General features: G+C 65.9%; 57 protein-coding genes and 1 tRNA gene (2 of these 58 only partly in view). 33 read left to right on the plus strand and 25 right to left on the minus strand.

All coding sequences use genetic code 11. The features are described 5' to 3' along the window. A protein-coding gene (locus tag MGN01_RS03000; RefSeq protein ID WP_373319185.1) for a PAS domain-containing protein crosses the window boundary here: on the plus strand, positions 1–951 show its final stretch. It extends 2403 nt beyond the left edge of the window; only the last 951 of its 3354 coding nucleotides appear in the window; its start codon lies off the left edge, out of view; its stop codon occupies positions 949–951. A gap of 121 nt (positions 952–1072) precedes the next feature. Here the strand turns inward: MGN01_RS03000 and MGN01_RS03005 are convergent, their stop codons facing one another. The 5 genes from MGN01_RS03005 to MGN01_RS03025 all read right to left on the minus strand — a co-directional run bounded on the left by MGN01_RS03005 (position 1073) and on the right by MGN01_RS03025 (position 4779). Beyond that, positions 1073–1375 carry a hypothetical protein gene (locus tag MGN01_RS03005; protein WP_147045088.1) on the minus strand — a complete coding sequence of 101 codons (303 nt, stop codon included), beginning with the start codon at positions 1373–1375 and terminating at the stop codon, positions 1073–1075. 12 nt (positions 1376–1387) lie between these two features. Then, positions 1388–1699 carry an EthD family reductase gene (locus MGN01_RS03010; protein WP_147045089.1) on the minus strand — a complete coding sequence of 104 codons (312 nt, stop codon included), beginning with the start codon at positions 1697–1699 and terminating at the stop codon, positions 1388–1390. A gap of 278 nt (positions 1700–1977) precedes the next feature. Further along, a tRNA-Leu gene (locus MGN01_RS03015) sits at positions 1978–2062 on the minus strand. An 87-nt stretch (positions 2063–2149) separates the two neighbouring features. Next, positions 2150–3511 (minus strand): ATP-binding response regulator, encoded by a 1362-nt coding sequence (locus MGN01_RS03020; RefSeq protein WP_147045090.1) that lies wholly within the window; start codon positions 3509–3511, stop codon positions 2150–2152. 98 nt (positions 3512–3609) lie between these two features. Beyond that, a complete protein-coding gene (locus MGN01_RS03025) occupies positions 3610–4779 on the minus strand; it encodes an FIST N-terminal domain-containing protein (protein WP_147045091.1) in 1170 nt (389 codons plus the stop codon). Positions 4780–5084: 305 nt separating this feature from the next. On the opposite strand from MGN01_RS03025, the gene MGN01_RS03030 reads away from it, so the two are divergent. The 4 genes from MGN01_RS03030 (at position 5085) to MGN01_RS03045 (ending at position 9598) form a co-directional block, all read left to right on the plus strand. After that, complete coding sequence (locus tag MGN01_RS03030; protein WP_147045092.1) at positions 5085–6665, plus strand: putative bifunctional diguanylate cyclase/phosphodiesterase; 1581 nt, start codon at positions 5085–5087, stop codon at positions 6663–6665. Positions 6666–7047: 382 nt separating this feature from the next. Next, a complete protein-coding gene (locus MGN01_RS03035) occupies positions 7048–8328 on the plus strand; it encodes a PQQ-dependent sugar dehydrogenase (protein ID WP_147045093.1) in 1281 nt (426 codons plus the stop codon). A gap of 20 nt (positions 8329–8348) precedes the next feature. Beyond that, positions 8349–8681 (plus strand): c-type cytochrome, encoded by a 333-nt coding sequence (locus MGN01_RS03040; protein ID WP_238258011.1) that lies wholly within the window; start codon positions 8349–8351, stop codon positions 8679–8681. A gap of 251 nt (positions 8682–8932) precedes the next feature. Further along, on the plus strand, positions 8933–9598 hold the full coding sequence (locus MGN01_RS03045) for a response regulator (RefSeq protein ID WP_238258014.1): 666 nt from the start codon (positions 8933–8935) through the stop codon (positions 9596–9598). A 90-nt stretch (positions 9599–9688) separates the two neighbouring features. Here the strand turns inward: MGN01_RS03045 and MGN01_RS03050 are convergent, their stop codons facing one another. The 5 genes from MGN01_RS03050 to MGN01_RS03070 form a co-directional block, all read right to left on the minus strand. Further along, positions 9689–10540 (minus strand): CheR family methyltransferase, encoded by an 852-nt coding sequence (locus MGN01_RS03050; RefSeq protein ID WP_147045095.1) that lies wholly within the window; start codon positions 10538–10540, stop codon positions 9689–9691. Further along, entirely contained in the window at positions 10537–11697 is a 1161-nt protein-coding gene (locus MGN01_RS03055) for a protein-glutamate methylesterase/protein-glutamine glutaminase (protein ID WP_147045096.1), read from the minus strand. Before MGN01_RS03055 ends, MGN01_RS03050 begins: the two co-directional genes overlap by 4 nt. Before the next feature lie 103 nt (positions 11698–11800). Continuing rightward, positions 11801–12184 (minus strand): response regulator, encoded by a 384-nt coding sequence (locus tag MGN01_RS03060; RefSeq protein WP_147045097.1) that lies wholly within the window; start codon positions 12182–12184, stop codon positions 11801–11803. A gap of 23 nt (positions 12185–12207) precedes the next feature. Next, positions 12208–12687 (minus strand): chemotaxis protein CheW, encoded by a 480-nt coding sequence (locus MGN01_RS03065; RefSeq protein ID WP_147045277.1) that lies wholly within the window; start codon positions 12685–12687, stop codon positions 12208–12210. A gap of 26 nt (positions 12688–12713) precedes the next feature. Next, a complete protein-coding gene (locus tag MGN01_RS03070; protein WP_147045098.1) occupies positions 12714–15428 on the minus strand; it encodes a hybrid sensor histidine kinase/response regulator in 2715 nt (904 codons plus the stop codon). 271 nt (positions 15429–15699) lie between these two features. Here MGN01_RS03070 and MGN01_RS03075 point away from each other — a divergent pair, with 271 nt between their 5' ends. Next, on the plus strand, positions 15700–16290 hold the full coding sequence (locus MGN01_RS03075; protein ID WP_147045099.1) for a PilZ domain-containing protein: 591 nt from the start codon (positions 15700–15702) through the stop codon (positions 16288–16290). 155 nt (positions 16291–16445) lie between these two features. Here MGN01_RS03075 and chpT read toward each other — a convergent pair whose 3' ends face one another. Beyond that, positions 16446–17177: a histidine phosphotransferase ChpT gene (chpT, locus tag MGN01_RS03080; protein WP_147045100.1), complete on the minus strand. Its 732-nt coding sequence runs from the start codon at positions 17175–17177 to the stop codon at positions 16446–16448. Positions 17178–17363: 186 nt separating this feature from the next. On the opposite strand from chpT, the gene MGN01_RS03085 reads away from it, so the two are divergent. The 6 genes from MGN01_RS03085 to lysA all read left to right on the plus strand — a co-directional run bounded on the left by MGN01_RS03085 (position 17364) and on the right by lysA (position 22160). Next, on the plus strand, positions 17364–18287 hold the full coding sequence (locus tag MGN01_RS03085) for a 3'(2'),5'-bisphosphate nucleotidase CysQ family protein (RefSeq protein ID WP_238258016.1): 924 nt from the start codon (positions 17364–17366) through the stop codon (positions 18285–18287). Positions 18288–18376: 89 nt separating this feature from the next. Continuing rightward, the gene (locus MGN01_RS03090) at positions 18377–18988 is read left to right on the plus strand and encodes a DUF1134 domain-containing protein (RefSeq protein WP_147045102.1); all 612 of its coding nucleotides are present in this window, start codon (positions 18377–18379) and stop codon (positions 18986–18988) included. Between the two features lie 121 nt (positions 18989–19109). Next, entirely contained in the window at positions 19110–19946 is an 837-nt protein-coding gene (locus tag MGN01_RS03095) for a hypothetical protein (RefSeq protein WP_238258018.1), read from the plus strand. Positions 19947–20109: 163 nt separating this feature from the next. Continuing rightward, the gene (locus tag MGN01_RS03100) at positions 20110–20379 is read left to right on the plus strand and encodes a 3',5'-cyclic-nucleotide phosphodiesterase (protein WP_147045103.1); all 270 of its coding nucleotides are present in this window, start codon (positions 20110–20112) and stop codon (positions 20377–20379) included. Positions 20380–20469: 90 nt separating this feature from the next. Further along, positions 20470–20844, plus strand: coding sequence for a hypothetical protein (locus tag MGN01_RS03105; protein WP_238258020.1), 375 nt, complete (start codon positions 20470–20472; stop codon positions 20842–20844). Positions 20845–20894: 50 nt separating this feature from the next. Further along, the gene (gene lysA, locus MGN01_RS03110; RefSeq protein ID WP_147045104.1) at positions 20895–22160 is read left to right on the plus strand and encodes a diaminopimelate decarboxylase; all 1266 of its coding nucleotides are present in this window, start codon (positions 20895–20897) and stop codon (positions 22158–22160) included. Between the two features lie 30 nt (positions 22161–22190). Here the strand turns inward: lysA and MGN01_RS03115 are convergent, their stop codons facing one another. After that, positions 22191–22421, minus strand: a complete 231-nt coding sequence (locus tag MGN01_RS03115) for a hypothetical protein (RefSeq protein ID WP_147045105.1) — start codon at positions 22419–22421, stop codon at positions 22191–22193. Between the two features lie 223 nt (positions 22422–22644). Between MGN01_RS03115 and MGN01_RS03120 the strand changes: the two genes are divergently transcribed. From MGN01_RS03120 to MGN01_RS03135, 4 genes are all read left to right on the plus strand, one after another. Next, complete coding sequence (locus MGN01_RS03120; protein ID WP_147045106.1) at positions 22645–25311, plus strand: TIGR02302 family protein; 2667 nt, start codon at positions 22645–22647, stop codon at positions 25309–25311. 107 nt (positions 25312–25418) lie between these two features. After that, on the plus strand, positions 25419–25604 hold the full coding sequence (locus tag MGN01_RS03125) for a twin transmembrane helix small protein (protein ID WP_147045107.1): 186 nt from the start codon (positions 25419–25421) through the stop codon (positions 25602–25604). Positions 25605–25740: 136 nt separating this feature from the next. Beyond that, positions 25741–26379 (plus strand): acyloxyacyl hydrolase, encoded by a 639-nt coding sequence (locus tag MGN01_RS03130; protein WP_147045108.1) that lies wholly within the window; start codon positions 25741–25743, stop codon positions 26377–26379. Positions 26380–26493: 114 nt separating this feature from the next. Further along, complete coding sequence (locus MGN01_RS03135; RefSeq protein ID WP_147045109.1) at positions 26494–27066, plus strand: cob(I)yrinic acid a,c-diamide adenosyltransferase; 573 nt, start codon at positions 26494–26496, stop codon at positions 27064–27066. A 22-nt stretch (positions 27067–27088) separates the two neighbouring features. On the opposite strand, the gene MGN01_RS03140 is transcribed toward MGN01_RS03135, so the two are convergent. After that, the gene (locus MGN01_RS03140) at positions 27089–27310 is read right to left on the minus strand and encodes a hypothetical protein (RefSeq protein ID WP_373319186.1); all 222 of its coding nucleotides are present in this window, start codon (positions 27308–27310) and stop codon (positions 27089–27091) included. 466 nt (positions 27311–27776) lie between these two features. Here MGN01_RS03140 and MGN01_RS03145 point away from each other — a divergent pair, with 466 nt between their 5' ends. The 3 genes from MGN01_RS03145 to MGN01_RS03155 all read left to right on the plus strand — a co-directional run bounded on the left by MGN01_RS03145 (position 27777) and on the right by MGN01_RS03155 (position 30619). Then, positions 27777–28526 (plus strand): electron transfer flavoprotein subunit beta/FixA family protein, encoded by a 750-nt coding sequence (locus MGN01_RS03145; protein ID WP_147045110.1) that lies wholly within the window; start codon positions 27777–27779, stop codon positions 28524–28526. Positions 28527–28601: 75 nt separating this feature from the next. Continuing rightward, a complete protein-coding gene (locus MGN01_RS03150; protein WP_147045111.1) occupies positions 28602–29552 on the plus strand; it encodes an electron transfer flavoprotein subunit alpha/FixB family protein in 951 nt (316 codons plus the stop codon). A 185-nt stretch (positions 29553–29737) separates the two neighbouring features. After that, positions 29738–30619, plus strand: a complete 882-nt coding sequence (locus tag MGN01_RS03155; RefSeq protein ID WP_147045112.1) for a 3-hydroxybutyryl-CoA dehydrogenase — start codon at positions 29738–29740, stop codon at positions 30617–30619. 25 nt (positions 30620–30644) lie between these two features. Here the strand turns inward: MGN01_RS03155 and MGN01_RS03160 are convergent, their stop codons facing one another. From MGN01_RS03160 to MGN01_RS03185, 6 genes are all read right to left on the minus strand, one after another. Next, on the minus strand, positions 30645–30911 hold the full coding sequence (locus MGN01_RS03160; RefSeq protein WP_147045113.1) for a flagellar basal body-associated FliL family protein: 267 nt from the start codon (positions 30909–30911) through the stop codon (positions 30645–30647). Between the two features lie 132 nt (positions 30912–31043). Next, positions 31044–32048, minus strand: coding sequence for an NAD(P)H-quinone oxidoreductase (locus MGN01_RS03165; protein WP_147045114.1), 1005 nt, complete (start codon positions 32046–32048; stop codon positions 31044–31046). A gap of 66 nt (positions 32049–32114) precedes the next feature. Beyond that, positions 32115–32777 carry a uracil phosphoribosyltransferase gene (gene upp / locus MGN01_RS03170; RefSeq protein WP_238258023.1) on the minus strand — a complete coding sequence of 221 codons (663 nt, stop codon included), beginning with the start codon at positions 32775–32777 and terminating at the stop codon, positions 32115–32117. Positions 32778–32829: 52 nt separating this feature from the next. Continuing rightward, a complete protein-coding gene (locus tag MGN01_RS03175; protein WP_147045115.1) occupies positions 32830–33180 on the minus strand; it encodes a PilZ domain-containing protein in 351 nt (116 codons plus the stop codon). 131 nt (positions 33181–33311) lie between these two features. Further along, a complete protein-coding gene (locus MGN01_RS03180) occupies positions 33312–34511 on the minus strand; it encodes a flagellin N-terminal helical domain-containing protein (RefSeq protein WP_147045116.1) in 1200 nt (399 codons plus the stop codon). Positions 34512–34684: 173 nt separating this feature from the next. Beyond that, complete coding sequence (locus MGN01_RS03185) at positions 34685–35803, minus strand: flagellin N-terminal helical domain-containing protein (protein ID WP_147045117.1); 1119 nt, start codon at positions 35801–35803, stop codon at positions 34685–34687. A 188-nt stretch (positions 35804–35991) separates the two neighbouring features. Between MGN01_RS03185 and MGN01_RS03190 the strand changes: the two genes are divergently transcribed. Then, a complete protein-coding gene (locus MGN01_RS03190) occupies positions 35992–36405 on the plus strand; it encodes a flagellar biosynthesis repressor FlbT (protein WP_147045118.1) in 414 nt (137 codons plus the stop codon). Between the two features lie 13 nt (positions 36406–36418). On the opposite strand, the gene glgX is transcribed toward MGN01_RS03190, so the two are convergent. Together glgX and MGN01_RS03200 are read right to left on the minus strand one after the other, a co-directional pair. Then, entirely contained in the window at positions 36419–38536 is a 2118-nt protein-coding gene (gene glgX / locus MGN01_RS03195) for a glycogen debranching protein GlgX (RefSeq protein WP_147045119.1), read from the minus strand. Positions 38537–38615: 79 nt separating this feature from the next. Beyond that, complete coding sequence (locus tag MGN01_RS03200) at positions 38616–40037, minus strand: alpha,alpha-trehalose-phosphate synthase (UDP-forming) (protein WP_147045120.1); 1422 nt, start codon at positions 40035–40037, stop codon at positions 38616–38618. 443 nt (positions 40038–40480) lie between these two features. On the opposite strand from MGN01_RS03200, the gene MGN01_RS03205 reads away from it, so the two are divergent. The 6 genes from MGN01_RS03205 to MGN01_RS03230 all read left to right on the plus strand — a co-directional run bounded on the left by MGN01_RS03205 (position 40481) and on the right by MGN01_RS03230 (position 44402). Continuing rightward, complete coding sequence (locus MGN01_RS03205) at positions 40481–40942, plus strand: hypothetical protein (RefSeq protein ID WP_147045121.1); 462 nt, start codon at positions 40481–40483, stop codon at positions 40940–40942. Positions 40943–40953: 11 nt separating this feature from the next. Beyond that, positions 40954–41349, plus strand: coding sequence for a phage holin family protein (locus MGN01_RS03210; RefSeq protein WP_147045122.1), 396 nt, complete (start codon positions 40954–40956; stop codon positions 41347–41349). Further along, positions 41346–41732: a DUF3618 domain-containing protein gene (locus MGN01_RS03215; protein ID WP_147045123.1), complete on the plus strand. Its 387-nt coding sequence runs from the start codon at positions 41346–41348 to the stop codon at positions 41730–41732. The genes MGN01_RS03210 and MGN01_RS03215 overlap by 4 nt, the downstream gene beginning before the upstream one ends. 159 nt (positions 41733–41891) lie before the next feature. Continuing rightward, entirely contained in the window at positions 41892–42611 is a 720-nt protein-coding gene (locus MGN01_RS03220; protein WP_147045124.1) for a hypothetical protein, read from the plus strand. 46 nt (positions 42612–42657) lie between these two features. Next, positions 42658–43383 (plus strand): 5-oxoprolinase subunit PxpB, encoded by a 726-nt coding sequence (gene pxpB / locus MGN01_RS03225; protein WP_147045125.1) that lies wholly within the window; start codon positions 42658–42660, stop codon positions 43381–43383. After that, on the plus strand, positions 43380–44402 hold the full coding sequence (locus MGN01_RS03230; RefSeq protein ID WP_147045126.1) for a 5-oxoprolinase subunit C family protein: 1023 nt from the start codon (positions 43380–43382) through the stop codon (positions 44400–44402). Before pxpB ends, MGN01_RS03230 begins: the two co-directional genes overlap by 4 nt. Positions 44403–44437: 35 nt before the next feature. Here MGN01_RS03230 and MGN01_RS03235 read toward each other — a convergent pair whose 3' ends face one another. Further along, a complete protein-coding gene (locus tag MGN01_RS03235) occupies positions 44438–45337 on the minus strand; it encodes a PfkB family carbohydrate kinase (RefSeq protein WP_147045127.1) in 900 nt (299 codons plus the stop codon). Positions 45338–45453: 116 nt separating this feature from the next. On the opposite strand from MGN01_RS03235, the gene MGN01_RS03240 reads away from it, so the two are divergent. The 3 genes from MGN01_RS03240 to MGN01_RS03250 are packed head-to-tail and all read left to right on the plus strand — an operon-like array spanning position 45454 to position 47871. After that, positions 45454–46191, plus strand: a complete 738-nt coding sequence (locus tag MGN01_RS03240) for a GntR family transcriptional regulator (RefSeq protein WP_238258025.1) — start codon at positions 45454–45456, stop codon at positions 46189–46191. A 25-nt stretch (positions 46192–46216) separates the two neighbouring features. Next, positions 46217–47284, plus strand: coding sequence for an apurinic/apyrimidinic endonuclease family protein (locus MGN01_RS03245; RefSeq protein ID WP_147045128.1), 1068 nt, complete (start codon positions 46217–46219; stop codon positions 47282–47284). Positions 47285–47316: 32 nt separating this feature from the next. Beyond that, positions 47317–47871 (plus strand): RBBP9/YdeN family alpha/beta hydrolase, encoded by a 555-nt coding sequence (locus MGN01_RS03250; RefSeq protein ID WP_147045129.1) that lies wholly within the window; start codon positions 47317–47319, stop codon positions 47869–47871. Here the strand turns inward: MGN01_RS03250 and MGN01_RS03255 are convergent. Together MGN01_RS03255 and MGN01_RS03260 are read right to left on the minus strand one after the other, a co-directional pair. Beyond that, on the minus strand, positions 47864–48220 hold the full coding sequence (locus tag MGN01_RS03255; protein WP_147045130.1) for a hypothetical protein: 357 nt from the start codon (positions 48218–48220) through the stop codon (positions 47864–47866). The two genes, MGN01_RS03250 and MGN01_RS03255, sit on opposite strands and share 8 nt — an antisense overlap. Before the next feature lie 114 nt (positions 48221–48334). Next, positions 48335–48970: a glutathione S-transferase N-terminal domain-containing protein gene (locus tag MGN01_RS03260; protein WP_147045131.1), complete on the minus strand. Its 636-nt coding sequence runs from the start codon at positions 48968–48970 to the stop codon at positions 48335–48337. A 546-nt stretch (positions 48971–49516) separates the two neighbouring features. Here MGN01_RS03260 and MGN01_RS03270 point away from each other — a divergent pair. The 4 genes from MGN01_RS03270 (at position 49517) to MGN01_RS03285 (ending at position 54075) form a co-directional block, all read left to right on the plus strand. Further along, positions 49517–49954 carry a DUF4345 domain-containing protein gene (locus MGN01_RS03270; protein ID WP_147045132.1) on the plus strand — a complete coding sequence of 146 codons (438 nt, stop codon included), beginning with the start codon at positions 49517–49519 and terminating at the stop codon, positions 49952–49954. A gap of 261 nt (positions 49955–50215) precedes the next feature. Then, complete coding sequence (locus MGN01_RS03275; protein ID WP_238258027.1) at positions 50216–51553, plus strand: O-antigen ligase family protein; 1338 nt, start codon at positions 50216–50218, stop codon at positions 51551–51553. Between the two features lie 81 nt (positions 51554–51634). Next, the gene (locus tag MGN01_RS03280; RefSeq protein ID WP_147045133.1) at positions 51635–52900 is read left to right on the plus strand and encodes an acyltransferase family protein; all 1266 of its coding nucleotides are present in this window, start codon (positions 51635–51637) and stop codon (positions 52898–52900) included. Continuing rightward, entirely contained in the window at positions 52897–54075 is a 1179-nt protein-coding gene (locus MGN01_RS03285) for an endo-1,4-beta-xylanase (RefSeq protein WP_147045134.1), read from the plus strand. The genes MGN01_RS03280 and MGN01_RS03285 overlap by 4 nt, the downstream gene beginning before the upstream one ends. Positions 54076–54408: 333 nt before the next feature. Here MGN01_RS03285 and MGN01_RS03290 read toward each other — a convergent pair whose 3' ends face one another. After that, positions 54409–54604: the final stretch of an outer membrane protein gene (locus MGN01_RS03290; RefSeq protein ID WP_147045135.1), read on the minus strand. 713 nt of this gene lie beyond the right edge of the window; the window shows 196 of its 909 coding nt (coding positions 714–909); its start codon lies off the right edge, out of view; its stop codon occupies positions 54409–54411.

A 54604-nucleotide genomic window follows, 5' to 3' on the forward strand; every position in this document is an offset into this window, starting at 1 on the left:
CTCGTGACGATGATGGGCGGCGAGATCGGCGTGGAGAGCCAGCCCGGCGTCGGCTCGACCTTCTGGTTCACCCTGGCCCTGCCGCGGCGCGACAATGTGCCGGAGCTCGCGTCGGAGACGCTTCCCCTCTTCGCGACCGCGGCGCCGGAGACGGCCAGGAGTGAGAAGCCGGTGCGCGTGCTCCTCGTCGAGGACGTGAAGATCAACCAGGAGCTCGCCCGCGCCGTCCTCGAGATCAAGGGATACCGCGTCGACATCGTCGAGGATGGCGCCGACGCTGTGGCGACGGTACGCGCGACGGCGGCCGGCCCGAACCCCTACGACGTCGTGCTGATGGACGTGCAGATGCCCGGTATGGACGGGCTGACCGCGACCCGCCTCATCCGCCAGATGCCGGGCCATGCCGGCCAGGTGCCGATCGTCGCGATGACGGCCAACGTGCTGCCCCGGCAGATCGACGACCTGCGGGCCGCCGGCATGGACGACCATGTCGGCAAGCCGTTCAAGCGCCGCGAGCTTTACGCCGCCATCGATCGCTGGGTCGCACATGAGCGCAGCCGGCGAAGCAGGGCCGTGTCCTCATCGGGTGCCCCCGCTGCGGTCCGGCCGCGCGAGGCGATCCTGGACGAGGAGACCTTCTCCAGCATCAAGGAACGGATGGGTGCGGACCGCATCCAGTCCCTGCTCATGTTGCTGGAGGAGGAACTGCAGGCGCGCTTCGCGGCGACGGATACGCACGGCCTCGATGCTGTCGACCGGGCTCAGCTCGCTCACGACGCCCACGCCATGATTTCGGCCGCCGGGATCCTCGGCTTCGTCGGGCTGTCGCGACTCTGCCGCGAGGTCGAGGCGGCCTGTCATGCTGGAGACGATCTCGTCCCCCTCATCCGCCGCCTCGCCGAGCTGCGCGGCGGCGCGATCCAGACGATCCAGGAGCTGCGCGCGGCGTAGGCGCTTCGTCCTCGATCGGCAAAGCCAGGGCAATCCGGGGCCAACACAACGGCGGTGCCGGCGTGGCCCTGGATTGCTTCGCTTCGCGCTCGCGATGACGGAAGGAGAGCCGAACGCCCGGTCAGCCCTCACCCTCGGGGATCGGATCGCCGGTCCAGGCGGTGGCGAAGCCCGCGAGGTGACGCGAGTCCTGGAAAGCGAGCACGGTCACCTTGCGCTCGGCCGGCGCCGCGCCCGGATAGGGCGCGAGCAGCACCGTCTCTCGAGAGAGCCGGGCGCCGGGTGCATGGCCCTCGATCCAGGCCTGTGCCTCGGGTGTCAGGGTTTCCGGATCGGCGAGCGCGCGCGAGTCGGCCCGCAGCACGATGATCGTCGAGGGGAGCGATGGGTTGCTCCCCCGAAGCTGCTGGATGATGTCGATCATCGCCTGTCCGCGCTATTCCGCGAATTCGTTGATCTGCACGGCGGCCTGCGTGTCGGTGAAGTTCGGGATGTCGCCGAAGATCTCCGCACCGTCCGTCTGAGCCGCGGCCGCGAATGCTTCGGCGGATTCGAACCGGAGCAAGGCCATCACCTGATAGGGAGGCGTTTTGCCGTCGGGCGTGGCGACGCCCTTGACCACCTTGTAATCGTGCAGGCCCTTCGGGGACCAGCGCTCGCTTACCAGTGGCATGTGCTTCTTGAGGTAGTAGTCCATGTCGAAGCGCGTGCCGGCGCCGCTCGGATACATCACGCTGACCAGAACCATGGCGTTTCCTCTCGTTCTCGTTGGCAGTGCCGAGGGATAGACCATCGATCGCGCGGCTGCGCAACGGCGGCTGGAGGCCGCGTCAGGCGGCCAATCCCGCGCACCGCGAGGCATCGGCCAACATTCCCGGCACGGTGGCGGGCGATGGACCCGGGCGGGTGTGAGCCCGACGCGTATCGAGACGGAAATCCCGGGCCCAGGTCAGGGGGTTCAAGAGTGCGAGGACGGCTGCGGCGGCGCCGCGCGGTGCCCGGATCGATCAGCTCTGCTGAAAACGGTGGTGCGGGCGGTCGGAATCGAACCGACACTCCTTTCGGAACCGGATTTTGAGTCCGGCGCGTCTACCAGTTCCACCACGCCCGCATGCGGCTTCGTTCCCCATGGGGAGTCGAACCATGCCGTTGCCGGTCCATGCCACACGCGACCCGATGACGTCCAGAGTGCGGCCGCTCAAGCCAGCATGTAGGCCAGGAGCGAGCGCAGCTGCGCCGGCTTGATCGGCTTGTGGACGAGCTCGGCTCCCGTCTCCATCACCTGCTGCTCGATCTCCTTGCTGTAGTCGGCCGTGGTGACAATCACCGGCGTGACCCAGCCCCGTGTGCGCCGGAGATAACCGACCACGTCGAGCCCGACCGCACCGTCGTCGAGGTGATAGTCGATGATGATCACGTCGGGCCGCTTCATGCCCTCGCCGAGTGCCCGGACGACGCCCGCGAGGTCGCGATGGGCGCTCACCTGCGCGTCCCAGTTCTTCAGGAGCCGCACCAGGGCCTCGGAGGTCGAGGCGTCGTTCTCGACGACGAGCACCCGAGCGCCGGTGAGCGTGGTCGCCACCGGCATGATGCGGATCCCGGCGTCGGGCCTCGCCTTGCCGCTCGGCAGATCCAGCGTGATCCGCGTGCCGTGGCCGACCCGCGAATGCAGCGCGATCGGGTGATTGAGGGTGGAGGCCATGCGCTGCACGATCGACAGGCCGAGCCCGAGACCGAGCCCGGCCTCCGGATCATCCGAGTCCTTGCTGCCCCGGTAGAATTCCTCGAAGACGAGGGCCTGCTCGGCCTCGGGGATGCCGCGGCCGGTATCGATCACGTCGATGCGGCAGCGCGGGCCGCGCTTCCTCACCGCGATCAGCACGCCGCCGGTCTCGGTGTAGCGCACGGCGTTCGAGACGAGGTTCTGCAGGATGCGCTGCAGCAGCACGATGTCGGTCTCGACGAAGACGTCGTGGCAGCGCGTGACGAGGCGCAGGCTCTTGCGCTCGGCGAAGGGCCGGAAGCTTGCCTCGATATTCGCGACGAGGTCACGGAGCCGGACGGATTTCAGCACCGGGCGCACGGCGCCGGCATCGAGCTTCGAGATGTCGATCAGCGTCTTAATCAGGTCCTCGATGGTCTGTAGCCCGCGCTCGACCTGGCCGGCGACCGTCTGCGCCTCCGGGCTCGGCGAGAGGTCGGCCAGCGCCGAGAGCGAGAGGCGCGCGGCGTTGAGGGGCTGCAGCAGGTCGTGGCTTGCCGCCGCGAGGAAGCGTGTCTTCGACCGGTTGGCGGTCTCCGCCTCTTCCTTGGCCGCCTGCAGCGCCTCGTTTGAGCGCTCGAGGCTGTGCATCAGCGCCGTGAGCTCCTCCGTGCGCGAGCGGACGCGCCCCTCCAGCATGATGGCGGTCTGAAACAGCGAGTAGGCGCCGCCCTGCTGGTCCATCGCCCGCTCGACATGGGCCATCAGCGAGGCGTTGATGCGCTCGAGCTTCTGTACGCGCCGGTTGAGGGCTTCGACCGTGTCGGGCGTGGCCTGCGAAAGGCTCCCGCCGTTCATCGTTGCTCGACCATGGCTGTGGCCCCTCGCGCCGGCGACCCGGCCGGCTCCCGCACGAACAATGCCACGAAACGTTCCCGTGGGATCATAGACCAAAGTCAGACGGGGTTGCCGAGGCCGATGGCGATGCCCGTGAAGGTCTGGTTGAGGTGCATCGAGCGGTACTGCTCGCCGTAGGTTTCGAAGCCGACGACGCCGTAGCGGCGGTAGAGGTCGGAAATCTTGTGGCGCACCTGGCGGCTCTCCGCATCGACGCGACGAAGGACGCAATCGAAGCCGATCACCACGTCGAGGCCGCCGAGCGCCGTGTCGAGGCTCGACAGCTCGGCCCGCGTCGCCTCGACGATGTCGCGCGGCTGGGCCAGCGTCAGCACCGCGCCCTCGCTGATCGCGCAGAAGAAGGTCAGCGACCCGTCCGGGTCGAGCCGGCTGATCGAGCGGCAGTAATACTCCCCGCCGATCTTCACCGCGAGCGGGTGGGCGGCGAAGCTCATCGGCGTGAGGCGCTCGGGATCGAGCCCGACCGCCATCGCGTATTCGTGCGCGGCCGGCTCCGCGTTGAGCTCGTGCACGCGGCGGTTCTCCTCCGAGGCCGCCGTCACGACGAATTTCTGCGACGTCGGCTCGAAGTTGTCGCTCTTGAAGATCCGGATCGGAAAGTCGGTCTCGACCAGGATCAGCACCGCCGCGTTGGTGTGGGCCTCGCCCTGGTGGATCAGCGCGGTGCCCGAGAAGGCGAGGTCGTCGCCGGCCGAGCCGCCAACCAGCGGAATCCCGTCCAGTGCCCAGGCCACGGCGGAGACCACCGTCTCCTCGGCATTCGCCAGGGCATCGATCAACGAGAGCGCGAAGCGCTGGCCGGGATCGCGGTCCGGCCGGCCCTGGTCGAGCGTCCGGCGCAGCGCCCTGACCGAGGAAGCGGCGCTCTCCACGTCGAGCTGGTCGATCTCCGTGAGCACGCTGGAGACGATGCGGAACCCCTCGCGGGGGAAGGCGATGGCCACGAAGCCGCGATCGATCGCGCCGGCAGGGCTGATCCCGCCCGAGGTGCTGCATCCGGCGAGCCCGACACCCGGGAACTGTTCGGCGATGGCGGCGGTGAGCTCGGAGGTGGAGTAGGCGGGCGAGAAGAAGACGAGCAGGTGCCCGATCGAAGCGCGATCCAGCACCGACGCGATGGCGATTACGGCCTCTCGCGCATCTGTGGCATCCGTCCACGCGGTCTGGATTCCGCACAGATGCGCGCGCATCTGCGTTCCCTGCACCACGGCTCCACTCCCAGGCGCGAGGTCCGTCCGGTCTCCGGCGGCCCATGCTCCTGAACGTTATGTCGACACCGGCAACATCTCGCAATCGCCGCACCGGGGTCGGTGGACAACGCCTTCGGGCAGACCGGGCGCAGCCGCGTGTCCCGCAACGGTCTCGGCCGACACGGGCGGGCCGTTCAAGGCTTGGTCACCATTTAGACAGTCGAACCCGCTTATTTCGCCGGGTCGATCGCAGGCGAGCGCTCGAATTAGACGCTCGTTAATCGCTGCACCCTCCCCTGGACGCTCGCTGCGGAGACAAATTGATGGCGGGTGAAAAAAGGGCGCGTTGGGGCGGGAGCGAGTTCTACGATCTCCTCTGCCTGATGATGATCGGCGCGTGCGGCTGGATGGTCGGCGTGCAACTCGGAGCCTTCCGGGCGCTCGACGCCATCATGATCGATCACGGTCTGTCCGAGCTCGTGATGCTCGGTTGCTTCGTCGGGTTAGGTGCCTTCGTCGCGAGCCTGCACAAGTCCCTGCGACTGCGCCGGGCGATGCTGGAGCGCGATCGGGCGGAGGAGCAGGCCGCGTTGTCGGCGCGTCACGACTCCCTGACCGGCCTGGCCAATCGACGCCGTTTCGTCGAACGCGTGGATGCCGGCTTCCGCCGCGAGGCGGGCGAGATCGCGGCTGTGTTCGTGATCGACCTCGACCGCTTCAAGCCGATCAACGACCTCTACGGGCACGCCGCGGGCGACGCCGTGCTCTGCACCGTTGCCGAGCGCCTGGAGCAGGTGCTGCCGCCCGGCAGCCTCGCCGCGCGCCTCGGCGGTGACGAGTTTGCCGCCATGCTCCCGTCCTCGGTCGGCAGCGATGCGGTCGCGCGAATCGCGCAGAGCGTCATCGCGACGCTCTCCCTCCCGATCACCTGGCAGAGTTCGGAGTTGAAGATCGGCGCCACTATCGGCATCGCGGTCGCTAGCGAGTCCGTCGCCGACGCCGAGGCTGCCCTGCACGCGGCCGACCTCGCCATGTACCAGGGCAAGCGGGACGGGCGCGGAAGCTTCCGCTTCTTCGAGCGCGCGATGGACGACGCGCTGCGGGCCCGCGCCCTCATGGAATGCGACCTGCGCGAGGCGATCCTCGGCGGCCAGATCGAACCGTTCTACCAGCCCGTCGTGTCGTTGCACGACCGCGAGCTAATCGGTTTCGAGGTGCTCGCCCGCTGGCGGCATCCCGAGCGCGGCGTGCTGCCGCCGAGCGAATTCATCCCGATCGCCGAGGAGACCGGCATGATCGGCGATCTCTCCTACGGTCTGCTGCGCCGGGCCTGCCGGGACGCGGCCAGCTGGCCGCCGCATCTCCAGCTTGCGATCAACATCGCGCCTCAACAGTTCCAGGACCGTTGGCTCGCCGAGCAGATCCTCGCCGTCCTCGACGAGACCGGTTTCCCGGCCGGTCGCCTGGAGGTCGAGATCACCGAGAGCGCGCTGATCCACGATCTCGAGGCGACCCGCGCGACCCTGACCTCCCTGCAGAATCTCGGCGTGCGCATCGCCCTCGACGATTTCGGCACCGGCTATTCGAGCCTGTATCACCTGCGCGAGCTGAAGTTCGACAAGCTCAAGATCGATCGCAGCTACGTGAACTCGATCACGATGAGCGACGAGCGCGCGAAGCTGGTGGATGCGATCATCAAGCTCGGATCGAGCCTCGGCCTGGTCACCACGGCCGAGGGCATCGAGTGCTCCGGCAGTCTGGGCTGGCTCGAGGACCAGGGCTGCGACTTCGGCCAGGGCTATCTGTTCGGCAAGCCGATGTCGAAATCGGAGGCCGACCAGTACGTCGAGGGAGGCACGACGGAGGTGTCAGCCAAGACGGCGGCCGAGCGGGCCGCGGCCTGAAGCGGTTCTCCTTCGCGGCGCTCGCAATGACGGCTGTGGCTCGGCCACCGTCGATTTGGGCCAGCACCTTGCGAGTATCGACGTCGACGACAGTGCTGGTAGCGTTGGTCTCGTTGGCGATGGACAGCGCCCTGCCATGCGGGCGATGCCCGACCAGGAAAGTGTCCGCCCCTTAGCGTTTGGCCAAGCAGGATAGGCGCCGACCCTTCCCGCGGAATTCGACCAAGGTCCGAAGGCGCTCGTCTTCCGATCACGCGCCGAAGCGCTCTGTCGCGAACACGCAAGCGTGAGCATGCGCGCGCTTGCTCGCGTGCGGCGGCCCCCTACAACCATCGGTAACCGCCGCATCCATCATGACGGGCGGATCTTGGAGGGTAACGATATGCGAAGGTTCGGTCTCGCCTCGGTCGCGCTCGCCGCGTTCCTGGCTCCGTTCGGCGCTTGGGCGCAGGGTGCGCCGGCCGGCGATGCGGGCGGCAAGATCGACACCCTGGAAAAGCTTCAGGGGATGCAGTCCACCGGCACGGCTGCTGCGGCCGAGATCCCGCAGACCGGCAAGCGCGCCGACGCGATCCGCAAGACGCTGGCGAAGATCAAGCTGCCGCCCGGCTTCAAGATCGACCTCTACGCGATCGTGCCCGATGCCCGGCAGATCGCGGTCGGCCCCAATGCCGGGGTGCTCTTCGTCGGTACGCGCAAGACCAAGGTCTATACGGTGACCGACCGCGACAAGGACCGCGTTGCCGACGAGGTTCGGCCCTTCGCGCCCGGCGTCACCTTCAAAGATCCCAACGCGGTCTGCTTCTCGCGCGACGGCGTGCTGTTCATCGGCGAGCTGAACCGGGTGCTGTCCTTCCCGGCCGCCGAATTCTTCTACGAGAATCCGGACGTCGCCCTGAACGTCGTCGTCAAGCAGGGCGAGCTGATCCCCGCCTCCGAGGAGAGCTTCAACCACTCGGCGCGCGTCTGCAAATTCGGTCCGGACGGCAAGCTCTACATCGCGCTCGGACAGCCCCACAACGTGCCGCCGAAGGACAAGCTGGACCTCTATGCCAAGACCGGCATCGGCGGGATCATCCGGATGAGCCCGCTCGGCAAGGAGCGGGAGGTCTACGCTACCGGTGTGCGCAACTCCGTCGGGCTTGATTTCAGCCGAGAGGACAAGGCGCTGTGGTTCACCGACAACCAAGTCGACGGCATGGGTGACGACATCCCGCCGGGCGAGCTGAACCGGGTGTCGAAACCCGGCGAGAATTTCGGCTTCCCCTGGTACGGCGGCGGCAAGATCCGCACGGTCGAGTACAAGGACGAGACCCCGCCGAAAGACGTCGTTTTCCCGCAGGTCGAACTGCCGCCGCACGCGGCAGATCTCGGTATGACCTTCTACAACGCCAAGATGTTTCCAGAGACCTATCGCGGCGGCATCTTCACGGCCGAGCACGGCTCTTGGAATCGCACCCAACCGCTCGGCGCCCGCGTGATGTTCACGCCCGTGAAGGACGGCAAGGCCGGCGAGCCCAAGCCTTTCGCGGTGGGCTGGCTCACGGATGACGGCGAGTATCTCGGGCGTCCTGTCGATGTCGCGGTCCTGCAGGACGGCTCATTGCTGGTCTCGGACGACACCACCGGTGCGATCTACCGGATCTCCTACGAGGCCCCATGAGAGGGCCTATGAGAGGGCCCATGATCGAGCGCGTGGCGGCGGCATCGGCCGCCGTCCTGTTGCTGACACTTGCCGCCGGACCGGTGCTGGCGGGCGATGCCGCTGCGGGGCGCAAGCGCGCCATCGCCTGTCAGACCTGCCACGGCATCGATGGTGTTTCGCGGCAGCCCGAGGCGCCTAACCTCTCGGGTCAGGTCGAGGGCTATCTCGTCAAGGCTTTGATGGACTTCCGCTCCGGTGCGCGCAGCAACGAGACCATGAACCTCGTGGCAAAGGGTCTCGACGACGCGGCGATCGCCGATCTCGCGGCGCATTACGCGCGCATCCCGATGGAGGTGACGCCGCCCGACTAGGCCGCCGCCCTTTCCGATCCGCCCGGCTCCGATTGTACCAATGGGAGCAGGACGGCGAGCCATGGATCGGCGTCATAGCCGGCCGGCCAAGTCTCGATGCAGCCCATCGTCGAAGCGGATCATGCGACCATCAATGTGTTGGCATGCTGCCAATCATGCAGGTCGCACGCACGAACGGGACGATTTCTCAGCGGGTTGGAGATATGATTCCAGCCGATCGGGGCGTTGAGTCCCGGCCGGAGGGCGTTGTCTTGCACCTTCTCATCGTCGACGATCATCCCTTGTTCCGCGAGGCGCTCGCGAGCGCGATCACCCTCGCCTTCCCGGAAGCGCGCCTCGAAGAGGCTGACGGCATTCGTTCCGCCTGCGACCTGCTCGCGAAGAATCCGACGATCGACCTGACCCTCCTCGACCTCTCGATGCAGGGCGTTACCGGCTTTGATGGCCTCGTCACCATCCGCACCCGGTTTCCCCGCATCCCGATCCTGATCGTTTCGGGGCTGGAGGATCCGCGCATCATGCGCGAGGCCGTACACCACGGCGCCGCCGGCTACGTGCCGAAGGCCGTCGACAAGGCGACGTTGACCCGCGCGATCTCGGAGGTGATGAACGGCGCGGTGTTCATGCCGCCGGAGCTGGCTGGCAGCGTCGATCCCGTGCCGGCGCGAGCGAAGAAGGCTCCGCTCGCCGAGCGCATCGCCCTGCTGACACCTCAGCAGATGCGGGTTCTGATGATGATCCGTCAGGGCAAGCTCAACAAGCAGATCGCCCATGAACTCCAGGTGGGCGATTCCACCGTGAAGGCCCACGTCTCCGAGATCCTGCGCAAGCTCGAAGTGATCAGCCGGACGCAGATCGTCATCGAGACGGCCTATATGGATTTCGACCAGAGCAACGGATCGTTCACGGGGGGATAGCCGCTGGAGCGATCCAGTCCGCGAGCGTCGCTGACGCCCGTTCGCGGCAATGCAGGCCGCCCTCCCCTGCCAGAGGTGGGCCGCGGGTGACTACACCGCGGCTCGCAGCGGGGGCGCCGTCTGCGCCACTGCAGCGACGCCCTTCCGGTAGAGCCCGCGATGGACGCCGTCCGGAACGAGTGCGTCGGTCAGACCGATGACGGTCTCCGCAGCTCCGAGGAGCACGGCACCGTCGGGAGCCAGGGCCTTCGCGATCCGCCGCAGCACGTCGCTCTTCGTCGGCATGTCGAAATAGATCAGCACGTTGCGGCAGAACACGATGTCGAAGGTACCGAGGTGATCGAACGGCTGCAGGAGGTTCAGCGGCCGGAAGTCGATCATCGTGCCGAGGCCCGGATCGATGCGCCAGCGGTCTCCCTGCTGCGTGAAGTATTTGACGAGGAGTTGGGCCGGCAGCCCGCGCTGCACCTCGAAATGACTGTAGATGCCGGCCTTGGCCTTCTCTAGCACTTCGGTCGAGAGGTCGGTGGCGACGATCTCGATGTGCCAGCCCGCGAGCCGTGGCGCCGCCTCCTTGAGCAGCATGGCGAGCGAGTAGGGTTCCTGTCCGCTGGACGCTGCCGCGCTCCAGATCCGCAGGCGCCGGGTCGCGGCGCGCGCCGTGATCGCCCGCGGCAGGAGCACGTCGCGGAACATGTCGAACGGGGTGCGGTCGCGGAAGAAGAACGTCTCGTTGGTCGTCATCGCTTCGACCACGGCCTGCTCGACGTCGCGGCGCGAGGTCCGTAGGGCAGTGCAGAGGTCCGAGAGCGTAGCGAGATTGAACCGTCGGCAGATCGGGTTCAGCCGGCTCTCGACGAGATAGAGTTTCTCAGGGCCCAGCGCGAGGCCGGAGCGATCCTTGAGAAAGGTGCGCAGGTAGTCGAAGGCCGCGTCGCTCATCGCGCCTGTCCCGTCAGATGGGCCTTCAGGGTCGGACCGATCTCGGGCAGCGGCAGCACGCCGTGGCAGAGGCCTGCCTTGGCGACGCTGCCGGGCATGCCCCACACCGTGCTCGTGGCCTCGTCCTGCGCGAATAGCATGCCGCCAGCCTCGACCAGCGCCCGCGCGCCCGGCGTTCCGTCCGATCCCATGCCGGTCAGGATCACGCTCAGCGTCGCCGCGCCGAAGACGGCCGCCGCGTCGAGGAACAAGACGTCGACCGCCGGGCGGCAGAAGTTCACCACCGGGCCGTCGTCGAGACGGATCACCGGCTCGCCCTTGGCGAGACCCATATGGCGGCCGCCCGGCGCAACGTAGATCCGGCCCGGCTGCAGGCGCTCGCCGTCCTTGCCCTCGGCCGCCGGCAGGCCGACGCGGGCGCCGAGATGCTCGGCGAAAACCGCCGTGAACACCGGCGGCATGTGTTGGACGATCAGCGTCGGGATGTTGCGCAGGCTCGCTGCGCCGATCCGCTCCAGCACGTCGCCCACGGCGCGGGGACCGCCGGTGGAGGACCCGATCAGCAGGCAGCGCGGCGCGGCGATCGTGCGCGGCTTCGGGCGCAGCGTCACCGGCGACGACAGGCGCGAGGCTGCAGGGGCTGGAGCCGCCGCGGGGGACGTGCCCTGGCTGGCTGGAGCCGGAGCGGCCACACGTCGGTGCCGTTTGGCGCCGAACAGACGCACCCTCTCGATTAGGTCGGTGCGGAAGGCGTCGGACGTGGTGACGCCGCGCGAGCTCTCAGGCTTGGGCAGGTAGTCGACCGCGCCGAGCGCTAGGCATTTCAGCGAGATGTCGGCATTGCGCTGGGTCAGCGTCGACATCATCACGACTTGCAGGCCGGGGACACGGGCCAGCATCAGCGGTAGAGCCGAGGTGCCGTCGAGCTCCGGCATGTCGATGTCGAGGAGCACCACGTCCGGATCGTGCTTCGCGACAGCGTCGAGGGCGATGCGGCCGTTCGAGGCGGTGGCGACGACGTCGAAGCCGGATTCCGTGAGCCAGCGTGAGACGAGGCCGCGCACCACGGCCGAATCGTCGGCGATCAGGACGCGTGTCGGTGTGCTGGGAGCCGATGACGCACCGGGAGGAGGAGTGACGGCGAGGGCAGCCGGCATGGGATCAGCGCTTTCGGTGCAGGGTCGAGAGTGTCTCGGGTGACGGACCCGCGAGCCGAAAACGGACAGCGCGGGCTCGACTCAGTCGCCTGATCTAATGTGGTCAGGCAGCGTGGGCCTCGCGGGGGAGGCCCACCTGCTCCAGCTTCGTCATCAGGATCTCGCGGTCGAACGGCTTCATGATGTACTCGTCCGCGCCGCCATGGAGCGCGCGGGCAATGGCGCCGACATCGTTCTCGGTGGTGCAGAACAGGACCTTGGGATGGGCCCCGCCCGGGCTGGCGCGCAGTGCCGTCAGGAACTCGTAGCCGTCCATCTTCGGCATCATCCAGTCGAGCAGGATGACGTCCGGCATCGCCTCCGTGCAAAGCGCGAGAGCGGTCTCGCCATCCTCGGCGTCGGAGACCTTGAGGTTCACGGTCTCGAGGATGCGCCGCGCCACCTTCCGGATGACGGCCGAGTCGTCGACGATCAGAGCAGTGTTCATGTCAGGTCTCTGTCGGGGGAACGTCAGGCCGCGAGCGCTTCGCCGAAGGCGAGCAGCGCGGTGATATCGAGAATGACGAGGAGACGGCCGTCGAGCCGGTGAACAGCGCTGGCGAGATCGCGCCAGCGGGCATCGAGGTTGATCGGCACCGGCTCACAGGTCTCCGGGCCGAGCTTCAGCACTTCGCCGACGCCGTCGGTGACGAGGGCAAAGGTTTCGGAGCCCTGCTCGAGGCCGATCGCCATGCAGGTCGCGCCGGCCTCGCGATCGGGCAGGCCGAGGCGGCGGCGCAGGCAGAGCGCGGTGACGACACGGCCGCGCAGGTTGATCAGCCCAACGATTTCGCGTGGGGCGAGCGGCACGGAGGTGATGCCCGAGGGCATGAACACGTCGTGGACGCGCTCGATGGCCAGGCCGAACATCGCGTCGCCGACGAAGACGGTGACGTAGTCGCGCTCCCCCGAGAGGGAGGCCTCGGCAGCGTTGGTGTTGGCGGCCTGCATGGCGGAGCTTCCGGAGGACATGGGGATCAGGCAGCCTGGTCGAGGGGGGCGGTATCGAGCTCACCGAGGGCGGCGACGAGGCCGCTCCGGTCGAACTTCGCGACGAGATCGCTGATGGAGAGCGCGCGCGCCTTGGTGATCGATTCGGGGCCGATCTGGCCGGACAGGGCGATGACCGGCAGGTTGCCGAGCCGGCCGCCGCCCTTGCGCATGGCGGCGACGAGGTCGAATCCGGAGCGGCCGGGCATCTCGAGGTCGGCCACCACCACGCTGATGTCGGCATCGGACTTGAGCACGCGCAGGGCGTCCTCGGCGCTTGCGGCGGTGGCGACCTCGTAGCCTGCCGCCTTCAGCACGGGAGTCAGCAGGTTGCGGAAGAAGGCCGAGTCGTCGACGAGAAGCAGCGTCGGGTTCTTGGCCTTCGCCGCGCGGGGCCCGCGCGCCCAGTCGTCATAGGCCAGCGGCAGGAAGTGGCTGACATCGACGATGTCGGTGGCGCGGCCACGGAGAACGGCGGAGCCGATCAGATCGGAGCGGTCGGCGACGATCTCGACGTTGAGATGGTCCTCGACGATGTCGACGATCTCGTCGACCACGAGGCCCATGGCGCGGTCGCCGTCCGAGAACACGACCAGCGCTTGGCTGCCCTGCGAGCGGATCTCGATAGCGGGATCGGCCGGAACCAGCGGCATCAGCTTGCCGCGGTACTGGATCAGCGGGCGACCGGCGAGCCACTCGATCTTGCCGGCATCGATCTCCTCGATGCGGGTGACGAGGGAGAGCGGCACCGCCTTGAAGCTGCCGCCGCCCTTGAAGACCAGCAACGTCGCCTTGTCGAGCGCGGCCTCGCCGGCCTCCTCGGCCTGGTCCGAGGCGTCTCCGCTGGCCGCACCCTGGCCGACCTTGCGGGCGATGCCGTTCGGATCGACGATCAGCACCACGGCGCCGTCGCCCAGGATGGTGTTGCCGGCGAAGAGCGGGATGTGCCGCAGCTTGGAGGACATCGGCTTCACGACGATTTCTTCCGTGTGGAAGACCTCGTCGACGAGGATGCCGAAGCGCTGGCGGCCGACCTGGGCGACCACGACGAAGCCGGAGACCGGCGTGTCGGCACCGGTCGCCCCCATGTTGCCTTCCATGAGCGAGGAGAGCGAGGTGATCGGCAGCAGCCGTTCGCGCAGGCGCATCACCGGAGCGCCGTTGATGCGCTCGACCCGGTTGGTGCCCTCGGCTTCGATTCGAACCAGCTCGCGCACCGCGATCTGCGGCACGGCGTAACGCTGGCCACCGGCCTCGACGATCAGCGCCGAGATGATCGCGAGCGTCAGCGGAATCTTGATGGTGAAGGTGGTGCCGGCGCCGCGTTGGGTGGCGATGTCGATCATGCCGCCGATCGACTCGATATTCGTCTTGACGACGTCCATGCCGACGCCGCGACCGGAGACCGAGGTCACGACCTGCGCCGTCGAGAAGCCGGCGTGGAAGATGAACTTGGCGACGTCCGAGTCGCTCATGCGCTCGACATCGGCCTGGCTGGCGATGCCGCGGTCGACCGCCTTGCGGCGGATGGCTGCGAGGTCGAGGCCGCGGCCGTCATCTGCGATCTCGATCGAGATCGTGCCGCCCTCATGATAGGCAGAGAGGCGGATGGTGCCGCCCGCGGGCTTGCCGGCCTTGATACGCTCTGCGGTCGACTCAATGCCGTGATCGGCCGAGTTCCGCACCATGTGGGTAAGCGGATCCTTGATCAGCTCCAGCACCTGCCGGTCGAGTTCGGTCTCTGCACCGACCATCACCAGCTCGATGCCTTTCGACAGTTCGGCCGAGAGGTCGCGGACCACGCGCGGCAACTTCTGCCATGCATTGCCGATCGGCTGCATGCGGGTCTTCATCACGCCGTCCTGAAGCTCGGCGGTGACGTGGCTGAGCCGCTGCAGCGGAACCTTGTAGCTGGTGTCCTCGTGACGACGGGCGATCTCGAGGAGCTGATTGCGGGTCAGCACAAGCTCCGAGACCATGGTCATCAGATGCTCGAGGGTCTCGACGTTGACCCGGATCGTGCGATTCTTCTGGGCGGCCTCAGCCGCCTCCGCCGTCATCTCGACGGGCTTCGATTCGGGAGCCTTCTCGGCAGCCGCCTTCGTCTCAGCGGAGGTCGCGGCCGGAGCCGGTGCAGCAGCGTCTACAATGGCCGGCGAGTCGGGGATCGAGGGCAGCGGCGGAAGCGGGGCCAAATCATCCGGACCCTCGGCCTCCATGAAGGCGCGCTCGAGTTCTTCCAGTGAGACCTCGCCGGGCTTCAGCTCGCGCTCCAGGGTCTGCACGACCAGGGCCGCGGGGGCGGGAGCCGGCGCGGCCTCTTCGGCCGGCATCTGCGACATGGCGTCGAGGGCCTCGATCAGGTCCGCGTCCGATCCGGCCGGCTCGGTGCCGCCGGCTTCGAGATCGGCAAGGATGGCCTTGAGACGATCGAGCGTTGCGAGGATCAGCGTGACGGATTCGGAGCTGACCGGGAAGCCATCGCGAAAGCGGCCCATCAGGTTCTCGGCGGCATGCGCCAAGGTTTCCAGCCGTGGCAGGCCGAGGAACCCGCACGTGCCCTTAATGGTGTGGACCAGGCGGAAGATGTTCCGCAGGATCACCTGATTGTTGGGGTCCTGCTCGAACTTCACCAGTTCTGCGTCGACGGTGTCGAGATGCTCGGCGCTCTCAGTGAGGAATTCCCGCAGCAGATCGTCCATCGTCCAATACTCGGTCAACGCGCAGGCTCGTGCCATGCCTCATGACAGTTGACCGAATTGGGTTAGGGAAGCGTTTCACTGGTGACGGTTTCGCTGTCCTGTCGCAGGCCAAAGCAGAACAGTACAGCAGCGAACTCAGAGTTCGACCTGCCCAAACTTCGTTAATGCACTGGTTACCATAGCGGAATGTTCCGGTCGCGAATGCACGCCAAGCTTGAAACTATGGCGCAGCTTGCGACTTCACCGTTCAGAGCCAATGGGGATCCGCGCGATGCTTGCCTTTGGAGAACTGCCCTGGGCGAACCAGGAACGCGTCACGGCTGCTGGGCGCTGCACCATCGGTGACGGCGAAGAGTTCGCCTGCGTCGTCAACATGCCCGACAGCGAGACGGCGGAGGTGACGTGCGACTACCTCCCCTCGGACGAGGATATCGGCCAGGAGGTGATCTGCTACGTCGACGGGATCGGCCCGGTCGCCGGCAGCGTCCGGGAGCTGACCGATTCCGGGTTCGTGATCGGGGTCGAGGTCAATGCCGAGCGTCATGCCCGGATCGAGGCGCGCCTGACCTGGATGCGCGCGCACGTCCAGGGCCTCGCCGACCGGCGCACGAACACGCGCATCGTGCCCAAGCACCGGCGCACCACCGTGAAATGTCCGGATGGCCGCCTGATCGATGCCGAGATCGCGGACTTGTCCATGTCGGGCGCCGGGCTGGTTCTTGCTGAGAAACCCAATGTCGGCGCCGTGGTCACGGTCGGAAAGCGCTTCGCCACCGTCATCCGCCACAAGGACGACGGCATCGGCGTCGCCTTCCGACTGCCTTTCAGTGCGGAGACCTTCAACGAGCACGTGGTGTTGTAGGGCAGGAAGCGAGCCCGTCGGTCATTCCAGCCTTCGAAACAGAATTCGCAATCCGTGACTGACCGCAACTTTGTGTCAGGCGCGCGCGTCATTCCGGATTCGCCTTCGGCGCTCCGGAATGACGCGCATGAGTCTGCAATGACGGCCGAGAGAGCCTAGGCCAGCGCAGTATCCGGCGGCTCGCTGTCGGACGGCCGGGCGTCTTCGGGAACGGGCTCGCTGGCCGGGGCTGTCTCGGCTGCGGTCTCGGTCGGGACGGCCCGAATCGTCACCGCGTCGCCCTCGATCGAGAAATGCACCGACATCGCGGCGGCACGGGCCACGAGGCCGGCGTAATAGGCAAGGATGCCGTGGGAATCGACCGAACCGTTCTCCGGCGTGCCAGCGATCAGTTCCTCGGCATGCGGCGGGATGCGGGCGTGCGAGCCGGAGGCGACGATCACGATCTCCGGCGCGTCACCATCGCCCGTCACCTTGACGTCGATCAGGCCGCCGCGCGGGATCGCGGTCGAAGCGATCACCACGAGATTGAGCAGCAGCTTGACCTTGTTCTTCGGGAACAGGGCCACCGGCGCGCTCCAGGCGATATCCGGCTTCTCGTCCGCGAACATGTTGCGGGTGAGCTTCTCCGCATCGGCGAGGTCGATCGCCGCCCCCACGGAGCCGGAGGCGCCGAAGGCGATGCGCGCGAACTGAACCCGGGCCGAGGCGGTACGCGCGCTCTTGCGGATCAGGTCGAGGGCGAATTCCCGCATGGATGGATCGTTGTCGTCCTCCAGCACCTCCAGCCCGTTATTGATCGCGCCGACCGGGCTGATCAGGTCGTGGCAGACCCGCGAGCAGAGCAGCGCCGAGAGATCGAGGGCGTCGAGGGTGAGGCTGGCCATGAACGGCTCCGCGGTGAATTCGGTCTTTTATCCGCCGCGCTTGGCCGGGATGGGCGACACATCCGCAGCGAGCACGTGCCCGGCACCGATAGACACCGTTCGCTGCTTTGAAAAGCGGCGGCGCACCTCGACGATGCCTGTCGACAAGCGGCCGCCTTTCGGGGCATGACCTTGAGGATGAGTGTTTTGGGGTCAGAGTCGCGTCCGGCGACGCCCCCTCGCCTGATTGCGCCGGTCTCGGATGCATCGCGCGATGCCGTCGCCGCAAGCCTCGCCGAGATCGCCTGCGGGGCTGGCGAGATCCTGCGTCGCTATCACGGGACCGATTGCCCCCATCAACTCAAACCAGACGGATCGCCGGCAAGCCTTGCCGATATGCGCTCGGAAGAGTTCATCGTCGCGGCTCTGACACGTCTCTGGCCCGAGATCCCGGTGATCGCGGAGGAGATGAGCTGCGAGGCGAAGCCCGCCGAGCTTTTCTTTCTCGTCGATCCGCTCGACGGCACCCGCGATTTCCTGGCAGGCGTGCCCGAATACAGCGTCAATATCTGCCTGATCTGGAATGATCGTCCGATCGCCGCGGCGCTGGCAGCGCCCGGCCTCGGGCGAGTCTGGTACGCGGGCAGTCGTGCCGTCGAGGCGCCGGTGCGCGAGGGACGGCTCGGCGAACCGCATCCGATCTCTGCGCGTACGCCGCCGCGCGAGGGGCTCGTGGCGCTGGTGAGCCGTTGTCACGGCGATGCCGAGACCGATGCTTGCCTCGACAGCTTGCCGATCGTGCTGCGGCGCGTGACCTCCTCGGCGCTCAAGTTCGGACTGCTCGCGGCGGGTGAGGCCGACGTCTATGTGCGCTGCGTGCCGACTATGGAGTGGGATACGGCCGCCGGCGACCACATTCTCGCCGCCGCGGGCGGCCGGGTGGTGGGGCCGGACGGCACCCGGCTGACCTACGGCCACCGCGGGCGCTTCTACCGCAACGGCCCTTTCGCCGCCTTCGGCGAATGCGAAGAGGCGCCCTCCGTCGCCCTCCCCTCGCAATGCGCGCCGAGCTACCGAGACCGGCGGCGCGCCAGCGATGTCACATCGGCGGAAAGCCCGGCGCAGCCGTGACGGCTCGTTAACCTTGTCTTGCCGTTAACAGCCGATACTCCCGCGAATCGAGGGATTCGGCGCGGAATAGCCGCGCGAGGAGGACTGCGATGTCGACGAAGAAAGTGACGCAGCAGACGCTGTCACGCCGATCCGTCATTCCCGCCCTGCTGGCCGCGCCTGCTGCCCTGCTCATGACCCAGCGCGAAGCCTCCGCCGTCGAGGATTTCGGACGGCCCGAGAATTTCCGCCCGGCCGAGATCGTCGATAACGGCCACAAGTTCTTCGGCAGCATGTCTCGCGGGCTGGCGCTCACCGTCGAGGAGGCCACCCGCCGCTGGGGCCAGCCGAACGGCTATATTCTCGGCCAAGAAGCCGCGGGTGCCTTCGTCGGCGGCCTGCGCTACGGCGAGGGCACGCTGTATACGCGCAATGCCGGCAACCGCCGCATCTACTGGCAAGGGCCGTCCATCGGTTTCGACGCGGGCGGCGACGGCGACCGCACCATGATGCTGGTCTACAACCTGCCCGGCCTGCGCGAACTCTACCAGCGTTTCGGTGGTGTCGACGGTTCGGCCTATTTCGTCGGCGGTTTCGGAATGACCGCGGTGACCAACGACGGCATCGTCGTGGTTCCGATTCGCACCGGCGTCGGCGCCAGGCTCGGCATCAATGTCGGCTACCTCAAGTTCACCAGCCGGCCGACCTGGAACCCCTTCTGACGGCGCGCGGCCTGCCTTGAAGCCGGCCAGAACGCACAATACACGCTGACGGAGCCGGTGCCTCCGCATCCGTCGCGCGCTTCACTGCGCGCCCTGAGTTTTCACGCATGGACCCGTCGGCGTGATCGAAACCGTAATGAGCTTCGCGCTCGGCTTCCTGGTGGCAAGCCTGGCCGCGCTCCTGATGCTGCCGGTGCTGAACCGCCGCGCGGCCCGCCTCGCCCGCCGGCGCATCGACGGGCTGTTTCCGATGTCGATGCAGGAGATCGCTGCGGAGCGCGACGCCCTGCGCGCCGAGTTCGCGGTGGCGGAGAGGCGCCTCGAACGCAAGGTGGAGACGGCTCGCGCCGGACGCCATAGCGATATGCAGATGGTGGGGGCCAAACTGCTCGAAGTTGCCGCCCTTCAGCACGAGGTCGAAGAGCGGGATGCGGCCCTCTCCGCACGGAGGGCGGAGATCGAGGAGGCGCTCGCCCGTATCGCCGGGCTCGATCACGATCTCTCGGTCGCTCGCACGGATGGAGCCGCCAGCCTTGCCGCCCTCACGGCGCTCGAGGAGGCTCACCGCAACATCCTGGTCGACCTCAAGACGACGCGGCGCGAGCGCGATGCCGTCCGCGACGAGCTGAAGGATGCCCTCTCACGCGCCGCGGCGCTGCGCGAGCCATCTGCTGATGGCGCGTCCGGCGAGGCCGCCGCCGTCGGCCCGTCAGACGATCTTCGCGCGCAACACGAAGCCCTTCTGTCCGAGCGCGATACGCTCGCTGCGAGCCTTCAGGCCGCCGAGGCGGCGCTGGCCAAGGCTCTCGCCGATCGTCCCGCCAAAGGCTCGGCGCAAAACGGGCATGACGACGCCGACCTGCGTCGGCGCATCACCGAGGTCGCCGACGCTCTCGTCAAACGCGACCACCTTCCGTCAACTGCCAGTTTCCCGCTTCCGGCGACGGCGCGCTCCTGATGCCGGCGAGGTGCGCTGCCACGCTTGCCGCTCGGCGTCCGGGGCAATAAGTCCGCGCCCAGCGATGACGACGTCACGCGATGGCCTTGGCCGTGCCTCGTTTCGACCACGGCCGGACGGCATTCGACGCCGACCCCTTTTCACGCACGCTCCGAGACGACCTATGGCCTTGAATCTGAAGCCGTTCGCCCTCGCGGTGATCGCCCTTTCCGTCGCCGGCACCGCACAGGCCGTCGAGACGAAGCGCGGCAACGAGACGCTCAAGAAGTACTGCACCGGCGACTACCTCTCGTATTGCGGCAACCTCGCTCCCGAGGATCCGGCGACCGACGCCTGCTTCAAGACCAACTGGAAGAAGCTCTCGGAGAATTGCCGCCGCGCCATCGACGCCTACACGCCGACGCCGGCCGAAAAGGGCGGCAAGCGCGGCTGATCCGGCAGGCGCATCGGCGTTGTTGCGCCGATGCGCTCGCATCCCGGCCCGCGAACGGCTAAGCTGTCGCCGTCAATGCCGGACTCTTTGATGCACGCCCGCCCCGACCTTCTCGCTGCCCCGTCGCGGCCCGCGCCCAGGCGCCTGATCGCGCTCGGGCTCTGCGTCTGCATGGTTGCTGTCGCCGCAGGTGGCTGCGGGCGTCGCGGCAGGCTCGAGCCGCCGACCGAGGCACCGAGCACATCCGGCCGCGCGAGCGCCTCGCCGGCCTCGGCCCGCTCCCTTCCGCTCAGCACCAGTGCCGCCGCCGAGGCGCCGGATTCGGACGCTGTCCGCGATGGCGACGAGCTTCCGGCCTCGGCAACGGCACCTGGCATCGACTCCGCCCCGATCCAGACCAATCGCGGCGCCAAGAAGGGCTACAAGATCCCGAAGGACCCCTTCATCCTCGACGCGATCCTCTGAGGTCGCTCCAAGCCCCTCGCCTCCGCCGCTCGTTCTGCTAAAGCGCGGACATGCATCATTTCCAGTACCGCGACGGGCGCCTTCACGCCGAGGACGTCGATCTGACCGCCCTGGCCGAGGAGGTCGGCACACCGTTCTACTGCTACGCCTCCGCTACGTTGGAGCGGCACTACCGCGTCTTCTCGGAAGCCTTCGCTGGCGACGACGCCCTCACCTGTTTTGCGGTGAAGGCGAACTCGAACCAGGCGGTACTGGCGACGCTGGCGCGCCTCGGCGCCGGCATGGACATCGTCTCGGAGGGCGAACTGCGCCGGGCTCTCGCCGCGGGCGTGCCGGGCGAGCGCATCGTCTTCTCCGGCGTGGGTAAGACGCACGCCGAGATGGCGGCAGCGCTGCAGGCCGGCATCTTCTGCTTCAACGTCGAGAGCGAGCCCGAGCTCGACGCACTCTCCGAGGTCGCGGTTTCGGTGGGTCGAAATGCGCCGGTCTCGATCCGGGTGAACCCGGATGTCGACGCGCTGACGCATGCCAAGATCGCCACCGGCAAATCCGAGAACAAGTTCGGCATCCCGATTGAGCGGGCGCGCGAGGTCTATGCTCATGCCGCGCGTCTGCCGGGCCTGTCGATCCACGGCGTTGACATGCATATCGGCAGCCAGATCACCGATCTCGCGCCCTTCGATCGCGCCGGTGCCCGCCTCTCGGCGCTCGCGCGCGAGTTGATGGCCGACGGCCACTCGCTCAAGTACATCGATTTCGGCGGCGGTCTCGGCATTCCCTATCGCGACGACAACGCCGTGCCACCCGATCCGACGGCCCTGGCCGAGGTGATGCGCCCGCATTTCCAGCCGCTCGGTCTCCGGCCGGTCTTCGAGATCGGCCGGATGATCTGCGGCAATGCCGGCATCCTCGTCACCCGCGTCATCTACGTGAAGCGCACGGCGAGCCGCACCTTCGTCATCGTCGATGCGGCGATGAACGACCTGATCCGCCCGACTCTTTACGAGGCATTCCACGCCCTGCGTCCGGTGGTGGAGCCATCGCCCAGCGCGCCGCGAATCGTTGCGGACGTGGTCGGCCCGGTCTGCGAGACCGGCGATTATCTCGCGCTAGGCCGAGACATGCCGGAGGTCGCACCCGGCGACCTCGTCGCGGTGATGACAACCGGGGCCTACGGGGCCGTCCAGGCCAACACCTACAACACGCGTCTGCTGGTGCCGGAGGTGCTGGTGAAAGGCGGCGATGCCGCCGTGGTCAGGCCGCGCCCGAGCTACGAGGACCTGATAGGACTCGATCGCGTGCCGGCCTGGCTCTGAGACCCTGCCTGCACTGACCGCGCGCCTGGCTCAGGTCGTGTCCGCGTTGTGCTCGTCCATGCGCAGGCTCCAGACCATCTGCTCGTCTTTGTCCGTGAGCCAGGCGAGGTTGGTGCCCTCGATGAGCAGGCTGTCGGCATCGCTCAGCAGCGCGCTGATCGCCTCGCGCAGATGGGCGGCCTGAATGATCTCGTCGCGAACCGGCGGCCGCACGAAGCCGCGCTGATCCCGAAAGGCGACGCGAAGGCGGTAGGTCTGCAAAGCATTCTCGAATGAGATGGCGCCTTCGCGCGAAGGGCCTGGAAATCGACCTCGGCATTGGACGGTACGATCGTCGACGTCCACCGGGACGATCACGCAATGCCGGGAACCCGGAGTCCGTCAAGCGCGCCTGAGCCGATTTGACCCCATGGTGGACGGCTGCCACGGTATTAGATTGGTTTATACCGTGGGGGGCACCGGCGCCCGCCAGAGCAGGTTCACGATGGCCGAGGCCGAGACGGCGACCTCCCAGACAACACGCGACCCCGTCCGCGCACGGCTCGACCGGCTGGTGGCAGGTGCGCGGGCCGCGGGCTTGATCGAGCGTATCTGGCCGCTTGTGTGGCGCGGCGTCATGGTCGTGCTGGCTTTCCTGACCTTGTCCTGGCTCGGGCTCTGGCTCGAGTTGCCGCAGGTCTGGCGGATCGCCGGACTGGCAGCGTTCGTACTCCTGGCCGTTGCCGCTCTCGCGCCCCTCGTTCGGCTGCGCGCGCTGGATCGCCGCCAGGCGCTGGCGAGGATCGACCGCGAGGCGGCGCGCAGTGGGCGGCCGGGCGGCGCGCTGGCGCATGATCCCGCCTCCGCAGTCGAAGATACACTCGCTGTCGGCACCAACGATCCTGCTACCAAGGCGCTCTGGGCCCTCCATCAGAGACGGGCCGCCGCCGCCGTAGCGCGGCTCCGCGTCGGCGCGCCGCGGCCAGACATGCCGCGCCACGATCCGCTCGCCCTGCGGGCCGGCTTCGTGGTTGCTGCGATCGCTGCCCTCTTTGTTGCTGGCCCCGAATGGCGCGAGCGGATTGGCGCCGCGTTCGATTGGCGTGAGCCGCCTGCCCCCGGCCCCAGCTTCCGCGTCGATGGCTGGATCGACCCGCCACTCTACACCCGTCTGCCGCCGCTCATCGTGACCATGTCCGGCACCGAGGCCGGCAAATCCGCTGAGCAGCACCTGCGCGCACCAGTGAACTCGACGTTGATCGTGCGGATCGCCGGCCGCGGCGAGGCGACGCTGACGCCGAACGCGGTGCTGCAGCCAATCCGTGAGGACGACAAGGACGACGGGGCACGCAAGCCCCCGGCGGCGGGCGTGAACGCGAAAACGGCGCAGTCGGACCTTCGTGAGGAACGCTTCCGGCTCGGCGCGGGAACGGCCGAATTGAAGATCAAGACCGAGGGAGCGCCGTCGCAAAGCCTTACCATCGAGAGCATTCCCGACCGCCTGCCCGAGGTCGAGCGCGTCGGCGGTCTCGACGTCAACGGCCGCGGCACCTTCAACCTGACCTACCGGGCCAAGGACGATTACGGAATCGCCTCGGCCGAGGGGATCGTCGAGCCGTTGAAACCGGCGCGCTCACTCGTGCCGGTGCCAAAGCTGAATCTCGCACTGCCGCCGGACGCCACGGGCGCCAGCGAGACGAAGACGTTGATCGACCTCACCGACAATCCCTGGTCGGGCGCACGGATGCGGCTGACCCTTGTGGTCAAGGACGAAGCCGGCCAGGAGGGCCGTACGCAGCCTGCCGAGATCACGCTGCCCGCGCGACCCTTCATCCAGCCGCTGGCCCGCTCGCTCGCCGAGGAGCGCCGACGCCTCGTCACTGCGCCGGACGACGACCGCAAGCGCGTGCAGACAGCCCTCGATGCGCTGCTGATCGCCCCCGAGCACTTCACGCCGCAGCCGTCGATCTTCCTCGGCTTGAAGACGGCGGCTGGACGCCTGCGCGCCGCGACATCCGACGAGGACCTGATCGCTGTGGCCGATCTCCTCTGGGAGATGGCGCTCAAGATCGAGGATGGCGATCTCTCGGATGCCGAGAAATCGCTGCGGGCGGCTCAGGACCGCCTCAAGGAGGCCATGGAGCGCGGCGCGCCGGACGAAGAGATCAAGAAGCTCACCGACGACCTCAAGAAGGCGCTCGACCGCTTCATGAAGGAGTTCGCCGAGCGGCAGAACAAGGACCAGAAGAACGGTCAGCAGAAGCAGTCCGAGCAGCAACAGGGCAAGCAGAAAACTGTCACGCCGGATCAGCTCCAGAAGATGATCCAGGATATGCAGGAGGCGATGAAGCGTGGCGACACGGCCGAGGCGCAGCGCCTGCTCGAACAGCTCCGCGGCATCCTGGAGAACCTGCAAAGCGCCCAGAACGGGCAGAAGCAGGGCCAGCAACAGTCGGAGATGAATAAGCAGATGCAGGAGCTCGACCGGATGTCGCGCGACCAGCAGAAGCTGCGTGACGAGACCTTCAAGGAATCCCAGGAGCAGCAGGGTCGCCCCCGCCAAAACAGGCAGCAGCAGGGCCAGCAGCAGGGTCAGAAAGGTCAGCAGGGCCAACGAGGCCAGGGCCAGCAGCAGGAAGGTCAGCAGGGCCAGAACGGCGGCGACTCCGGCAAAGGCGATACCGGCCAGCAGCAGCAGGCCCTTCGCGAGCGGCTTCAGGAACTGCAGCGCCGCATGAAGGAGCAGGGCCTCGAAGGCGAGCAAGGCCTTTCCGACGCCGAGCAGGCCATGAAGGAGGCGGAGGACGCCCTCGGCCGCGGCCAGGGCGATCAGGCTGTGGATGCGCAGGGTCGCGCACTCGATGGCCTCAAGAAGGGTGCCGAGGGCATGCAGCAGCAGATGCAGCAGCAGGCTGAAGCCGAGGGACAGGGCCAAGAAGGCGGCGAGAATCCTGGGCAGCAAGGCCAGGCCGGTGCCACCGACAACGATCCGCTCGGCCGCCCGACCAAGGGGCGTGACCTCTCCAACGGCAATGTCCGCGTGCCGAACGCCGACGAATCGGCCGTGCAGCGCGCTCGCCGGATCATGGAAGAGCTGCGGCGAAAGCTCGGCGATCCGACCCGCCCACAGGAGGAGCTCGATTATTTCGAGCGGCTGCTGCGCCGGAACTAATGGCCCGGCATGGTGTGGGCCTCGCTCTCGGTCTAGTACGAGATCCTTGAGCGCTCGGCTTGGCTGGATGCCGGCACGCCGCGCGTCGAGTTCAGGAAATCTAGGTCATGTCGTCCAATACCCTCGTGCTCGCCGCCTGTATCGCGGTCGCCGCGGTACTCTTCCTCGGCCTTGCGAACATGATGCGCGGCGGCAGCGCCAACCTCTCGCAGCGGCTGATGCGCTTGCGCGTGCTGCTGCAGTTCCTCGCCATCGTCCTGATCATGGGCGTGCTGTGGTGGCGCGCGGTCTGACGGGCTTGCGACCACTCGCCGAGGTGTGACTGGCAGGACGCACAGCCCGGTTAACAATCTCGGCCCGGATGAATTGGCATCCCGGACAAGCCTGGCCGTGATAATTGGTGCAGGCTGAACCCCGGATCGCCTGCCGATGTACACGACCTTCTCCCGCCTTCTCGCCGGCACCATCGCCCTGGCGGTTGCGACGAGCGCCACACAGGCGGCCGATCTCAGCCCGCCTGCTCCGGCCCCGATCCCATACATGGCGCCGGTGCAGCCCTACAGCATCGTGTCCGAGGTACGGGTCGGCGGCGCGGTGCACGATCCCGGCGCGCCTGAGGGCAAGCTCGGAAACTGGAGCAAGGTCGACGTCAACGGCGAAATCCTGTTCGCCAAGCCGCCGGTCAGCGCCGATCCGTTCTGGCAGGCCTTCGTGCCCCGTCCGACCGTCGGCGGCAGCTACAGCACCGGCGGACGCACGAGCTACGCGTATATCGGCGGTACCTGGACGTTCGACATCTTCCCCGAGACCTTCAATCGGCGCGTGTTCGTCGAGGGCTTCTTCGGCGGCGCGGCGCATGACGGCTATACGGGCCCGAAGGTCGGCGCGCCGTTCGGCTTCAACCGCCTTGGATGCAATCCGTTGTTCCGTGAGGCTGCGGCACTCGGTTTCCGCATCACCGAGCATTGGAGCGTCATGGCAACCGTCGAGCACATGTCGAATGCCGGCCTGTGCCACGACAACCGCGGCCTGACGAATTTCGGCGGCAAGATCGGCTACACGTTCTGATTTCGTCAGGCGCTTCTAGCGCCTGATACGGTGAGATCCGCTTGCAAAGGCCCCGCTGCGCGCGAGACACCCTCGCCGGGCGGGCTTTTTCTTGGCTCGAAGGGACGGCAGGCCGTGGTCAAGCTGAACAAGATCTACACGCGCACTGGTGATAGGGGCACGACGGGCCTCGCTAACGGCGAGCGGCGCTCCAAGGCCGATCTCCGGGTCGAGGCCTATGGCTGCGTCGACGAGACCAATGCCTGCGTCGGGCTCGCCCGCCTGCATGCGGATACTCGGATCGATGCGATGCTAGCGGCGATCCAGAACGACCTGTTCGACCTCGGCGCCGACCTCGCAACGCCGCCAAGCGACACGCCGCTGGGATACGAGCCGCTTCGGATCGTGCCCTCCCAGGTCACGCGCATCGAGGAGGAGATCGACATCCTCAACGCAGATTTGAAGCCGTTGACGTCCTTCGTCCTGCCGGGCGGCTCGCCGCTTGCAGCGGCCCTGCATCTCGCCCGCACCGTATGCCGGCGTGCAGAGCGCGTGACGGTGGCACTGGCGGCGATCGAGTCCGAAAAGATCTCGCCGGAGGCGGTGCAGTATTTGAACCGGTTGTCGGACTTCCTGTTTGTCACCTCGCGCGTCGCCAACGGCAACGGCGCCGACGACGTGCTGTGGGTGCCGGGCAAAAACCGTTGATATCAACCCGTCGCGGCCGAATTCAGGATTTAGTGAGCCGCTCGACATTGGCGGCAACGTGCTCGCGGTAGCGCTCCACCACCATCTCGGGCGATCCACCGCTCAGGAGCGTTCCGAACGCCTCCAGGCCGGCGCTGATCTTCTCGGAGACCATCGATTGGAGTTCGGCCTGCCCGGCCTGCCCTCCCCAGGCAATCCGGACCATCCGCATCCCAATAACCTTCTGCGCCTCGAGGCCAAGCATCAGCATCCCAGGGAGCGGGTTGAAGAAATCTGCCAGAGGACAGCAATCGCGTTCATTGTGCATCGCAACATAGTAGCATGAAAACAGGGCGAGGCATCCAAAAAGGCTTCGCCGGACCGATATTGGTTTGTGCAGGACCGACCCAGGATCGGCACGTCTCGCGGTGTGAAAGCCTGGCCGCGCGCATTTAATGCCGCCGGTTGGAGGCCACACCGCATCCACGGCGCGATGGTCAGACGCTCAAGCGATACAGGTCCGACCAGGTATCCGATCACGGCTCTGTCGATGCCCGCGAAAGCGCTTGTGGCGCAGGCACCTCTCGGACGTTTGACTGCGTTGACAAGCCCGAAATCGGCTCGTTACGGTCCAGACCGTAATTCATCCATTGTTGATGACCGTCGCCGTTGCGGGCCGCCCGCTCCTAGGGCTTTGGGCCTGCCGCGACGTGCCGGAGGAAGCTGTACCCATGAAGGTTCTCGTGCCCGTCAAGCGGGTTGTCGACTACAACGTCAAGATCCGTGTGAAGGCCGACGGCTCCGGCGTCGAGCTCGCCAACGTCAAGATGTCGATGAATCCCTTCGACGAGATCGCGGTCGAGGAAGCGATCAAGTTGAAGGAGGCGGGCAAGGTGACCGAGGTGGTCGCCGTATCGATCGGACCGGACAAGGCTCAGGAGACCCTGCGCACCGCTCTCGCCATGGGTGCCGATCGCGCGGTCCTGGTGAAGACCGACGTGAACACCGAGCCGCTGGCAGTCGCCAAGCTGCTGAAGGCGGTGGTCGAGAAGGAGACCCCTCAGCTCGTCATTCTCGGTAAGCAAGCGATCGACGACGATTGCAACCAGACCGGCCAGATGCTGGGCGCGCTGCTTGGATGGCCGCAGGGCACCTTTGCCTACAAGCTCACCTTCGAGGGGGAGAGCATCGACGTGACCCGCGAGGTCGATGGCGGGCTGCAGACCGTTACGCTCAAGCTGCCGGCGATCGTCACCACTGATCTTCGCCTCAACGAGCCGCGCTACGCCTCGCTGCCGAACATCATGAAGGCGAAGAAGAAGCCGCTCGATACGCTCTCGGCCGAAGAACTCGGTGTCGACGTTACGCCACGCCTCAAGGTTCTGAAGACCACCGAACCCCCGGGCCGCTCTGCCGGCGTCAAGGTCGGGTCCGTCTCCGAGCTGGTCTCGAAGCTCAAGAACGAAGCCGGCGTCATCTGACGCCTATCCATCCCGCGCCGTTCCCGTCTCGGCGGTCGAGCGGCGCCGTCTCCCCAGATTTGCGAGATCCGATTGATGACTACGCTCCTCTATGTCGAGCACGCCAATTCCGAGATCAAGGATGGCACGCTCAAGGCGCTTACTGCCGCCAAGGAACTCGGCGCCCCCATCCACGCCCTGGTGCTCGGTGCCGGCAGCAAGGCTGCCGCCGAGGCTGCCGGCAAGCTCGACGGCGTCGAGAAGGTGCTGAACGCCGAAGACGCCGTCTACGACCACGATATGCCCGAGCCGATTGCCGCGCTCATTGCCAAGATCGCCGGCCCCTACGACGCCATCGTCGCCTCGGCCTCGACCACCGGTAAGAACATTCTGCCGCGCGTCGCGGCACTGCTCGACGTTGCTCAGGTCTCAGACATCATCAAGGTGGTCTCGCCCGATACCTTCGAGCGGCCGATCTATGCCGGTAACGCGATCCAGACGGTGCAGGCGCCCGAGGGCAAGAAGGTGATCACCGTGCGTGGCGCCTCCTTCAAGCCGACCGGCGAAGGCGGTTCGCCCGCGCCTGTCGAGGCCGTCTCGGAAGGCGCGCAGGAGGCCGGTGGCTCGACCTACAAGAGCGAGGAGATCGCGAAGTCCGATCGCCCCGAACTCGCCTCAGCCAAGATCATCGTGTCCGGCGGCCGCGCGCTCGGCTCGTCCGACAAGTTCAAGGAAGTCATCGAGCCGTTGGCCGACGCCTTCGGTGCCGGTGTTGGCGCCTCGCGCGCAGCGGTTGATGCCGGTTACGCGCCGAACGACTGGCAGGTCGGTCAGACCGGCAAGGTGGTGGCACCCGACCTCTACGTTGCCGTCGGCATTTCCGGCGCGATTCAGCATCTCGCTGGCATGAAGGACTCGAAGGTCATCGTTGCGATCAACAAAGACGAGGACGCCCCGATCTTCCAGGTGGCCGATTACGGTCTCGTCGGAGATCTCTTCCAGATTGTGCCCGAGCTGCAGGCGGCCGTAGCCAAGATCAAGGGCTGAAACGAGCGTACGATCCGGCCCGTTCTGCGGGCCGGAGAAATTTCATAGACCGCAAGTCCTTCGAGGGGGCTCCCCAAAGATCGAAAATGTATTACGGAGCGCGTTTGACGTGATTGTTGCGTCGCCGCATGTTGGTGGGCGGACCGCACGGCACCCTCGCGGTATCTGAGGATTCGGAAACGGCAATGGCCCTCGATATCAGGACGGTCGGCATCATTGGCGCCGGGCAGATGGGTAACGGTATCGCCCATGTCTGCGCGGTGGCCGGCCTCGACGTCCGCTTGAACGATCGCGATCCCGATCGCATCAGGATGGGTCTCTCCGCGATCGAGGGCAACCTGTCTCGGCAAGTCCAGAAGGGCACGCTGACTGAGGAGCAGAGCCGGGGCGCATTGGGCCGCATCGCTACGGCGCAGGGTTTTTCGGATCTGGAGGCCTGCGATCTCGTGATCGAAGCGGCCACCGAAGACGAAGCTATCAAGCGCCAGATCTTCCAGTCGCTCTGTCCGTCCCTGCGCCCCGACACCCTGGTCGCCACCAACACGTCATCGATCTCGATCACGCGCCTCGCTGCATCCACCGATCGGCCCGAGCGCTTCATCGGCATTCACTTCATGAACCCGGTGCCTCTGATGCAGCTCGTCGAGCTGATCCGCGGCATCGCGACCGAAGACGCGACCTACGAGGCGGCCAAGCACTTCATCGCCAAGCTCGGTAAGATTTCGACGATGTCGGAAGATTTCCCGGCCTTCATCGTCAACCGCATCCTGCTGCCGATGATCAACGAGGCGATCTACACGCTCTATGAGGGCGTGGGCTCGGTAGAGGCGATTGATACTGCGATGAAGCTCGGCGCGAACCATCCTATGGGTCCGCTGCAACTCGCCGACTTCATAGGTCTCGATACGTGCCTCTCCGTGATGCAGGTACTCTATGAGGGGCTGGCCGACTCGAAGTATCGGCCCTGCCCGCTGCTTGTTAAATACGTCGAAGCCGGCTGGCTCGGCCGTAAGACCAAACGAGGCTTCTACGATTATCGCGGCGAGACGCCGATCCCCACGCGCTGAAGCCCGGCGCCTCTGCCCTCCCCGATCAGTTTGCCTTCTGCTGCGCCGGTGCGGGGTTCGACGGGTTCTCTGACGGTTCCCGGGCGGCCGGTGCGGTGCTCGGGGTCGTCGCTGTCTGCCGGGCGGCATCCTGACTGCTGCTGGCGCGGTCGGTTGGCGAGACTGAACTCTGCCAAGTCAACGCACCAGCCCCGGCGATCACTGCGAGGATCACCGCGGCGATGAGGATGTAAAGGACAGGCTTTCCCTTGTCGCCCTGCCGTGACTGGGTTCCAGTTTCAACCTTGGCCATCAATCCCTCAACTTGCGCGACGTCACGACATCGTGACGGGCGGCAAACGCAAGGGTGCGACAAGTGTTCCTAATCCCCGGTCGCGGCCATAGGTCTCGACCGGATAATCGCTGCAGCATTGGACCAGCGCGGCTAGCGCCCGGTCACGAGCATGATCTTCCCGAGATGGGCGCTCGATTCCATCAATGCATGAGCCTTGGCGGCGTCTTCCAGCGGGAAAGTCTCGTGCACGATCGGCTTGATCTTGCCAGCCTCAATTAGCGGCCACACCTTTTCGCGTAGCTCGTCAGCGATCGCGGCCTTGTTCTCCTTCGGCTGCGCCCGAAGCGTAGCGCCGGTGATGGTAAGGCGCTTGAGCATGATCGGGGTCAGGTTCACGCTCTCTGCCTTGTAGCCCTTCATGAAGGCGATCTGGACGAGGCGGCCTTCCACCGCCAGTGAAGCGATGTTCTTCGACAGGTAAGCCGCACCAACCATGTCGAGGATCACGTCGACGCCTTTGCCATCCGTAAGCCGCTTGATCTCCTCGGCGAAGTCGGCCTCCCGGTAATCGACCGCGGCATCTGCCCCAAGTTCCTCGCAGAACCGGCACTTTTCGGCTGAGCCGGCGGTGGCATAGACGGTGGCGCCATGCTGCTTGGCGATCTGAATCGCCGTGGTGCCGATGCCGCTCGATCCGCCATGGACCAAGAAGCGCTCGCCCTTCTTCAGGCGTCCGCGCTGGATGACTGTGCTGTAGACGGTGAATACCGTCTCAGGCAGCGCCGCCGCCTCGACCAGCGAGAGCGACGCCGGCTTCGGCAGAACCTGGCCTGCTTCTGCGACCGCGAACTCGGCATAGCCGCCGCTGATTACCAGCGCGCAGACCTCATCGCCCTCGCGGAGGCCAGACACGCCCTCGCCGAGGGCCACGATCCTTCCGCCGATCTCGAGGCCAGGGACCTCCGTGGCCCCCTTGGGCGGAGGGTAGAGGCCCTGACGCTGCATCACGTCCGGCCGGTTCACACCGGCGGCCACAACTTCGATCAACACCTGCCCCGGGCCGGGTTTCGGAACCGGCACGGTTTCAACCGAAATGACCTCGGGGCCGCCCGAGCCCTCGAAGCGGATCTGACGCATGGTCGCGGGCACGGGCATCGGGGAACTCCTTGAGGCGTCTCCCCTAGTTGCGAAGGTTGCCCGCTGCGGCAAGGGGGATTCGTCTCAGCGCGTGCCGTACATGCGATCTCCGGCGTCTCCGAGGCCAGGCACGATGTAGCTGTGGTCGTTCAGGTGGCTGTCGATCGCTGCCGTCCAGACCGGAACATCCGGATGGGCCTGCTGCAGGTGGGCAATGCCCTCCGGTGCCGCGAGCAGGCAGACGAAGCGAAGATCGAGCGCACCGCGCCGTTTCAGTTGCTCGATCGCAGCGACCGCAGAATTGGCCGTCGCGAGCATAGGATCGAGCACCAGCACGGTGCGGTCAGCGAGATCTGACGGGCTCTTGAAATAATACTCCACCGCCTGGAGCGTCTCGGGATCTCGGTAGATACCCACATGGGCAACACGCGCGGCGGGCATCAGTGACAGCATGCCGTCCAGAAAACCCACGCCCGCCCGCAGGATGGGCGCCAGCACCAGCTTCTTACCGGCGATCCGTCGGCCCTCCATTTCCACGAGCGGTGTCTCGATGGTCACGGGTTCGAGGGGCAGGTCGCGCGTCACCTCGTAGGCCAGCAGCATGCCGATCTCGTTGAGAAGCTCGCGAAAGCCCTTCGTCGAGCGCGTCACGTCGCGCATCAGTGTAAGCTTGTGCTGCACGAGGGGGTGATCCACCACCGTGACGTTGGCTGCCATGCCCATGAACTCCTTCGCTTCGCGCGCCATCAGCCCTTATGCGCCGAATGCGCGGAGGGGCGAAGTCGCAAGGGAGGCGAAGTCAGTTGGCAGCGTTCGCGGGCAGCCGCGCGATGCGTTCGATACGCACGCCGGCATAGCAGTCCCGCTGCCAAGCCAGCCGAACCAAGAAGACGAAGCGGCGTCCGCTTACCTTGAACATGAAGCTTTCGGGCAGCACGCATCCCCGGGGCAGGCCCAGTCGTGCACCGGACTTCGAGACATCCCTGACGATGCAGCGGATCTCTTCGCCGGACGATAGGCGGATCGTCGCGATCAGGTTCGCTTGGCTGCGCGGCTCCCGGCGATCCACCAAGGGATTGCCCTCTCCGATGCCGATGGCAGCCGGCAGGTCCGGGTTTTCGTCGCCCCAATCGAGCGTGCCGTTGGACATGCCGCATCCTGCAGTTTGCAGATCACTGGCATGTGTATGTCTGGAGCAGTTACGCGACCTCTAATGGTCACGCTTGAACGAAAACGGCCGAGGCTCCCGCCTCGGCCGCTACAACCGGGTTAGATGCGGTGTTACCGCAGAAGCTGCAGGATGCCCTGCTGCGCCTGGTTGGCGAGGGATAGCGCCGAGATGCCGAGCGACTGACGGGTCGAGAGCGCCTGTGAGTTGGCGGCTTCGGCGTTCAGGTCGGCCTGAGTCAGGTTGGCTGCGCCGGTATCGAGCACGTTGACGATCTTCTTGGTGAAGTCCTGGCGGTTCTGCACCACGGAAAGGTTCGAGCCGAAGGTTGAGCTCGACGCGCGCAACGTATCGGAAGCCGTGCCAAGGCTGGCGATCGTGGATTTGATGTCGTTGTCGAGCAGGAACTTGCCCACGCCGATGTTCGTGCCTGAATCTGGCCCGATCGCTTTCAGCTTGAGGCCATCCGAGGTCAGGTCTTGGCCCTGAATGTCAAGGTTAGACGTGTCCTTCTCGTTGAATGCGATGTGCAACTTGTTGGTTGGGTCGCCATTGCTGATCAGATTTACGCCGTTGAAACTAGCATCCTTGGCGAGCTGAGTGATCTGGGTCAGTAGGCCGTTGAACTGCTCGGCAAGTTTAGCACGTGTGTCGACGCCGGAGACCGTGAGATCACCGGATTTGCCAACGACATTATTGCCCGTGCCAAACTTGTCCGTCGTGCTGCCGGTGCCGGCTGCAAAACCTAAGGCCGTTTGATCCGTCGTAGCCGCGAATTCCACATCAGCACTGGCGTTGAGTACGATCTTCTTTCCTGTAATGTCTTTGGAAAAAATCGTAAGAGGACCGCTGGCATCGCCCGCAGCAGCGTTGAGCTTCGTGATTGCTTGATCGATATTATCAGTTGCTAGGATATTTGCCGTTTTTGGCGTCCCATTGATGTAGAAGGCGACCGTATTCGCCGCGGCCGTATAGTCGTTGGACGCAGTGCCAGACGTCGAGAGCTGGGTGGTCAGCGCCTGGTTGGCCGTCGACTTCGCGGAGTCAATCAGCTTCTGGATCGAAGTAATGCCCTGGTTGGCGGCTTGGATGGTCTGCACGCCATTCGAGATCGAGTCGAGCAGCGCGCTGAGGTCGCCGGAGCGGCTCGAGAAGCTCTGGGCAGTGAAGAAGTTGACCGGGTTATCGAGAGCCGAAGAGACCTTCAGGCCGGTCGACAGACGGTTCTGCGTTGTCGCGGTCAGAGCGGCGGTATCCTGCAGCGAGAGCAGGTTCTGCCGCGTCGCGGCCGAGAGGGTTATTTCGGAAGACATAGACGCGGACCCCAACCGGAAGTGGACCGGATAAGCCGGTATTAGGGTTAATGAACCACGCCGGTACTTGCGTTTTGGTTAATGGAAACAAGCCTTTCGCAAAAACGAGCACGACGAAGCAGCCGGGGAGATCCCCGGCCGCTCCTTTTTTGTCGTTGAGGCTGTCGCGTCGATCAGCGCAGGAGCTGCAGGATGCCCTGCTGAGCCTGGTTGGCGAGCGAGAGAGCCGAGATGCCGAGCGACTGACGGGTCGACAGGGCCTGCGAGTTGGCCGCCTCTTCGTTCAGATCGGCGCTGGTGAGGTTCGCAGCGCCGGTGTCCAAAACGTTGATCAGCTGCTTGGAGAAGTCCTGGCGGTTCTGCACGACCGAGAGGTTCGAGCCGAAGGTCGAAGCCTGGGTACGCAGGGTATTGCTGGCGGTCGTCAGCTTGCTGACCGCTGCGTTGACGTCGGCATCGGCCTGGAAGTTCGAGTTGGCGCCGGTGGTGGCGATCGCCGACAGGCCGAGGCCCGAGGACGTCAGATCCACACCCTGCACGTCGAGGCTCGAAGAGTCCTTTTCGTTGAACGAGATGTGCAGCTTGTTGGTCGTTGCGCTGCTGCTGAGCAGGTTCACGCCGTTGTAGCTGGAGTCCTTGGCCAGCTGGTCGATCTGGGTCAGCAGCGAGTTGAACTGCGCCGTCAAAGCGGTGCGGGTCTTGTCCTCGACTGTCAGGTCAGCACCGGCAGCGGCAAAGCCGAGCTTGGCGCCCTCCGCGTCGGCGAAGGCAACGTTGCCCGTGCCGCCGACAGCGATCTTCGTGCCGCTGACGCTGAACAGCGCGCTGCCAGCAGCCGTGTTAAGCTTGTCAACGGTGGTCTGGATCGTGTCGGCCGTAGTCAGATTGATCGATTTAGCAGAGCCGTCCAACGTGAAGGCAACCGTGGTGTCCGCCGCCGGAGCAGCAAAAGCAGTGGTTGCCGTGCCGTTCGTCTGCGTGTTCTTGCTCGCGAGAGCCTGAGACGCGATCGACTTGGCGGAGTCGACCAGCTTCTGGATCGAGGTGATGCCCTGGTTGGCAGCCTGAATGGTCTGAATACCGTTCGAGATACCGTCGAGGAGGCCGCCGAGATCACCCGAACGGGCGCTGAGCGACTGGGCGGTGAAGAAGTTGACGGGGTTGTCCAGGGCCGAAGCGACCTTCTTGCCGGTAGCAAGTCGATTCTGCGTGGTCGCCGTCAGAGAAGCGGTGTCCTGCAGCGAGAGCAGGTTCTGACGGACGGCCGAGGAAAGGGTAACGCTGGAAGACATGGTCGGTAGATCCTTTTGATCTGATGCACCCCGTTTTGGAGTGACCCGATCAAGCGCCCTTGCCTCCTTCCGAAATCTTACCTGGATCGTCGAGACTCGGCGTCATTGCCCTCTCCTTGTCAAGTTGACTGACGCTTTCTTAACAGCGCTGGGCCGACACTTCGGCCGAATTGAAACGGGAGCGACTGATGCCCCTCAAGATCGACCTGAAGCCCAACGAGCGGCTCATCATCGGCAACGCCGCGATCCGCAACGGCGACCGCCGGGCGAGCTTCGTGCTCGAGACGAACACAAAGTTCCTGCGCGAGAGCGAGATTATCACCGAGAGCGAGGCGGATACGCCCTGCAAGAAGCTCTACGTGCTGTTGCAGGTGATCTACCTTGTCGACGAGACATTCGAAGCTGAGAACGGCTTCACCGCTCTTGCAACCCAGATCATGGAGGCGGCACCGAGCATGGCGCCACGCATCGCTGCGATCCACGAGTGTATGACGTCCGGAGAGCAGTACCGTGCCCTGAAGCTCGGCCGAGAACTCATCGCCTACGAGCGTGAACTGCTCGCGCGGGTGGCTCCGGCGGCTGAGGAGGCGCTGCAGGCCTGACCACCCGCTCGGCTCACGCTATCCCGCCGCACTCGTCAGCGGTGGGGACCGGAGGCGCCTTGAGCACGAGGACGCTGCGCGGAGCCACCGGCACGCTGCCGCCCTCCGCGACGAGCGGGACGGTGTTCGGTGGAACGGCTCCGGCCGCCAGCGTCGTGTCAAAGACCCGTCGCCATGGGCCGCCGATCGCGGATGCGAGCCGGAACTCGCAAGGGGTCTCGGCCGCGTTCATCAGCACAAGCACGCGTTGCGCGCCCTCGATATCGTTGCCGATCTGCATGCCGAAGGCTTGCCGGCTGCCGTCGTCCCAGGCGGCTCCGTCCATCTCCGTGCCGTCCGGTGAGAGCCAGTGCACGTCGCGCAGCTCCGTGCCGTCGACATGGGCGCCGTTCAGGAAATGCCGACGCCGGAGCGAGGGACAGCGGCGCCGCAATGCCGAGAGGTTGCCGACGAAGGTCGCGAGTTCTGGATCGGGGTCGTACGCCCAGTCCATCCAACTCACGGCGTTGTCCTGGCAATAGGCGTTGTTGTTTCCCTGCTGGGTGCGGCCGCGCTCGTCGCCCATCAGCAGCATCGGCACGCCCTGGGCGAGGAAGACGGTCGCCAGCATGTTGCGGGTCTGGCGCGCGCGGAGCGACAGGATCGCGGGATCGTCCGTCGGCCCCTCGGCACCGTAGTTGCGGGAGAGGTTGTGGCCGTGCCCGTCGCGGTTCTCCTCACCGTTGGCTTGGTTGTGCTTCTGCTCATAGGAGACGACGTCGGCCAGCGTGTAGCCGTCATGCGAGGCGGCGTAGTTGATGCTGGCCTGTGGCGCCCGCCCCGACGGATTGAAGATCTCGCGCGAGCCCGAGAGGCCTTGGGTCAGCTTGCCAACGAGCCCATGATCTCCGCGCCAGAAACTGCGCAGGTTGTCGCGGAATTGGTCGTTCCACTCGCTCCAACCGTAGGGGTAACCACCGAGCCGGTAGCCGCCATGGCCGACGTCCCAAGGTTCGGCGATGAGTTTGACCCGGGCTAGCACCGGATCCTGTCGGACGGCCTGGAAGAAGGCAGCCCGATGCCAGAAGTCGTAGGGTGCGCGACCTAAGCTGGTCGCCAGATCGAAGCGGAAGCCGGCGACGCCGTAAGACTGGACCCAGTAACGCAGGCTATCGAGCACCATCTGCATGACGCGCGGATTTGCGACGTCCAGCGTGTTGCCGCAGCCCGTGCAGTCGACATCGTCGCGCAGGTTCTCGGGCTTGAGTTTGTAGTAGCTGTAGTTGTCAATGCCGCGGAACGACAGGGTTGGCCCCGTGGACCCACCCTCGGCAGTATGGTTGTAGACGACGTCGAGAATGGTCTCGATGCCCGCTGCCGCCAGTTCGCGGATTGCGTAGCGCAAGCCGCCCGTCCCGCCATCGCCGAGGTAACGCGGCTCGGGCGCGAAGTAGTTGTAGGGCTGGTAGCCCCAGAAATTGACCAGCCCCTTCTCGACCAGAAAGCGGTCGTCGACGAAGGCCTGGATCGGCAGCAGTTCCAATGCGGTAACGCCGAGCTTGATCAGGTGGTCGATGATCGCCGGATGCGCGAGGCCGAGATAGGTGCCCCGCTCCGACGCCGAGAGCGCCGGATGGGTCATGGTCAGCGCCTTGACGTGCGCCTCGTAGATCACCGTCTCGGAGAGTGGGCGGGCGTTCTGCGCGGGTGTGAAATCCGGCGTGTCCGTGCGGGTGACCACACCGCGCAGCATCGACGGCGCGCTGTCGCGGCGGTCGATCGCGTCATCGCGCTGCAGGCCACGACGAAATCCGTAGAGGGAATCATTCCAGCGGATGCGGCCGGCGATCTCCCTCGCATAAGGGTCGATGACGAGCTTGGCGGGGTTGAAGCGGTGCCCGTGCGCAGGTTCCCACGGTCCGTGCACGCGGTAGCCGTAATGCTGACCTGGGAGCACGCTGTGCAGATAGCCGTGAAAGACATCGTCGGTCCTGCATGGCAGCCGGATGACATGGCGCTCATGTCGCTCGCCAGGATCGAACAGGCAGAGGTCTACGGCGGTCGCGTTCTGGGAGAAGAGAGCGAAGTTGACGCCCCTGCCATCGAAGTGCGCGCCGAGCGGCGCAGGCACACCCTCCTCGATGACAATCATCGGATCCCTAGAGGTCTGCTTTCATAAAAGCGGGTGCCGAGCCTTGCCCGATTCGCAGCCCCTGCGAAAGCCGGCCGAGCTATTCGGCCGCCGCGGCGGTCGTCGACGACGAGCGGTCGAGGATGCGGAAGCTCTCAAGCTCCGTCATGAAATTGCGTGCCCACCAATCGACGTCCTCGCGGATCATCCGCTCGCTCATCGGCTTCCAGCGAGCGAGACGCTCGTCACGCGGCATGTAGAGGGCCTCACGGATCGCCTCGGACATCTCGAATCGATCGTAGGGGTTCACCAGCAGCGCTTCCTGCATCTGCCGGGCGGCGCCCGCAAATTTCGAGAGCACGAGGACGCCGGGGTCTTCTTCGCTCTGAGCGACGATGTATTCTTTCGCGACCAGATTCATGCCGTCGCGCATCGGCGTAACTAGGCCAACGCGGGCCGCACGGTAGAGGCCCGCCAAGACTGGGCGCGGATAGGCTTTGGTGACGTACTGGATCGGCGTCCAGGCCGGCTCGCCGAGCATGCCGTTGATGTCGCCGACCTTCTCGTTCACCTCGCGGGAGAGCTGCTCGTATTCCGGCACCTCGCTGCGGGATTTCGGTGTGATCTGGATGTAGACCACATTGCCGCGTTGGTCCGGGTTGGAGGCGAAGAAGCGGTCGACCGCCTCCATCCGCTCGGGCACGCCCTTCGAATAGTCGAGCCGGTCGACACCGATCAGCAGCTTGCGCGTGCGCAGGCCGGCCATCGTCTCGCGCACCACCTTGTTAGAACCGGCTTTCTCGGCCGCCTCCTTGAAGCCCGCCACGTCGATCCCGATGGGGAAGCTGCGGATCTTGGTGCGCCGACCGTCGACCATCAGCGAGCCGCCGCCAAGCGGGATCGCCCGCATGTGGTCGATCAGGTTGCGCGACAGGTTCTGGACGTCTGGCTCGGTCTGCAGGCCGATCAGATCATAGTCCGCGATGGCGCGAAGCAGGTCTCCGCTGGCCGGCAGCGTGTTGAAAACGTCCGCGCCTGGCCAGGGGATGTGGTGGAAATACCCGATCGGGTTGTCGACACCCTGGCCGCGCAGCTCGCTTGCCAGTGGGATCAGGTGGTAATCGTGTACCCAGACAAGGTCGTCCGGTTCGAGCAACTTGGCGAGCGCTCGGGCGAAGGTTCGGTTGACGCGCTGGTAGCCCGAGTAGTCGGAGCGCGAATAGCTGCCCAGCCCCACGCGGTAATGCATGATCGGCCAGAGGGCTCGGTTCGCGAAGCCCGCGTAATATTCCTTGTAGTCCTGCGGCGAGAGATCGAGCACCGCGTATTGGACGCGTTCGCGGTCGATCAGTTTCGGCTCGGCATCGGGGTTGTCGCTGATCTCACCGCTCCAGCCGAACCATAGGCCCTCATACGCGGAGAAAGCCTCGTTCACCGCGACGGCGAGGCCGCCTGCTGAGACCGACGCCTTTCCCTCCGCCGGTATCGCAACGCGGTTCGATACGATGACGAGACGTGCCACGAACTCGGACTCCGGACCTCAACGGCTCGCCCGGGCGGCAGGCCGCTCGGATCGATGAGACAATGTGCGGATAAAACGCGCGGAGAGAGCGCATGATCCGTCGCGTTTCGCGCGGATTGAGACGGACGTCGCGGTTGGACTCAGCGGCATCCAGCGTTCCCTGATCCCCTACCCGTTCGGCGGTGCAACTTTAGACCGGGCTTTTCGGTTTCGCCATGACTTTCACGCCGAAAGTCGAAGGTGGCGGCTGCCAACGTCGCTTTACGGCCAAAACCTGAACACGCTGTGACGAAGGCGTCGGCTCCGTTCGATGAAAGGTACGGGTTCCCATCCGTTCACGGCGGAACCCCCTGACGCCGCCGATGTTACTCAGCCGAACATCGCCCGGAGGCGTCTTTCAGCATCCCGGCTTTACCGATCGTTTCTTAGAGGAGTACCGCCGCATGACCGCTTCCCCTCATCCCGGTCCGGCGAGCGATCCTGGAGATCTCAAGGATCTGAAGCGGGACGTCGAGGATACGGTCGAGGTCGCAGTCGAGCGCGGCAGGGGCTTTGCGGCGGCCGCTCGGGCGCACGCCCTCGGGTTTGCCGAGACCCGCAAGGACGAGGCTGCACGCTCCGTCTCCGATATCGCCAATACGCTGCGGGACAGCAGCAAGACCTTCGACGATCGGCCGAACGTGAAGGCTTTCTTCGACAGTGCCGCGGAAGGGCTCGACGATCTTGCCGGCTCGATTGAATCCCGCTCGATCAAAGAGCTGTACGAGGATGCTGAGGCCTTCGCGCGGCGTTCGCCGGTCACCGTCGCAGTCGCAACCTTTGCTGCTGGCTTGCTGCTTGCGCGCTTCGTCAAGGCCTCCGGCGAGCGCCATATCGATGCCGATTACAGCCGCGAGCGTGTGTGAGGAGGCAACCTATGTCGACCCCTCCCCCCGGTAACATCCAAGGCCTGATCGGCGAGGCCTTGCGAGAGACCAGCGAGCTCGCGCGCAAAGAGATCGCCCTGTTCCGCCAGGAGATGGTGAGCAACGTCCGCACGCTGTTCATCGGCCTCGCTATGATCGTCGCTGCGGCTGTCTTCGCCGTGGTGTCACTGCTCGTGTTCATCGACGCCCTCGTCAAATACGTCGCCACGCTTGTGAATTCCGAGTGGCTGGCGGCTTTGATCGTCGGCGGTGGTTTCCTTCTCGTCGCCCTCATCCTTGGCTTCATCGGTGTGAGGTCGATGTCGCTGTCCAATCTCGCGCCCACGCGCACCACGCGACAGGTCCGGCAGGACGCACGCGCTCTGTCAGAGAGGGTTTCGGGATGAGCGAGTCTTTATCGGATCTTGAGAAGGACATCGAGGCAAGCCGCGCGCGGCTCGATCAGACCATCGACCGCATCCAGGACCGCCTTTCTCCGGTGAACCTTGTGGATGATATGCTGGGCTCAGCGCGTCAGACGTCGCTCAACGGCGTTTACGACGATGCGCTGGCCGTCGTGCGGCGCAACCCGTTGCCTGTGCTCCTGATTGCGGCGGGCGTGGGAATGCTGATGAAAAAGCTCGCGCAAGGCCAGCGTGCGCCGGCCAGTCGACGGCCCCTTACCGATCGGATCGATCCGGCTCCGGGCGCCGGCGCTGAGCGAGCCTATGATCCGGATCAGCCGGGTGGCCGTCCTGTGCGGGTCTTGGAGGATGACGCGAAAGCCTGAGTCAGCGCCGACAAGCCCCAACCTGGTCGGGTTGATCAAGGCGAAGACTCATTGGGAGCACGCTCGTTAGCGGGCGTCGTAGGTAAGAGAGTTCGACTGCGGAATTTGCGGCGCGCAGGCGCGTGTCGACCTTCATCGAATGACATTCGGAGTGGCGTGATGAGCGACAACAAGATTCCCGGTGGCGGCAGCCCATCGCTGCCGGACGACATTACCGCCAAGGCCGGCCTTCCGCGGCAGCAAGAAACCGAGCACTCGTTGCACAACATCAGCGACCGCGCGCGGCAGGAGGCTAAGGATGCCCTCGCCTCGACGCATGACGTGGGCGATCGGGCTGCGGCGACGGCCGAGACGACGGCACGGGAGGCAGCCAATGCTGCCTCAGATGTGCGCGGGCGTGTTTCCGATGCGGTGCAATCGGCACGCGGGCGTGTCGAGGAGACTGCGGACCGAGTGCGCGGACAGGCAGCCGACGCATACGACGACGTGCGCTCCTGGGCGAACGATCGTATCGACCAGCACGGTCGCCGCGTGACGGATCTCGCCGACCGTGGCTATGTCCGACTACGTGACACTCGCAACGCCACAGAAGCGTTCGTGTCCGACAATCCCTTACTGGTCGGCGTCGTCGGCCTCGCGGCGGGACTGCTGCTCGGCGCGCTCCTGCCGCGCACGCGGCGCGAGGACGAAGCGCTTGGTCCCTGGGCGGACGAGGTACGTGACCAGGGCTTGCGCTATGCTCGCGAGATGACCCATCGCGGACGTGAATATGTCGAGGCCGCCCTCGATACCGACACCCTCGATGCCGCAGTACGCCGTGCCGGTGTGAAGGAGGACCCGGTATACGGGGGTTCAGACCGAACCGCGCATCGTCTCTGAGCTGGACCGACTTTACCGTCAAACGCCGGCAGCGCTACGAGGGACGATGACCCTCCAGTATCCGCGCTTGCTGGCCTGCGGCGACACTGCCTTCACCATCGAGTTCGGCGACACCATCGATGCCGAACTCAACGCGACGGTGCTCGCGCTAGACGCCAAACTCGCCGAGACCCAGCTGCCCGGCCTCGTCGAGACGGTTCCGACCTATCGATCGCTCACAGTCCACTGTGACCCAGTGGCGGTCGATCCGGCCGAACTCGGCCGGCAAGTCCTTGCGCTCGCCCGCGCCGGGCTGAGGCCGCCGAAGCCGGGACGGAGCTGGCGCATTCCAGTCGTTTACGGCGGTGAGTTCGGTATCGATCTTAGCTCCGTAGCGCAGCATCACGGCCTCTCGCCAGACGAAGTGATCGCGCGCCATGCCGGCGGCGAGTATCGGGTCGCCATGCTCGGCTTCCTGCCGGGCTACGCCTATCTCAGCGGCCTCGATCCCGCGCTCGCACTTCCACGCCGACCGACGCCGCGGGCGCTGACGCCAGCTGGCACGATCTCGATCGGGGGTGTGCAGGCCCTGGTTGCCAGCATCGCAGCTCCGAGCGGATGGCACCTCCTGGGTCGGACGCCGGTGCGGATTTTCATGCCTGGGCGCGAGCCGACTTTCCTTTTGCAACCCGGCGATGCCGTGCGCTTCGAGCCCACCGGTGCCGATCGATGGGCTGCCCTCGATCGAGCCGCCGCGGCGGGTGACGCCGTGGCCGAACGGGTAGACGCATGAGCGTCACCCTCGTCGTGCTCGAATGCGGAGCGGCGACCACCGTGCAGGATGGAGGCCGCCGCGGCTACTTGCGCTTCGGGTTGTCCAGTTCCGGTCCGATGGATCGTCTCGCCCACGCCGCCGCCAACGCGCTTGTCGGTAATGCGATCGATGCTCCGGCCATCGAATTCGGCTTGAGCGGTGGCCGCTTCCGGGTCGAGGGCGGATCGGTTCGCCTCGCCCTCGCCGGTGCTCGCTGTCCGATTACCCTCGACGGTGAGCAGATCGGACATCATCGCTCGGTCGTGCTCCGAGAGGGCGCGCAACTTCGTATCGACCGCCCACGCGATGGGGTTTTCACCACCCTCGCATTGGCAGGCGGCATCGTCCTGCCGCCGTCGATGGGCAGCGTCTCGCTGCACCGGCGGGCGGCTCTCGGGGGTCTCAACGGGCGCCCGTTACGCGAGGGCGACCGGCTCGCATTGGCCCCGCCACCGGTCTCAGGCGAGGCCGACCACATGCTCGATCCGGTCGCGATCGATCGCGATCAGCCGATCCGCGTTGTCCTCGGTCCTCAGGAGGGTCGCTTCACGGCGAGCGGCATCGAGACCCTTCTCGGCTCGATCTTCACCGTTTCCACCCAGGCCGACCGCATGGGCTATCAACTCGACGGGCCCCGAATCAAGCACGGTAAAATGGGCGCCGACATCGTCTCGGACGGCACCGTCGCCGGCTCGATCCAGGTGCCGGGCAGCGGGCGACCGATCGTGCTGCTCGCCGACCGTCAGACGACCGGCGGATACCCGAAGATCGCGACGGTCGTATCGGCTGACCTGCGCCGCTTGGCACAAAGGCAGCCGGGCAATCCTGTTCGATTTGCGAGCGTCCCACTCGAAGAAGCGGTCCGTCTTGCGCGTGAGCGCGCCGTCGAGATCGCCGCGCTACCCGCTCTCCGCGCTCCCCTGCTCGATGCAGCCGATCGCCTTCGCCTCGCCAATCTTGCCGGCAATGCAGTCGACGCCTTCAGCTTTGAGGAATGAAGACTGGTGCGGCGCTCGGTCCTCGAATGACGCCCTCATACCTTCGCCGCCTCGCAGAAACGTTCGAGTTCGAAGGCCGTCGGAAAGGCATCGAAGGCACCGAACCGGGCTGCGGTGATCGCTCCGCAAGCTGCGGCGCGCGTCAGAGCTTCCTCAATCGACCCCCCCTGCAGAAGGGTCACGGCAAACCCGGCTGAGAAGGCATCTCCTGCACCGATCGTGTCGACTGCCGTCACCGCGACGGCCGCCTGCCAGCGCGGTGGCTCGCAACGACTGAACGCAACGGCGCCGTCCTTCCCAAGCGTGACGACGACGATCTCAGGCCCTGCCTGCATCACGCGTTCCAACGTCGTCTCGTCGGCGATATCGATACCGCAGTCGACAGCCTCGACGCGGTTGACGATCAAAATCGAAGTGTGCGCAAGGATTTGCGCGTCGATTGGTCGGCTCGGCGACGGATTGAGCAGTGTGCGGATGCCGCGCGATCGGGCCGCGGCGAAGGCAGCCGCGATCGGCGCATCCGGCGACTCGAACGTCGCCATCACGAGGTTGCAGTCGCCGATCTTCGCCGGTGCGACATCCTCGGCTGCCAGCTCTCGGTTCGCGCCCAGGCTGACGGCGAGGCAATTCTCGCCGGCCTTGTCAATGAAACCGATCCCAGCACCGGTGGAGCCGCTGCGTTTCAACAACATGTCGGTAGCGAGCCCGGCTCCCTCGAAAGCGGAGACGGCAACCGCGGCAAAGGGATCGCCACCGATCGCGAAGACGCCGTCGACCACCGCCCCGAGCCGGTGCGCAGCCAGCGCGAGGTTGAACCCTTTCCCACCCGGTTCTGCGACGAAAGCGTCTGCATCAAGGGACTCACCGGCGCGGGGAAGGCGTGCTACCTTGACGGAGCAGGCGACGACGAAGCTGCCTATGGCGTAGATCCGCACCTGAGATGTCCCGGTAGCACCACGTGGCGAATAGAAAATCAGCTGGACCGTTCCGGCAAGTTTCGACCCACGATCCCAAGGTCGTTTCCCTGCATCCCCTCGACCGCCCGTCTCTGATGTCGCTCTTGCGGCTGCGGGACGACACGGCCATGCCGCTCTATCAGCAGATCGAAGAGCAGATCCACGCCTTGATCCTGTCGGGCACTTTGCCAATGGGAGCGGTGCTGCCGGCCGAGCGACAGCTTGCTGAGAATCTCGGCGTCAGCCGCGTGACCATCCAGCGAGCCTACGCGGCCCTGCGCCAGCGCAACCTGCTCGCCTCTCAGGGACGAAAAGGCTTCTTGGTCCGGTCGCGGCCCGATCAGGTCCATCCGGGTATGGACCGCCTGAAGGGCTTCACGGAGGAAATGCGCGAGCTCGGCAAAGTGCCCTCCTCTCGCATCGTCGAGCGGGCACTGGTCGAGGATCGCTCGATCTCGTCGATCTTCGGCCTGCCCTCGACAGCGCCGCTCTTGAAGCTCACCCGTATCCGCTATGGGGACGATGTCCCGATGTCGCGCGAAGTGGCGTGGTATAATCTCAAGGCCGTGCCCGAGTTGGCGGAGGGCGACCTCTCTGGATCAGTCTACGCTTTCCTCGCAGACAATACTGGCGCTCGACTCGTGAGCTGCGACCAGACCATCGAGGCGACATTGCCCACCGCCGAGGAATGCCGGGTCTTCGATTTCGAGGAGCCGAGCCCTTGCCTGCTGATCAAGCGCCACAGCTTCGCCGATACCCGTGTGATGATCGAGTATGTCGAAGGGCTGTTTCGCGGGGACATGTACAGCTATCGGCTAACGCTGCGGACCTGAGCCGGGCGCTCCGCGTTGTCGGGCCATGACTGGCTCAACCTCCCGCCTCGGCTTCTGTTGCACCTTCATCCCGGACGCTCCGCCTGACGGCTACCCGACGCGTAAGGCGGAGCGGGAAGCCATACAGGCGATGAATCTCACCTGCACGACCATGACCTATCTCGAAGGTCTGACGCTGGCGGCGCGGCGGGCGAAGCTCGAGACGATCGTCCGCCATAACCTCGCAGCCCTGGGGCGCCAGCTCGATTGGGTTGCAGCACGACCGCCGACGGAGCGATTGCTGCGCATCGCCAGCTCACTGCTGCCCGGCTACACCCATCCAATCGCGAGTGACCTCTATGCCGATCCGGGCCTGCGCCGGCTGATCGAGGCAGGCCTCGAGCGTCTCGGGGATCGCGCGCGGGCCGCCGGTATCCGCCTCAGCATGCATCCGGGCCAGTTCTGCATCATCGCATCGCGCAACCCCTCGGCGCAGGAGAACGGTATCGCCGAACTCGAGTACCACGCCGAGGCCATGGCGATGCTCGGCTATGGCGGCGGTTGGCACCCGCACGGCGCCCACATCAACATCCATGTCGGTGGCCGCGAGCCGGGCATCGAAGGCTTTCGCGCTGGTCTGAAGCTGGTCTCGCAGACTGCGCGCAATCTGCTCACCGCCGAGAACGACGAGACGTGTCATGGGCTCGACGCCGTGCTGCGGCTCGCCGACGACGTCCCTGTGGTGCTCGACCTGCACCATCACTGGGTCGAGAGCGGCGGCGAATATATCGAGCCAGAGGATCCCCGCATCGCGCGCATCCGTGAGTCCTGGCGCGGAACGCGTCCGCTCAGTCACATCAGTGTCTCACGAGAAGACCTGCTCGATGGACACGACCCGGCGATACGGCCCGATTTCGCGGCACTCGCTGAGGCTGGCCATTCGCGGCGAGACCTTGCTGCCCATTCCGACCTGATGTGGAACGCTGGCATCAACGCGCTGGTAGCGCGCCATCTCGCTTGGAGCGATTTCGAGATCGAGGCCAAGGGCAAGAACCTCGCCTCCACTGCGCTTGCGGCATGGATCGCCGCCTCGGCTGCACGCGCCGCCGCTTGATCGCACGGCCGGCCCGAAGTTAGGGAGGCCGTATGAAGACGGGCGATTGCGATATCCTGATCCTGCCGGGCTTTGCTGGATCTGGGGAGGACCACTGGCAGGCGCGCTGGGCCAGCCGCCTGCGCACGGGGCGGGTCGTCGAGCAGGCGGACTGGCACAATCCCGATCCCGAGGCTTGGCGCTCGCGGATCGTCGCTGCGGTCGAAGAAGCGACACGACCCGTCGTGCTCATCGCCCACAGCCTCGGTGTCGTCGCCGCGGTCGAGGCAGCCTCGCGTTTTCCGAAGGACGTCGTGCGCGGCGCTATGCTCGTCGCATTTCCCGATATCGAGACCTGTCAGGATCTGCCGGCGAGCGTCCGCTCCTTCGCGCCAGTGCCGCGGGATCGCCTGACCTTCCCTACCCTAGTCGTTGCGAGCCGCACCGACCCGTATTGCAGTTACGAGCGCGCGGAGGAGTTCGCGACGGCCTGGGGCGCCGAGATCGTCGATGCCGGCGAAGCCGGACACATCAACATCGCCAGCGGGCATGGCCCCTGGCCCGAGGGCATGATGCGCCTCGCCGGGTTCATGCAGACGATCAATTGATCAGGCAGAAGCCCTTGCCGACGCCCACGGTCCGGCCGGTTGCGCACCAAGGTTGAGCGGGCTTCGTGACCGGGACAGCCTCCGGAGCAGGCGGCATGGGTGGAATTGGCGCGTTCTCGTCCGCGTCCTCGGCTTGAGCCGTCATCACGCCGCGGGGCTTCGCGCCTGCGAGTGCCGGATCGGGTGAGCTGATCGCGCCGACGGCGGCTATAGCCGGGATGCGACGAGCCTTCGCGCTCGATGACACCGACGAGAAACTGGAGCTGCGCAGCCGAAACCCACGGGCTTGCGCGTCCGCGACACTGCCTGCGAGCATCGCGACCGACAACGTGACGGCGACCGTCCTCATGGCTCCACCTCCTGCTGATGCGCAGGCTAGCCACGGAGCGTTAACGGCAAGTCCGTGTGGCCGATCGCAGTTTAGCGGTTGTGGCAGATGGGGATAACTGCGTGGACGACGCCCTTAGATGGCAGCCAATCCTCTCTGCACAGCTGGACGGGCCAGCAGCAATTCCAGCCAGCGCGCGACATTCGAATATGTCGCGACGTCGACGCCTTGCTTGTCGTGAAACTTCGCCCAGGTCAGCGTCGCGATGTCGGCAATGGAATAGTCGCCAGCCAGGTATTCGCGGCCGTGAAGCCGGCGGTCGAGTACGCCGTAGAGCCGCTTTGTCTCCTCGGTGTAGCGTTCCACGGCATAGGGAATCTTCTCCTTGGCGTAGATCCGAAAATGGTGGGCCTGGCCCAGCATCGGACCGAAACCGCCGACCTGCCAGAACAGCCACTCGTCCACCGCGACGCGAGCGCGCTCGTCGGTCGGATAGAGGCTACCGGTCTTGCGCCCGAGATATTGAAGGATCGCGCCGGACTCGAAGACGGAGATCGGCGCGCCGCCCGGCCCATCAGGGTCGACGATGGCCGGGATCTTGTTGTTGGGCGAGATCGCCAGGAAGTCGGGCGCCATCTGCTCGCCCTTGCCGATATTCACGGGCACCACCCGGTAGGGCAGCCCGCATTCTTCCAGCATGATCGGGATCTTCCAGCCGTTCGGCGTGCTCCAGGTGTGAACGTCGATCGCACTGGCCGTCGTCTGCGCCATGGTCGTCTCCGCGAACCGTCCCGTCGCTCGCTCCGGGCGGCTTCCTGTCGGGGAGTAGACTGCATTCGTCACGGCGTGAACAGGCTCGTCACTCACGACCGGGACAGAGAGCCACCATGCAACTCGGACGCGCGTAAGTCGTTTCTGGTCTTGCTCTTTCGGTACGGTTTCGGCTGTGTCACGTAGCTCCTGCCGGCGCGGTAGGATGGTTTCATGGGTGAGGTTGCCGGAATGTCGCTCCGTATCGTCGCCTTGCTCGCTGCGGTCTTCTGTGCCGCAGCCCCGGTGCTGGCTCGTGAGCCAGCAAAGCCGGTAGCCTCCATACGCAACAGGGAGCCTGCTCTCTCCCCGGCGCGCGAAAGGCAGGCGCGATGTGGTGCGGAGTGGCGCGGTCTCTCTGCTGCAGACAAGACGTCCAGAGGGCCGAGCTGGCCGCAATTCTACAACAAATGCGTCAAACGGCTGAAGGCGTCGCAGAGGTGAAGTGAACCTCGGCCATGCCGCGGGTTGCTCAACTGGTGTCGCGGGCTGAGAGGGATGAACCGGATGAAGGGTGAACGGCGATTGCTGCAGAGGGTCGTCGCGGTGGCTGCGCTCCTGCCGGTTGTCGCTGGCCTGTACGGCGTGCTCTTCGGCATTGATGGCATTGGCACGGAGCGGATCGTTAACGTCTCGGCCGACAGCCATTTCCGCTACCTGTCCGGGCTGCTCACCGGCATCGGCATCCTTTTCATGACCTGCGTACCGGGGATCGAGCACAAGACCGGACTGTTCCGCTTCCTCACTCTGGTAGTGGTGCTCGGCGGCCTTTCGCGGCTGCTTGGTCTCTATCTCACGGGAGTGCCCTCTCTTGTGATGCTCGGCGCCCTAGCCTTCGAGCTCGGCGTGACCCCGCTGCTGTGCCTGTGGCAGGCGCGCGTGGCGCATCTCGCAGCTGCCGATGGTCCCGCAATTGTCGATCTCACACGTGAGAAGGTTGTGTGAGCGTGGCCGACGCACAGCCGGCCAATCATCGGCTGCTCGCGATCGATTCGACGCTTTCTTCCGGAAGCTGCCGGCAAGCAGCACCGTTTGCCGTCAGTGCTCCGACTGAGCAATCTTCGCGCGCGACCCCGTCAACCTTACGAACGGTTAGCTGGGCACAAAGACTACGCCGCACTCTTTGAGCACGAGTTCTGCGCTACTCTGCCTGCGTTTTCAGACCGCCGCGGGGTGCGCAGGCCGGTCGTGGGATGAGGCCGGAGCGTGGCGTCGGCGTTTGAAGTGCCTTCGAAGGGGCGAGCGCCCTCCGACCGGCCGGCCTTCGCAAAGGCACGCGGCGACATGCCGGATGCGCTGCGCATGTGTCTCGGCGGCGCCTGCATCCTCGCCTTCTGGAACCACGCCCCGCTGGCCGATCTCAGTGACCGCAACATTCTCGAGACCTCGACGGCCGGCAGCTGGACGACGCAGGTACTCTTCCTGGTGCTTGGGTTCTCCATGGCCGCCGCCCTGCGGCAGCTCGGGATCGAGAAGCTGCGGCCGCTGCTGACATGGCCACTGATTGCGCTGGCGAGCTGGATGGGGCTGACGTTGCTCACGTCGGTCGAGCCGCTGCTCTCGATCCGCCGGATCCTGCTCTTCGTGATCGTCACGATGATTGCAGCCGGCATTCCCGTGGTGATGCGCTCGGTCCGCCAATTCGCGCTCACCCTCGCCATCGTGGCGATGATCATCGTGATCTCGTCCTACCTTGCGGTCGCCTTCCTGCCTCAACTCGCGATCCACTCCGCGGATTTCGACCTCCTGAACGAGCCGGAGCACGAAGGACTCTGGCGCGGGATCTTCGCGCATAAGAACGAGGCCGGCGGCGCCATGGCGCTGATGATTCTCACCGGATTGTTCGTCGCTTCGGCGCTGAGCCGGGTCTGGGGCATCACCATCGTGCTGCTCGCGGCGGTATTCCTGGCGGCGGCGAATTCGAAGTCGGTCACCGCGCTCCTGCCCTTCATCGTACTGGCGCCGAGCCTGTGCAGTCTCGTCCGCAACGGTTGGCTGCGGGCCGCGATCCTCATCGGCCCGACCACCGCCGTCTCGCTGTTCTCCCTCGGCTCAGTGTTCTTCCCCCCGATCCGCGATGGGCTCGTCGGCATCCTGCCCGACACATCCTTCACCGGACGCACCGAGATCTGGGAGTTCGCAGCGAGTCACATCGTCGAACGTCCGCTGTTCGGCTGGGGCTTCGGCGCCTTCTGGGGAACCGAGCGGACGAAGTTCGGCACCTCCGATGCCCTCAGTTGGGTGACGAAGACCAGCCAGGCCCACAACACCTATCTCGACGTCTGCCTGCTGATCGGGTTGCCCGGCCTGCTGATGGTGCTCGCTGCCTTCGTGGTGGCGCCGCTGCGCGACCTCCAGCGCATCGCGCCCGCCGGTCGGATCGACCCGATGACGCTCTACTTCGTGCGGCTCTGGCTGCTGGCGCTGACCGGCGGCTCGTTCGAATCGGTGCTGTTCACGCCGAGCTCTTCGATCTGCTGCATGTTCATGCTCGCCATTTTCGGGCTGCGTTACCGGGCCTCCTACCGCACGGTGCCCGGCTGAAGCGCGGGACTTGGAGGAGAGGGCCCGCCTTGGCGCAATGTGGGCGGCAAGATGACTGACGGTTAGCGTTCGAGCGAGACGATGAACGTCCTACGAGAGCCAAGTGGCCGTGACGCCGGTCGGCAGCTCAACCTCGCACCCGCAGGCGCGGCGCATCCGGCGACCACGCCACTCCCGGCATTGACCTCCCTGCGCTTCTTCGCGGCCTTCTACGTTCTGGTATTCCACTACGACCGCTTCTTCTTTCCGGATGGACCGCACCATACTGCGATCCTGCTCGGCCATACCGGCGTGACGTTTTTCTTCATCCTGTCGGGCTTCATCCTTGCCTACACCTACCATGCGGTCGATCTCGCAGACCCGACGCTGCGACGGCGCTACCTGCTGGCGCGCTTCGCCAGGATCTATCCGGCCTTCCTGCTCTCGCTGGCGATCAGTCTGCCGTGGTTCGCTGCCTGGGTGTTGAAGAGCGCACCGCCGGTCAAATGGCTCATGGCCTCCGGCGCAGTCCTCGCGCCGCTCGGCCTGCATGCTTGGGTTCCTGGAGCGGCCTGCTCGCTGAACTGCGCGAGCTGGTCTATCTCGGTAGAGGCTTTCTTCTACCTGCTGTTGCCCCTTCTGCTGCCCCTGGTTCTGCGCCGGCCGGCTGAGTACGCGCTCGCCACCCTGGGACTTTGGGCAGTATTCGGTGCCTTCGGCACGTTGCTCTGGAACCGCTACGCTCCGGGCGTTTCGCTGATTGATCCGGAGCCGGGCGGCCCCATGGCGATGCTGCTCGCCCAGGGTATCAAGTACAACCCATTGCTGCGGCTGCCGGAATTCATCGCTGGGCTCGTGCTCTTCGCGTGGTGGCAGTCGAGGCGTCTGCCTACGAAAGTCAACCCGACCGCCGTCCACCGCTCGGCTGCCAAGCTGCTCCTGGTCGTCTCTGCTCTGGCTGGCATCCTCTTGATACTCATCGACCCTTACGTGCCGCAGCCGCTGATGCATAACGGCCTGAGCGCCCTCGCCTGGACACCGCTGATCCTGGCGGGCGCGGAGCTGCGCGGAGGCGCTCTCGCCAGCGGGCCACTCATCTTCCTCGGGCGGATCTCCTTCGCGCTCTACCTTCTGCATCTGCCGGCCTACGCCGCCGTGAACTCACTCGATCGGGCGTTGCGTGGGGGGATCTCCGACGTGTCGCCGTGGGTGGCGGCTGCGCTGGCGACGATGCTCGCCCTTGCGATGGCCGCTCTGGTTCATCTCGTCGTGGAGGAGCCGGCCCGGCGCGTGCTCTTGCGCGGCAGATTGCGGCGTCCCGCGAGCCTGGCCGGCGAAGCTGTGGCCGGGAGCAGCACCCGTCGATGATCCCGCATGGTCCGAGCCGCCGCGCCGTCCTCGGAAGCGGGGCGGCAGCCGTCGCTCTCTCAGGGCGCGCTGAGGCCGCGCCCTCCCCGTTCGGACCGCTTGGCAACCCGTCCTGGTCGGCCGACGGCCTGCAAGCCGCTGCCGCTGTGAAGGGGCTCGCATTCGGCTCCGCCGTGCCCATCACGCGCTTCCGACAGGATCGGCGCTGGCGCTCCCTCGCCGAGCGCGAATGCGGGATCCTGGTCTGCGAGAACGCGATGAAGTTTTCGAGCGTCGTTCCGCGTGAGGGCGTGTTCGATTCCGTCGCCGCCGACGAGACGCTGCGCTTCGCCCGCGCCAACGGCCAGCGCATGCGTGGGCACTGCCTGATCTGGCACGAAGGACTTCCCCCCTGGGCCGAGGCGATCCTGGCGAGCGGCAGCGCGTCGCGCGCCGAAACGCTAATGCGGCAATGGATCGGCGCCATGGCCCGGCGCTATCGCGGTACGATCGAGGCCTGGGACGTGGTCAATGAGATCGTCGTCCCAGCCGACCATCGACCGGGCGGCCTGCGCGCCACGCCCTGGCTCGCGGCACTCGGGCCCGGCTACGTCGACTTGGCTTTCCAGATGCTCAAGGACGAGGATCCCGGCGCATCGGCGGTGTATAACGAGAACGATTGCGAGCAGAAGGCCGACTGGATCGACGAGCGCCGCAGCGCGATCCTGCGGCTGCTAGAGGGCATGCTGAAGCGGGGCGTGCCGATCAACCGGTTCGGCATCCAGGCCCATCTCACGAGCAACCTCCCCTTCGACGAGACGACGCTGCGGAAATTCCTGCGCGAGATTGCTGGGATGGGCCTGGCCATTGAGATCACTGAGCTCGACATCGACGACCGAGCCTTCCCGGCCGATGTGGCAGCTCGCGACCGTGGCGTCGCCGATCTCGCGCGGCGCTTTCTCGAAACAGTCTTCGATGAACCAGCCGTGCTCAACGTGCTGGCCTGGGACCTCTACGATCCCGACTCTTGGCTCAGTATCTACCCCGCACGGAGACGGCCGGACGGCCTGCCTCAGCGGGGGCTGCCGTTCGACGCGGAGTACCGGCGAAAGCCATTGTGGCACGCGATGCATGCAGCGTTTCGCGGCGCGCCCGACCACCGCGCCGCGCGCCGGCGGTTGAGAGCAAAGATCTGAGGCGAGGTGTCAGCGGAGCGGAAAACGGCTCGGCGGCTCGTTGTAGAGCGGCGCGTCAGTGTTCCGCGGCAGATAGGCGTGAATCAGAAAATCCGGTGTGCGGAAATGCGGCGCGCGACGACGCGGCGACACGTAGCGTGGGTCGCGATAGCGAACCTCGGGCGGGAGGTTTCTTGCCGGAGCATGATAGTGGAGTGCTCGCTCGTGACCCAGCCGCGCCTTCGCTAGCGCTGGGCTGGTGAGGAGCAAGCTCGCAAGAGCGCCACAGAAAATACGACCGGCTGACATGAGTGGCATGGGCATTGCCCTTAGAGGGGGGTGTCAGGGGCGGCTTCAGAACTTGTAAGCTGCGCCAGCGCGGACCGTGTTCAGGTTCAGCTGATGCCCATCGAGGTCGTTGAGAAGGACGTACTGATATTCGCCGCGCAAAAGGAAGTTTGACGTGATCGCGTATTCGATGCCACCGCCGAGCGATATGCCGCCGACGACCTTCGTCTTCGCTCTCGTTAGGAGATTGGTTGCGGGGATG

The organism is Methylobacterium gnaphalii (assembly GCF_007992215.1).
GTDB lineage: Bacteria > Pseudomonadota > Alphaproteobacteria > Rhizobiales > Beijerinckiaceae > Methylobacterium > Methylobacterium gnaphalii.

Excerpts from the sequence above, each read along its gene's own strand:
- MGN01_RS03155 (WP_147045112.1), top strand. The coding sequence starts at position 29,738 with ATGGCCCTCGATATCAGGACGGTCGGCATCATTGGCGCCGGGCAGATG.
- MGN01_RS03245 (WP_147045128.1), top strand. The coding sequence starts at position 46,217 with ATGACTGGCTCAACCTCCCGCCTCGGCTTCTGTTGCACCTTCATCCCG.
- MGN01_RS03060 (WP_147045097.1), bottom strand. The coding sequence starts at position 12,184 with ATGAACACTGCTCTGATCGTCGACGACTCGGCCGTCATCCGGAAGGTG.
- MGN01_RS03125 (WP_147045107.1), top strand. The coding sequence starts at position 25,419 with ATGTCGTCCAATACCCTCGTGCTCGCCGCCTGTATCGCGGTCGCCGCG.
- MGN01_RS03240 (WP_238258025.1), top strand. The coding sequence starts at position 45,454 with ATGTCGCTCTTGCGGCTGCGGGACGACACGGCCATGCCGCTCTATCAG.
- MGN01_RS03140 (WP_373319186.1), bottom strand. The coding sequence starts at position 27,310 with ATGCTTGGCCTCGAGGCGCAGAAGGTTATTGGGATGCGGATGGTCCGG.
- MGN01_RS03285 (WP_147045134.1), top strand. The coding sequence starts at position 52,897 with ATGATCCCGCATGGTCCGAGCCGCCGCGCCGTCCTCGGAAGCGGGGCG.
- MGN01_RS03090 (WP_147045102.1), top strand. The coding sequence starts at position 18,377 with ATGTCGACGAAGAAAGTGACGCAGCAGACGCTGTCACGCCGATCCGTC.
- MGN01_RS03120 (WP_147045106.1), top strand. The coding sequence starts at position 22,645 with ATGGCCGAGGCCGAGACGGCGACCTCCCAGACAACACGCGACCCCGTC.
- MGN01_RS03105 (WP_238258020.1), top strand. The coding sequence starts at position 20,470 with ATGCACGCCCGCCCCGACCTTCTCGCTGCCCCGTCGCGGCCCGCGCCC.
- MGN01_RS03040 (WP_238258011.1), top strand. The coding sequence starts at position 8,349 with ATGATCGAGCGCGTGGCGGCGGCATCGGCCGCCGTCCTGTTGCTGACA.
- MGN01_RS03215 (WP_147045123.1), top strand. The coding sequence starts at position 41,346 with ATGAGCGAGTCTTTATCGGATCTTGAGAAGGACATCGAGGCAAGCCGC.
- MGN01_RS03075 (WP_147045099.1), top strand. The coding sequence starts at position 15,700 with ATGCTTGCCTTTGGAGAACTGCCCTGGGCGAACCAGGAACGCGTCACG.
- MGN01_RS03150 (WP_147045111.1), top strand. The coding sequence starts at position 28,602 with ATGACTACGCTCCTCTATGTCGAGCACGCCAATTCCGAGATCAAGGAT.
- MGN01_RS03280 (WP_147045133.1), top strand. The coding sequence starts at position 51,635 with ATGAACGTCCTACGAGAGCCAAGTGGCCGTGACGCCGGTCGGCAGCTC.
- pxpB (WP_147045125.1), top strand. The coding sequence starts at position 42,658 with ATGACCCTCCAGTATCCGCGCTTGCTGGCCTGCGGCGACACTGCCTTC.
- MGN01_RS03010 (WP_147045089.1), bottom strand. The coding sequence starts at position 1,699 with ATGGTTCTGGTCAGCGTGATGTATCCGAGCGGCGCCGGCACGCGCTTC.
- MGN01_RS03100 (WP_147045103.1), top strand. The coding sequence starts at position 20,110 with ATGGCCTTGAATCTGAAGCCGTTCGCCCTCGCGGTGATCGCCCTTTCC.
- MGN01_RS03005 (WP_147045088.1), bottom strand. The coding sequence starts at position 1,375 with ATGATCGACATCATCCAGCAGCTTCGGGGGAGCAACCCATCGCTCCCC.
- MGN01_RS03220 (WP_147045124.1), top strand. The coding sequence starts at position 41,892 with ATGAGCGACAACAAGATTCCCGGTGGCGGCAGCCCATCGCTGCCGGAC.
- MGN01_RS03175 (WP_147045115.1), bottom strand. The coding sequence starts at position 33,180 with ATGTCCAACGGCACGCTCGATTGGGGCGACGAAAACCCGGACCTGCCG.
- MGN01_RS03255 (WP_147045130.1), bottom strand. The coding sequence starts at position 48,220 with ATGAGGACGGTCGCCGTCACGTTGTCGGTCGCGATGCTCGCAGGCAGT.
- MGN01_RS03030 (WP_147045092.1), top strand. The coding sequence starts at position 5,085 with ATGGCGGGTGAAAAAAGGGCGCGTTGGGGCGGGAGCGAGTTCTACGAT.
- MGN01_RS03250 (WP_147045129.1), top strand. The coding sequence starts at position 47,317 with ATGAAGACGGGCGATTGCGATATCCTGATCCTGCCGGGCTTTGCTGGA.
- MGN01_RS03050 (WP_147045095.1), bottom strand. The coding sequence starts at position 10,540 with ATGAGCGACGCGGCCTTCGACTACCTGCGCACCTTTCTCAAGGATCGC.
- glgX (WP_147045119.1), bottom strand. The coding sequence starts at position 38,536 with ATGATTGTCATCGAGGAGGGTGTGCCTGCGCCGCTCGGCGCGCACTTC.
- MGN01_RS03145 (WP_147045110.1), top strand. The coding sequence starts at position 27,777 with ATGAAGGTTCTCGTGCCCGTCAAGCGGGTTGTCGACTACAACGTCAAG.
- MGN01_RS03185 (WP_147045117.1), bottom strand. The coding sequence starts at position 35,803 with ATGTCTTCCAGCGTTACCCTTTCCTCGGCCGTCCGTCAGAACCTGCTC.
- MGN01_RS03210 (WP_147045122.1), top strand. The coding sequence starts at position 40,954 with ATGTCGACCCCTCCCCCCGGTAACATCCAAGGCCTGATCGGCGAGGCC.
- MGN01_RS03065 (WP_147045277.1), bottom strand. The coding sequence starts at position 12,687 with ATGCAGGCCGCCAACACCAACGCTGCCGAGGCCTCCCTCTCGGGGGAG.
- lysA (WP_147045104.1), top strand. The coding sequence starts at position 20,895 with ATGCATCATTTCCAGTACCGCGACGGGCGCCTTCACGCCGAGGACGTC.
- MGN01_RS03160 (WP_147045113.1), bottom strand. The coding sequence starts at position 30,911 with ATGGCCAAGGTTGAAACTGGAACCCAGTCACGGCAGGGCGACAAGGGA.
- MGN01_RS03130 (WP_147045108.1), top strand. The coding sequence starts at position 25,741 with ATGTACACGACCTTCTCCCGCCTTCTCGCCGGCACCATCGCCCTGGCG.
- chpT (WP_147045100.1), bottom strand. The coding sequence starts at position 17,177 with ATGGCCAGCCTCACCCTCGACGCCCTCGATCTCTCGGCGCTGCTCTGC.
- MGN01_RS03270 (WP_147045132.1), top strand. The coding sequence starts at position 49,517 with ATGAAGGGTGAACGGCGATTGCTGCAGAGGGTCGTCGCGGTGGCTGCG.
- MGN01_RS03165 (WP_147045114.1), bottom strand. The coding sequence starts at position 32,048 with ATGCCCGTGCCCGCGACCATGCGTCAGATCCGCTTCGAGGGCTCGGGC.
- MGN01_RS03020 (WP_147045090.1), bottom strand. The coding sequence starts at position 3,511 with ATGAACGGCGGGAGCCTTTCGCAGGCCACGCCCGACACGGTCGAAGCC.
- MGN01_RS03035 (WP_147045093.1), top strand. The coding sequence starts at position 7,048 with ATGCGAAGGTTCGGTCTCGCCTCGGTCGCGCTCGCCGCGTTCCTGGCT.
- MGN01_RS03070 (WP_147045098.1), bottom strand. The coding sequence starts at position 15,428 with ATGGACGATCTGCTGCGGGAATTCCTCACTGAGAGCGCCGAGCATCTC.
- MGN01_RS03055 (WP_147045096.1), bottom strand. The coding sequence starts at position 11,697 with ATGCCGGCTGCCCTCGCCGTCACTCCTCCTCCCGGTGCGTCATCGGCT.
- MGN01_RS03190 (WP_147045118.1), top strand. The coding sequence starts at position 35,992 with ATGCCCCTCAAGATCGACCTGAAGCCCAACGAGCGGCTCATCATCGGC.
- MGN01_RS03205 (WP_147045121.1), top strand. The coding sequence starts at position 40,481 with ATGACCGCTTCCCCTCATCCCGGTCCGGCGAGCGATCCTGGAGATCTC.
- upp (WP_238258023.1), bottom strand. The coding sequence starts at position 32,777 with ATGGCGCGCGAAGCGAAGGAGTTCATGGGCATGGCAGCCAACGTCACG.
- MGN01_RS03230 (WP_147045126.1), top strand. The coding sequence starts at position 43,380 with ATGAGCGTCACCCTCGTCGTGCTCGAATGCGGAGCGGCGACCACCGTG.
- MGN01_RS03180 (WP_147045116.1), bottom strand. The coding sequence starts at position 34,511 with ATGTCTTCCGAAATAACCCTCTCGGCCGCGACGCGGCAGAACCTGCTC.
- MGN01_RS03260 (WP_147045131.1), bottom strand. The coding sequence starts at position 48,970 with ATGGCGCAGACGACGGCCAGTGCGATCGACGTTCACACCTGGAGCACG.